We start from the raw sequence: 57,671 nt of genomic DNA, 5'->3' as shown, positions 1-57,671 counted from the left end.
TTTCTACAGGGNCTCGCGGCGCTGATCATTCTCCTCTGCGCAACTGTACCCCTTCTTGAACTTATCCCGTTTGCAAGTACCCTCCNAATGGCGGCGGTCGCTCTCATCGGATTGTCGCTCATAGCACGAGACGGGCTGCTGGCATGCTCAGCGCTGCTGTTATCGGCTGGGACGGCATATGCAGTCTTCAGCAGTCTGTCTGGTTCGTAGGGATGCACACCCGATAAACACTCAACGTCCTTTCATCGTGCGAGAGGGTTCTGCAATCTATGGCCTTTTGACGGGTTTCTTCACGGCGTGCATCGAGCGAAAATGCTTCCGGGGCGGCTCAGATCTGATCAGCAACATATTTAATCATGGCGCGTACCGGAATTTCTTCTGCCCCGAGCACTCGACCCGGGTATCGCATCATGCATAGCTGAATGGCTAAGCCGAGCCTCTTAGAATTTAGTCTCCGCAGTCCGATCTCCAGGCGATCCGCCAATGACAACGAATAGTGTTGGATCAGGCTGTCCTCGTCGACTGGTATGTCGACAAGCTTTCGATGATCTTGATCTTTGAGAAGCCTGCGCCTTGCCATTGCTCGACTCCATCCATGACGAATCTGCGCTGAGCGTTGTCGAGTCGGGCCGGACAGAGAAACCAAAACTAGCGCATGTCGATGGCAATCCACAGAAATCCAATGCACAAGATCTAATCTACGGCATTGTTCATGCTCCGTTCTGCCTTAGACCCAATGACCGTCATTCCCTCCCAGTGCTGGGAGCGGTTTGGTAGCATAGGAGCTGTCCATGCTACCAACCAGGAGATTGACGATGACGCAGATGAAGTTCATTGGCCTCGACGTGCATAAGGAAACAGTCGCGGTCGCTATTGCCGATGCGACCCGCAACGGCGAGGTACTCTTTNACGGCACCATCCCAAATACAGCCGAATCTATCCGACGCCTCTTTGACAGGCTCCACCTCGCCGAAGTCGAACTCCACTTTTGCTATGAGGCTGGCGGATGCGGGTACGGGATCTACCGGCAACTTCGACAACTCGGCGCTCCCTGCGATGTGATCGCTCCGTCGATGATGCCGAAGAAGCCCGGTGACCGGATCAAGAACGATAGGCGAGACGCCGTTACGCTCGCGCGGTTGCTGCGCGCCGGCGAACTGACAGCGATTTGGGTTCCAGATGAAAGCCATGAGGCGATGCGTGATGTGGTCAGAGCCCGCCGACAAGCGAAAGGTGATCTGGTGGCAGCCAGGCAGATGCTGCTGGGCTTCCTGCTACGGCATGGACGCAAGTTTCCTGGAAAGACGAACTGGACTCGTTCGCATTGGCGATGGCTGGGAGAGCAGGCTTTTGGCTCACCTCAGCAGCAGTTCGTTTTCGGTGAGGGCATCAGGTGCATTGAAGAGGCACAGGCCAGATGCGATCGTTTGGACCAAATGCTTCGGGAAGCAATGACAGGTTGGTCAATGGCGCCGCTTGTGAAGTCCCTGCAAGCCTTGCGTGGCGTCGGTCTGGTGATTGCAGCGACGCTTGTTACCGAGATCGGTGACCTCACTCGGTTCCAAACGCCAAAGCATCTCATGGGGTGGCTTGGGCTGGTTCCTTCTGAAGCATCGAGCGGATCGCGAACGCGGCGTGGGGCGATTACGAAAACTGGCAATGCCGAGGCACGCGCCATGCTTGTTGAAGCGGCCTGGTCCTATCGTTTGCCTGCCCGAGAGGAGCACCGCTACCGGATGAGGGTCGAGGACCTTCCGGAGGAGATCAAAGCTATCGGCTGGAAGGCCCAGGCTCGACTGTGCCAACGGGATCGCCGGCTTTCGGCCGCAGGCAAGCCGCAACCGAAAATCATCACCGCTATAGCTCGCGAGTTGGCGGGTTTCGTTTGGGATGTAAGCCGCCACACTCACTTCGCATAAGAGAAACCAGGCTGGAGAGACTTCAGAGAGACATAACAACCTGACCGGCGTGCCGCGAAATCCAGGCATGATGTGAAATCCTCGCCGTACGTTGGGGCGAGCTTCGGCTTATGCCCGTACTTAGACAGAGGAAGGCCCGCGACGAACATGGGAAATGCGGTAGCCAATCCGCGGATGAGAGCATGATCAATCGTCGACCGATCGGATCGCGGCACACCTGTCAGGTTGAAATTCTACAACATTGGCGTAGAGTCGGTGCTGCAACTCTATGCGACTTTACCTCCATGACGATCATGAGAGCGTACGATTTCGGACTGCTCTTGTTCTGCCCCCTATCTAGATCGACAGCGAGCTGGTTCATCTGACAAANGATATCCATACGCCAACAGGCGCTGCAAATGCGCCTTCGCGGATGCTCCTACTCCACCTGCGTGTCGATCCATGCCCGCGTCTGCTCCAGAACCTCGTCCGACAATTCAGGATCATCGACCGCCCTGGCTAGAATGACGGCTCCGACCATCGCTGCCCAGCTTCCGATCGCTGCACGGCGGGCGTCTGCTGAGCCTTGGTCTGGAAGCGCTTTCTGAATACGAGCGATCTGGGTGCGCAGTCCCTTGGCCATGACTGCTTTCGCTGCAGGCGTCTGATGGCGAATGGCCGCGGCGAGGCCTGCGGTCGGACAACCATTGCCGGGATTGTCCCGGTGGCGAGGCGCCAGATAGGAGCGGACGAAGCCACTGAACTCGCCGTCCCCAAAACTGTCTGCCGCAAGCGCATGCGCCAACGTCTGCGCGACAAGATCGTCCTTCGATGTGAAGTGGCCATAGAAGCCGCCATGGGTCATACCGGCGGCCTTCATGACCTCAGCGACGCTGACCGCATCGAACCCCCTGTCCTTAAACAAGTGGCTTGCGACGTCCAGAATCCGGCGACGGTTTTCCGCCATCTGTTCTCGACTGACTTTCATCTTCAAAATTCTCCGAGCTGGCCATTGACATTTACATGATGGCCGTCATATTTAAACACAATCATGATGATCGTCATGAATATAGGGTCAACCGTAGAAAAGAGCAATCCAAAATGACTCAGATTCCCTTAGTCTTGATCACCGGCGCCTCCACAGGGATTGGCGCGACCTATGCCGAACGGTTCGCACGCCGCGGACATGATCTCGTGCTCGTCGCCCGAGACGTTGTGCGCATGGAGGCGCTTGCAAGCCGTCTGCGCGACGAAACCGGCGTCGCAATCGACATCCTTCCTGCCGATCTCACCAAGTCTGAGGACTTGGCCAAGGTCGAGACCAGGCTGCGCGACGACGCCCGGATCGGCATACTTGTCAACAATGCCGGAACGGCGATAGGTGGAAGCTTCGTCGACCAGAGCGTCGATGACATGACCAAGCTCGTTGGGCTTAACGCAACCGCACTCGTCAGGCTTTCCAGCGCGATTGCTCCCCGTCTTGCCAAGGCAGGGGAAGGCTCGATCGTGAATATCGGTTCGGTCGTCGGCCTCGCCCCCGAATTCGGCATGACCGTTTATGGCGCGACCAAGGCCTTTGTCCTGTTTCTGTCCCAGGGACTTGCCCATGAGCTCGGATCCAAGGGTGTCTACATCCAGGCCGTTCTTCCCGCGACGACCCGCACCGAGATCTGGGATCACGTCGGCGCNGACGTGAGCGCAATGAGCAATGTCATGGAAGTGGGCGATCTGGTTGATGCCGCTCTCGTCGGCTTCGACCGTCGCGAACCGGTGACCATCCCTCCGCTGCACGACGGCGGCCAGTGGGACGCGCTTGATGGCGCGCGCAAAGCCATGCTCGGCAATCTCGTCAATGCAGTTCCCGCTGAACGCTATCGGACGCCGGCGTGAGCTTTCCGACGTCGATGAATCCACACCGATCCAGAGAAACATCACAGTGATATCATGACCAAGACCACACTCTTCCAACCCACCAGCTTAGGCGCAATCACGCTTGCAAACCGCATCGTCATGGCGCCGCTCACCCGCAATCGCGCCGGCGCTGGCTTCGTGCCCGGCGAGCTGACCGCCGGGTATTACGCCCAGCGGGCTTCGGCCGGACTGATCATCTCCGAAGCCACTCAAATTTCGCAGCAGGGACAAGGCTACCAGGACACGCCCGGTATCTATACCCAGGCGCAGATCGATGGCTGGAAAANGGTCACCGCCGCCGTGCACAAGAAGGGCGGGCGGATCGTCCTGCAGCTCTGGCATGTCGGGCGGATCAGCCATGTCAACCTTCAGCCCAATGGTGGCGCACCAGTCGCGCCATCTGCAATCCGGGCGGAAGTCAAANCATTCGTCAACAACGGCTTCGTCGATGTTTCGGAGCCTCGCGCGCTTGAGCTGGAAGAACTCGCTGGAATCGTCGATGATTTCCGCAAGGCCGCCGCCAATTCCATCGAGGCGGGTTTTGATGGGGTCGAAGTTCACGGGGCCAACGGTTATTTGCTCGAGCAGTTCGCCAAGGACGGTGCCAATATGCGTACAGATACCTATGGCGGCTCCGTGGAAAACCGCGCGCGCNTGATGCTTGAGGTGACCGCTGCGGTGGCGCAGGAGATCGGACCCGAACGCACCGGGATCCGGATTTCGCCGGTCTCGCCCGCCAACGGTATTTCCTGCAGTGATCCCCAGACGCAGTACGATTACATTGTCGATAAACTCGATGCTCTCGGTATCGCCTACATTCATGTCGTCGAAGGTGCTACCGGCGGACCCCGCGACGTCGCACCCTTTGATTATGGTTCGCTGCGCCGCCGCTTCAGCAGAACCTACATCGCCAACAATGGCTTTGATCTCGAGCTTGCGACGTCGCATCTGGCCGATGGCAGGGCGGATCTCATCGCTTTCGGGCGTCCGTTCATTGCCAATCCGGACCTGGTGGAACGGCTACAGAGCGGTGCGCCATTGGCGGAAGTGAACGCGGCTAAAATCTTCGGTGGCAGCGCTGCGGGTTATACCGACTATCCCCGCTTTNCCGAAACAACGTCCGACAATTGAGCCATCACTGGCGCCGTACCTCGGTGCGGGCCCTATCATGCAGATCACCATTAACCCCTGACAATTCCCAAGGCTGTGCGGACTGATGTCGCAAGCCAGATCGAGAACAATGCTATGGCAACCTTCGCATCAAAAGGACAGAAGACTGCATTCGTGACCGGTGTCTCAAGCGGCATCGGCAAGGCGGCGGCTTTGGCGCTCAGCCGGGCCGGTTACTGGGTGATCGGCACGAGCCGCAAGGTGGCACCCGGCGAGGTACGCGACGGTATCCGCATGGTCGCCTGTGACGTCACCTCGGACGCTTCCGTGGCTGCGGCCGTGGCGTTTGCACATGTTGAACTCGGTCGCATCGACCTGTTGGTCAACAATGCCGGCTATGCCATCTCCGGCGCTGCAGAGGAAAGCTCAATCGAGCAGGTTAGGGCACTGTTCGACACCAATTTCCTGGGCGTCGTTCGGGTCACGAACGAGGTCCTCCCGATCATGCGCCAGCAGGGCAATGGGCGAATCCTCAACATCGGCTCGGTTGTCGGGCTCATTCCCGGCCCCTTCGGTGCGCACTATACGGCTAGCAAGCACGCAATCGAGGGCTATTCCGAATCCCTGGACCATGAGGTGCGACCATTCGGCATCCGTGTCGCGGTGATCGAGCCATGGGCGACAAAGACGTCTATCGAAGCCAATTCCCCGCAGGGCGATCGTCCTGTCGCGGCCTATCGCGACACATTCGCCCGGTATCAGGCTGCGTTTGCCAAAGCTATGGCAGGTGGCGACACGGCAGATGACGTCGCAGCGACCATTGTTGCGGCGGCGCAGGCCAGGAAGTCAAAGCTCCGCTACCCCTCGGGCAAGGATGCTAGACAGACGGCGTTTGCCAGACGGTTCCTGCCACGCGCGTTGTTCGATCGCATTTTGCGCAAGCAGTTCAACATCGCCTGAGGACCCAACGTCCCTCAATCTGCCCCAACACCGGTAAACAGCAAGCCATCATGACAGTCACATCCGTCAGGACGACATCGCCACCCCGCTACTGCGACGCTCCTAACCGCTTCGTCGCCGTTGACAACATCCGCGCCTATCGTGAGCTCGGCCCACGCGGAGGTGTCCCGCTGGTTCTGCTCAATCACTGGGGTGCGGTGCCGGACAATTTCGACCCGCAGATCGTTGATGGACTTGCTGTCTCTCATCACATCATCGCGCTGGACTATCGGGGGATTGGCCTTTCTGATGGAAGGGCTCCTCTCACCATCGAAGAGATGGCCCGCGACGTAATCGCCGTCGTTGGCAAACTAGGCTTCACTGCGGTTGACGTATTGGGCTTCTCGCTGGGTGGCTTTGTGGCCCAGGACATTGCGCTTAAGGCTCCCAACCTGGTGCGCAAACTGATCCTGACGGGAACGGGTCCTGCGGGTGGAGCCAGCATTGCAAAGGTGGGCGCCGTCTCGTGGCCGCTGATCTTAAAGGGCATGCTGACCCTGCGCGACCCCAAGACCTACCTGTTCTTCACCTCGACCTCAAATGGGCGTCGGGCAGCGAAGGACTTTCTGGAACGGTTGAAGGAGCGACCGCTCGATCGCGATAAGAACCCGACACCCCGCGCGTTCCTCCGCCAGCTTGCCGCGATCAAGGCATGGGGGCGTCGGCCACCGCAGAATCTAGGACGCATTCGTATTCCCGTTCTCGTGGCCAACGGGCATCATGATATCATGGTGCCGACGTCCAACAGCCGCGATATGGCGCGACGCCTTCCGCATGCTGAACTCGTCATCTACCCGGATGCCGGCCATGGTGACATCTTCCAATACCATGCTGAGTTCGTGCCGAACGCCCTGGCTTTCCTGGCTGCCTGACCCTGATAACGTTTTACCCCGGAGAGAACCCGTGAAAGCCTTCGTCGTCGACAAATACAAGAAAAAGGCCCCGCTGCGGCTGGCCAACATGCCTGATCCGGTCATCGGCGCCAATGATGTGCTGGTTCGCATCCAGGCCACCGCGATCAACCTTCTGGATTCAAAGGTGCGTGACGGCGAGTTCAAGCTGTTCCTGCCCTATCGCCCGCCCTTCATTCTCGGTCACGATCTGGCCGGAACGGTTCTTAGGGCTGGCGCCAATGTCCGGCAGTTCAAGGCTGGTGACGAGGTGTACGCTCGTCCCCGTGACGGTCGGGTCGGCACCTTTGCAGAAATGATTGCGGTCGATGCCGCAGACCTCGCGCTGAAGCCGACAAGCCTCTCCATGGAGCAGGCCGCTTCGATCCCGCTCGTCGGACTGACCGTCTGGCAGGCGCTCGTCGAGGTGGGCAAGGTCAAGCCTGGCCAGAAGGTGTTCGTTCAGGCAGGTTCTGGTGGCGTCGGCACATTTGCAATCCAGCTTGCCAAACATCTCGGCGCGACAGTTGCGACCACCACCAGTTCGGCGAATATCGAGCTTGTGAAATGCCTCGGCGCTGATGTGGTGATCGACTACAAAAAGCAGGACTTCGAGCAGGTACTGTCCGGCTACGATCTCGTGCTCAATAGCCAGAACGCCGAGACGCTGGCAAAGTCGGTGAACGTGGTGAAGCCGGGCGGTAAGCTGATCTCCATTTCCGGACCACCGGATGTATCGTTTGCCAAGACGCTGAAGCTGAACCTATTCTTCCGCTTCGTCATGCGGATGCTCAGCCGCAGCATCCTGAAGAAGGCAAAGAGCCGCGGCGTCGACTATTCCTTCCTGTTCATGCGCGCGGATGGACAGCAACTGGGAGAGATCGCCAAGCTGATCGACGCGGGTGTGATCCGCCCTGTCGTGGACAAGGTGTTTCCATTCGCGCAGACGGCGGACGCCGTGGCCTATGTCGAAACTGGGCGCGCCAAGGGAAAGGTTGTCGTTGCCGTTTCGAAATGACCGCAAGGCCCGTCATAGGTTGCTTTATTCAGAGCATAATGTCCGCTTCCATTGCCCAAGGGAGAGGAGCGGACATTCTCCTTTNGACCCCCTTCCGGACATTTCCAAATGAATCAGGTGCTTGATCTGCCGCGTCTGTCTGCCAGCTCGCATCCGAAGTAATAGCAGGTCGATGGTACGTATCCTTTCACATCAGGAATTTTGTCAATTGTTCATTCGCGTGGCATCGAATTACTCCTTCGTCGGCGGATCCACGGTCTGAGCCCATAGCAATTACCGGCCCGGTTCTTGGGCCTATACATCACATCCGGTCGCCGCTCTCACGCGGCTGCACCATTATCCAGCTTTCGACGGGCACGGGCTCAGGAGAACGGGGCCAAACTCAAGGTCGGCGTTTAAAGCCAAANGGATAGCCGGTCCGTTCACCTGGATCCGTCAGGACTGATCAGGCCNTGAGGATTAGAAACTGTGTTTCGGCGCAGTTTGTGTTTCAGGCGTTTTNCATGATTGCACCTTCGATTACGACGCAGGAGTTCACGTACTTCCAGAGTGCAACCAGCAACTTACGAGCAAGCGCCACGATCATCGGCGTTTTTAGGCGGCCGGCGTTACGTGCAACGCGTTCCTTAAACCACGGCGTTAAAGTTGATCTCGGTTGGTGGCGCAGCCATAGCCAGGCGAGCTTGACCATCCTTGCCTGCAATCGCGGATTTCCCGCTTGCGAGACCCCTTGTTCGCGATTGACGTTGCCGCTTTGCCAAGGGGAGGGCGCAAGGCCCGCATAGGATGCGATTTGCCGCCGATTGTCGAAGTGTCGGAACAAGCCTTCCGTGTAAAGTATCGTAGCGAACTCTGGTCCTATTCCTCTGATGCCCAAAAGCGCGGTCGCTTCTTTAGGCGTTTCCGACGTCTCGTGGACGATTGTGTTTCGGCGAGCCATTTGACACCGCCATAGGCACCGAAGGATGACCCNGGCGGGNCAGCAAAAATTGATACACTTCCGGACCATGCTGCGTAGCATATGGGGTCACCCTTCTGCGTCGAAAGGGGTCAACCTTGGAAGCCGGATGACACTTTGACATTCTATTCCCCGATCGTTGCCGTCGAATCGATTCAGTTCAAGCCGGTTGGCTACGACAGTATATTGGTTCGGATTTGGCAGATCACAGCGCAAGGCGCGTGCACTCGCCCTCCCGTTGGAAGCTATCCCCATGAGATGAAGGATGTTGCGATCCGCATTGACCTCAACCACAAACGTGGACAGCACCTCGACTACGACGCTCATTGCACGCTAGGTAAGCTGGTGATTTGTAGTGAAGGAAAAGAGGATCGTTAACTCTGTCCATTCCCTCAGCCTTAACCCAGATGCTGTACGCTTTGTCCAACGAAAAGGCAGATGGCGCATGATTAGGCAGTCACAATGGTTCGCGAAATGGGGGCTCCCGGCAAGCGTGTCCGCTTTGGTTGGAGCGATGCTACTCGGCACCCTTTACTGGTCTGCCGCCGAAATTGACGAGGTTGCTGCGGAACGGCAGAAGGGTCTAGCCACCCTCATCGTTTCAAAAATTCGATCTTCTGTCGCTCATGATCAAGAGAGTGCCACCGTGTGGGACGACGCGGTGATCAAAACGAAGGACCGTGATCAGGATTGGCTTGACGTGAACCTTGGGCGGTGGATGAACACCTACTTCAGCCATGATGCCGCCGTCGTACTTTCCGCCAATGGGCTTCCTATCTACCAGTATATTTCAAAATCAGCCAGCACGGCGTCATCAGAAGACCTTCGCTTGGCTTACAGTCCGCTGGCAGAACGGCTGCGCGAGCGGCTGGCCGCTGGAGACCAAGAGGGCATTTCGGACAAGGTCCTGTCAATTGGCGAGAGTGATCTGACCTATGTAGGGAAACGACCTGCTGTGGTCAGTGTCAAACCGATTATGTCTGACACAGGTGAGATCGAACAGCAGGCGGGCGAAGAAAACCAGCATGTTGCGGTGCGGTTTCTGGATCGAGACTTCCCATCTGAANTAGGTAACGAATACCAGTTCGCTGAGATCCAGTTCACAACGGAGATGCCGCGCGACAAGCGCCACTCCCATATCGCTCTCACCTCGAAGTCCGGAAAGGTGATAGGGTACTTTAACTGGCATCCATTTGAGCCGGGAAGAAGGGTTTTGCAGGCAACCCTCGCCGTCATCGGACTTGCTGTCACTGGCATATTCATCGCCGCAAGCTTGGCTGGAGATGCAATCTGGAGACGCTCGGTCAAGCTGAATTCCAATCGGCAGGAGCTCCAACATCTGGCATTGCGTGACAGTTTGACGGGACTGGCAAATAGGACACATTTTAACAGTGAGCTCGAGGCAAGGCTACAAAAGGCATTGCCTGAGGACCTATTGAGCGTGCTTTTTATTGACCTCGACCGGTTCAAGGGGGTCAACGATACCTTTGGACATCCAACAGGGGACAAACTCATTTCCTTAGTTGCTGTGCGAATGCGGGACATTCTTCCGGACGCTCTCATTGGGCGGATTGGAGGTGACGAGTTCACGGTCTTCCTCGAANGGATGAAGGCGGACGACGTCGCTGCCATTGCAGAAAAAATAGTCGTGGGCCTGCGCGAGCCATTTGAAATCGACGGGGCCTATGGCTCCATTGGTGCGAGTGTCGGTGTGGCGATTGCGACAGGTGCGAATGTAGATGCTGTCGAACTGACGAGGCAGGCGGATATCGCGCTCTATCACGCAAAAGCAGCGGGGCGAAATACATATGCGGTGTTTGGCGCCCATATGGACGAACTCCTCCGCACCCGCCGAAAACTGGAGCATGACCTTCGCGAGGCGTTGGCAACGGGGACGCAGATTGAGGTTGTCTATCAGCCGGTCTACTTTGCTGACAGCGCGGGGCCGTGCTCGCTCGAGGCTTTGGCGCGCTGGAAACACCCAGAGCTAGGCCCTATTGGTCCCGATGTGTTCATCCNGCTCGCGGAAGAGATCGGCCTCGTTAACAAGATTGGAGCTCACGTTTTGGAGGACGCCTGCAGCCTGATCGCGGTGTTCCCTTCAATCAGTGTAGCCGTGAATGCATCCACCTCCGAACTCGCTTCCGCTGGCTACCCACTGCGGGTTCTCTCTAGCCTGGCCAAATGGGGGATCGAACCGGCTCGATTGGAAATCGAGATAACAGAGAGCTTGGCCATTAATAGTGAGGAGGATACTGAGCGAAACATCGCGATGCTGAGAGGGGCAGGGGTAAGGTTTGCAATCGACGATTTNGGCACCGGGTACTCTTCGTTCTCAAGGGTTCAGAACGTGACTGTCGACAGGCTCAAGATCGACAAGTCGTTTATCGCCGGGATGGGCGAGGGCCGGAACAGCGCGATTGTCGAAGCGATCATCAAGATGGCGCGTGCCAACGGGCTACAGACAACGGCCGAAGGGGTTGAAACCAACCAGCAGAGAGATGCACTGAAATCATTGGGCTGCGATAACATCCAAGGGTTTTTGATGTCGCGCCCAATAGCCCGATCAGAAGTTACGGCGCTTCTGCAGATGGCTGCCTTAACACCAAGCAGGGCCGCTTCGTCGGCCGCTTGCTAAGTTGCAGGGTACACGAATACCGATGTGCATTGTCGCTGGTTGCTTGCGTGGAGGCAGCATGATCGGGCCTTTCCGGAAATTAAGGGTCTATCAGTTTTGCGAAGCGACCGGCATGACGAGTACCGTCAGCTTACCGGGATGGGTCACGACTGCGTGGTGGTCGCACCGTCCCTGATACCAAAGCGACCTGGTGATCGGGTGAAGACGAACCGGCGCGACGCAGTCAACCTGGCAAGGCTACATCGTGCAAGCACCGCATATCGCGCGCATTGGAAAGAGGAGGCAAGATCGATCATCTGCTGATGCTCAATGTTGGAGGCAGGGCCCCGGTCGGGNAATCTTCGATGGAATTAAGTGGCCGACTACGTCGATGCCCGTGCTCAGATAGAAGCAGCCCCAGGCGTACACACGGAAATGCGGTATCCAACCCGCGTATAAGAGTTTGCAAACCGTCGTCTTGAGGCCCTGTCTCCTACATTGCGCATTAGCTACACCATGCAGGACCAGCCATTATTGGCTGGACGAACAGTCGTGGCCACGCCGCTTGCAAATGAACATAAGAATTCCAACGAGACGAATATTGCGCCAAAGATCGCTGGGGTAGCGGTGTGTGCTTGAGTGTGATCTGCTGTCATTGGCATGATTGGCCTCGAGAGAGTTTTCTAGCGACCTCACTCTGCCACAGTGCGGGCCGCTACTCACCCCTGATGGGAACTCAAGGTGGTAGAAGCACCCATGAGTTTGTCCAAGTTCGCTCTATAACACCCTACTAAGCCAGTAACCTGGCTGCCACGTTGCCGGAGATCCCGAAATTCTGCAATCCATTCAATAACGGGTATCGGCGCAGAGCGACCGACACCTCTGTTCGGCCCGAACCGGTCTTCACAGGCTACGCATTTCACGCGGCCAAGCCCGGACAATCTGCAGTACTTCGATTTCGCATGAAACGGGTGGCGTCAAGCGTCCGTGCTTCTGTATCGCTCGGCCTTCAACAATGGAGGCCACGAATGGGTTTGCTTAAAGACAAGGTAGCTATAATCACGGGTGCATCATCAGGTATCGGCCGCGCCGCCGCGTTACTTTTCAGCGCCGAAGGTGCGGCTGTTGTGCTCAACGGAAGAAACAGTACGGCGCTCGATCATGTTTTGGGCAGTATTCGTGCTGGTGGGGGACGGGCTGTTGCAGTTGCAGGCGATGTCGGCCTGCCGGAGACGCATGCAAGGCTGGTCACAGAGGCCTATCAGTCCTTCGGAGGCTTAGACATCGCCTTCAACAATGCGGCGTCCGTTGGTCCCGTTAAGCCCTTGGCTGAGGTCGAGTTGCCGGAATGGCAGGATACCATCTCAACGACGCTGACCTCTGCCTTCCTTGCGAGTCGCTTTCAAATTCCCGCAATGCTTCAGGCGGGAGGCGGCAGCATCATTTTTACATCGAGCTTCGTCGGTACGAGCGTAGGGCTTCCCGGCATGGCGGTTTATGCCGCTGCCAAAGCGGGCTTAATGGGCTTGGTGAAAGGTATCACCGCGGATTACGGCGGCCACGGCATCAGGGCGAACGCTTTACTACCAGGCGGGGTGGATACTCCTATGGCTGGTGACGAAAGCCAGAAGGCGTGGGCGGCCGGGCTGCATGCAATGAAACGCATCGCACAACCCGAGGAGATCGCGAATGCTGCCCTCTTCCTCGCAAGTTCCATGTCGAGTTTTGTTATGGGTTCATCACTGTACGCGGACGGTGGTAACTCTGCGGTCAAATGATTGTCACCGCCTGAAAATCGCCGCACTGCGGCGATCCTCTCCGTCAGATCGGCCATGTCCGCTTGTGGCGGGTACTGTTGAAAAGCTCCCTGAGCATCGGAAAGGGCGCGTCTTACCGTATCGTCAGGTATAGTTTTCTGACGCGGCGGGAGAGATGAGACCACTTTACGTCTGACGTGCTGAGGGAGCTTGTCATGCGCGATATTATTTCAGTGAGCCCAAAGGAAAAGCCGCCTGCTGGAGTTTTCAACAGTATCGGCGCAAAGCAGACTTGCCCTGCCGTGAATCGAGGAAGCTAAAGCCAAGGGGGCAGATGACCCGCCCCTTCCTACCCTCACAACCCGGCGCAGCCGCTCCAGCCGGCGGCTAAATTGCCGGAGCGAGGGTCGCGTGTTGAAGAGGCAAGTAGAAGAGGTTGGTCATTTTGACTTTGCAAAATCCCGACATTTCAGTGCTGCGGCGCCTCTGATGTATTTNCATACAATTAAGCCATATGACCAACCCAGTCGCCGGTTCGGTTCCTTTCAAGTTGCTTCAGCATTAAAGTTCGACCCCTTTAGGTGCGTAAGAATGACTCCTGGTTGCGCAGCGTGAAATACTGATTGGCTTGCGCGGCGTTTGGTTTGACGGTGTCAACGTTCAACGCCGATGGTGGGGTCACACCTAACTCCGAAACACAGATTGGACCAACGATCCTGCTTCAAGTCTACAGCTTCGACGCCCAACCGACATCCTGAGAGCCCCGGCTCTTTCTCTCGATGACAGGCTGCGACCCTCGCGGCCAGGGCATTACTCTGGTTCACCCGCAGGTGGCCCGGATAACGCGGCCTGTGGCTAGGTCAGTCTCCAGAGTTAACCTGTTATCTCGGGAATCATGCGTGACGGGCTGGCCTGGCGCGATCTGGCGCACGATGGTCGCCCCAGTTCGTTGCCTCGCTTCCTCGTCGCTCTGCCTGGGTTCTCCTATGAGTGATCGGGCCGCTGCAGGATCGCAGCGACGATTGGTAACTTCGTGCCCAGTCGAGCAGGTCACCAAAGCCGTTCCGCAGGATACAAGAAGCGTAACACGGAGAGTTTTCATTGGCTTTTGCCCCTGTCGATGAAGAATTCATATCATTGGTTCGCCGCCTGTTTGTCTGCTGAAACCCTATGTTGGAATCTTGATCGCTCCTATCTCGCGAAAGGTGTGTACCGCGAGTATTCCTCCAACCGTAGAAGTCACTTTCTTTTCAACCTTGGCAAACTTAATCACACAATTTTTTACATAGTAACCAATGCAGTGCCTCAACCCGCGGACTCGTCTTTCCCTTCGATCACGTCGGCAAGCTTTTGGAGAACCGGTGCAGCATCAGCCTCTCGGAGGGCTTGGATTGCTTCTCCCAAAATTGATCGAAGTTCCTCCGACGAAAGGATTCCTACATTTAGGTATGCGTACTTGAGTTTCGAGATCGTTGGCGCATTTGGTCGATCTTCTGTCATGTTATATATCCGTCTGCGCCCTAATCTGCTGTGCATTCAACAGAGAAGCCATATCCTCTGTTTCGTCTTCCTCAAGTGCGATGATTGGAACGTCGTTGACAATGGCGGGTGCCGCAGTCACTGCGTCAAAGATAGTCCAGTAGGGATCGCTCGCGTTTTTTCGCATCGTAAAACGGGCACTAGATTCGGGTTCAGTCATATCCGGTCGCCGGGCGGGTGAGGTATCATTGTACGTTGCCAAGGCAGAATGAAGAGTCAAGACCTTAGCTTTTACCTGTAAAGCTCCCGGCGTCAAAAAACGTCACCGCTAAGCCGCGACGCGACGTCACACCGTCGCAGGCAAGATCAATGCTTTGGTCAGTGAAATTGAGGTCGATCCAGACATCTTGATGCCTGTCTTGAAATGCGAAGATCATGCGCGACATACATGACGCCAGGTGCCGCCGGATATGCCAATGGCGCTGGCAGGTAACCACTCGGCATATTTTGGCCTCTTCGCGAGCCTGCTCTTCGAGCAGCAGGATCTGCCGGCAGTATCGGCTACCTTCCTTGGTCAGGGTGACGCATCGGGTGGTTCGACCAAGAAAAGACATGCTAACCGCCCCTTTCAAGCGCGTTGATAGGGCTTGGGACCATCGAATACCCGACGGCGAGTTTCCGGACCTGTTCTGAGAACTGCCGTTCTTTGCAACACGCACAAAGGCTCGCATGCGATCCAAATCATGCCCCATATTATTCATTTTTGGGAGAATTCGTGATCTGCAAATCGCTTGGTGGCCAAAGTCCTGAGGCCGACCATTGCCGTGCACAGTCCTCGGCTGGGAACTCTCGACAATCAGTCGAGTTCTTGAATGAGACCATCTGGAACAAAACGGCCGGCCGACCTTGCAGCAATCTATGTCCATCTTGCCGACAATGGCGCAAGTTTTTCCGCCGAGCAGGTTTACGGCGCAGGGGGCGGAGGCAGCCAGCCATGATTACGAATACGATGATGCACAAATTGGAGGATAGAACGTGAAAGCTCTAACATGGCATGGCAGTGGTGATATCCGCTGTGAGGAAGTCGATGATCCGACCATCCAGCATGACAGAGACGTCATCATCAGGGTCACCAGTTGCGCGATCTGCGGATCGGATCTCCATCTTTATGGCGGTTTTGTCCCCGGAATGCACGCGGGTGACGTAATGGGTCATGAGACAATGGGCGAGGTGGTCGAGGTAGGTCGGGGCATTTCGAAACTGAAAGTTGGTGACCGCGTGGTTGTGCCCTTCACCATCTCTTGTGGAGAATGCCGTCAGTGTAAGTGGGGCCAGTTCTCGCTGTGCGAGCGCTCCAATCCCAACGGAGCGATGCAAGCAAAACAGATTGGTTACCCAACTGCCGGACTGTTCGGATATTCCGAGATGTATGGTCGCTTTCCAGGTGGACAGGCACAGTACCTTCGTGTTCCCTATGCCGATGTCGGCCCGATCGTTGTTCCAGACGGTCTCACTGACGAACAAGTGCTGTTTCTCTCCGACATCTTTCCGACCGGTTATATGGCTGCCGAGAATTGCGACATCAAGCAGGGCCAGACCATTGCCGTGTTTGGATGTGGTCCTGTTGGGCTATTTGCCATCAAGTCGGCTTTCCTTCTGGGAGCGGAACGGGTGATTGCGATAGATACAATCCCTGAACGTTTGGCCCTCGCACGGCAATCCGGGGCGGAAACGCTCGACTATTCAGACGAAAGTCTGCAAGAGCGCATTCTCGATATGACGAATGGTCTGGGACCTGACGCCGTAATCGAAGCTGTCGGGATGGAAAGTCATGGTGCTGGTGGGATTATGGAAACCCTTCAAACCAAGCTGACCTCCACGGAGCGGCCTTATGCGCTGAGTCAGGCGATCCTCGCGTGCAGGCCCGGCGGCACCGTGTCTCTTCCGGGTGTGTTCGTCGGTCCGGCAGTCCCTGCACCGCTAGGCGCCCTGGTAGGCAAGGGGCTGACGTTGAAGACAGGCCAAACGCATGTCCAACGCTATCTGGAACCTCTTATGCAGTTGATTGTCGACGGCAAANTCGATCCTTCTTTCCTGATTACGCACCGTATCGGGCTCGAAGAAGGACCAGAGGCCTACAAGACGTTCCGCGACAAGACGGATGGTTGCGTCAAAGTGGTTATAAAACCCAATGGCTAATGTATGAATAAGGGTGCCCGCTGCGTGAGGATAGCGGGCACCTTACTGTGTGAAGCCTAGAGCGGCGTTCAACACAAATCCAGCCACAAAACGCCTGGAAATATGATCATGGTCGAGAAGAGACCTGCGGCCGCACAGTAGCGTCCGATCTTCACGATCGCCAAATGGTCAGCCTCTTTTCGTCGGGCCAGCACATACATCGCCACTGACAGAATGGCCGACGCCGCTAGGATTGCGACAAGTATCAGTCTCAACATGGGAATGCCGACTAGAAAAGCAGTATTCCAGTTCGCTTTGCATCCCACGGCATGAACGCCGTAGAGCGTGATGAAATAGATGCTCCACAAGATGAATGGCCCCAGAATAAGGGATATCAGACGATATCGGATGGCTTATCCTCCCGGCGGCAGGGTGGTGAGGAGATGTGGATACAGCCACGCGATGAGGACAATGCCTAAACAGTAACCGTGCCAGAGAGAGCTGATCCGTAGATCGTTCTGACGCGCATCGGAAATATATTCGCCCGTGCGCCACAGGCCAAAGCCGGCAAAGACCAGACCAAGGCCAAGGTGGAAAGCCAGATAGCATGAGACTGCGAATTCGACGGCGTTGAGGGCCGTAGACGTGGCGATGGTAGAACGTCCGTGCAATTCCACCAGCAACAGCGTCGCTGCCAGACCATAGGCGATGAGCGATGCGAGAAACATCGGACGATACAGCCCCTTTTTCAAGCCCGATGCCGCGCCTGCGCATGCTGCGAAGATGGCAAGGGGTATAATCAATGCATCACCCGCGGTGGATACCAGGTCGGTCTTTGGCCTCGGACCAAGGTTCGAGACCCACAAGAAGAGGCCGCCGAACAACAGCGATGCAAACAGCGTGGCATTGGCAACGAGCACCAGACGCATTGCCAGAATGGTCGGCGCCTCCAGGCTTTCAAAATGCAACGGAAGGCGACAGTCGCTGGAGGCTGCGAGGGGGCCACGGTCTGTCTTGGCATCCGGGTTTCTAGTCCAGAGCAGGAACAGCCCCAGCGTTGCCAGGCCGAAAATTACCGCAACCGGATAGAGCTTCAGCAGAAGCGATACGAAGACCCCACCAGTGGCGATCGCTGTGAACAAGGNCAGGTAGGTCGGTCTCGGCAGAAGGATGATTTGATTGGGCTCGCCGGAGATGGCATCGATCCCTAGCGTTTCCATCCATCCATTGCGTGAAAACCCCAGATAGCCCTTGCCTGCGGCTAGTTCCGCCGCAAGCTTGTCGATCGGCAGATTGTCGGCCCGTTCGGAAATGTGAGGGATCGACGCGAAACTGTAGGACGGGGGAGGTGTGGGCATGGCCCACTCAAGCGTACCCGCTTTCCAGGGATTGCGTCGGAAGGGCTTTCCGAAGATGAAGATCAACACCATGTCGAGTGCAACGAGCACGAAGCCCATGGCCATGATGAAGCTGCCAAAGGAAGAGAGCAGGTTCAACCACTCCCACGGTGAACCCTCAGGGTATGCATAAATTCTGCGCGGCATGCCCAGCAGACCAGTCAGATGCATCATGAAGAACGTCAGGTTGAACCCGACAAAGATCATCCAGAATGCCGCATGCGACAGATGCTGCGCGGGCTGACGTCCGCTGATGTGGGGTATCCAGTAATAAAGACCCGCAAGCATCGGAAACAGAAAGCCGCCCACCAACACGTAATGCAGATGCGCCACCACGAAATGGGTGTCATGCGCTTGCTGGTCGAACGGGACCATGGCCAGCATCACGCCGGTCAAACCACCCATGACGAAGACGACGAAGAAGCCGATGACATTCAGCATCGGCACATTCAACTGCGGGCGTCCCTGCGCAAGCGTCGCAAGCCAGGCGAAAATCTGGATCGATGTGGGAATGGCGACGAGTGCACTGGCGGCCGAGAAAAACGACAGGGCGACATGAGGAATGCCGACGGTGTACATGTGATGCACCCATAGCCCGAAGGACAAAAAGGCCATGGCCATCAGCGCGGCGATAATGATTTCGTAGCCGGTTAGCGTCGCTCTCGCAAGCACCGGAATGATGGTGGACAGCGCGCCTGCGGCCGGCAGAAAGATGATGTAGACCTCCGGGTGTCCAAATAACCAGAAGAGATGCTGCCACAAAAGCGGATCTCCGCCTCGGTCGGGATCAAAGAACGGCAGGTCGAAGGCGCGTTCCGCTTCCAGCAGAATCGAACCGAGGATGAGGGGTGGAAACCCGACGAGCATCATGCCGCCGACCACGAGCATGTACCAGGCAAAGATCGGCATTCGCACCAGTGACATTCCCGGTGCACGCATGCGAACGATCGTGATCACGATTTCGATTGCGGCACTGATTGCGGAAATCTCCACGAAGGTGATGCCCAGCAACCATATATCCGCATTGATACCGGGGCTGTATTTGGATGAGGAGAGCGGCGTGTACATAAACCAGCCGCCATCCGGGGCAATGCCCGTGACGAGGGCGAAGATCAGCATCGAGCCGCCGAAGAGGTAACACCAGTATCCATAAGCGGATAATCTGGGAAAGGCCAGGTCGCGCGCACCCAGCATCTTCGGCAGAAGATACATGGACAGGCCTTCGAAAANCGGGATCGCAANCAGGAACATCATGATGGTCCCGTGCATGGTGAAGACCTGCGCATATTGCGCAGCATCCATGAACCCGTTGGAGGCCGTCGCCAGTTGCGTGCGGATCAGCATGCCCAGAAACCCGCCGATTGCGAAAAACACCAACGCCGTTACCATGAAACGTTTGCCGATGACATTGTGATTGACTGCGGCAAATCGCTTGATGCCCGAACCGGCATCCCAGATCGCATCAAGCTGCCTGTGCAAGGCGATTGGAGACAGCTTCTGAGTGGGTATGGATCGGTCCATCACTGGGCTAACTTCCTCAATACGTTTNCAAAGTCGGTTTCGTTATGGGCCTGGACACGGAAGTTCATGCCCGCATGGCCTTCCCCGCAATATTCCGAACAGACTCCGCCGAATGTGCCTTCGATATCTGCGAGCAGCGTGATCGTGTTGACCTGACCGGGAATGGAATCGATCTTGCCGCCAAGCCGTGGCACCCAGAAACTGTGTATGACATCGACGCTGGTCGTATCGATTTNCACTGGCAGACCCACTGGAATGTGCAGAAGGTCTCGGGAGACCACCCGCCTGCCGTCGGCCTGATAGGCGAACTCCCAGCTCCACATCCGCGATGTTGCCGAAATCGTGACCGCAGGGCGCGGTGTATTGGCGCCGAACATTCTCTCACCATGATAGAAGGCATGGCCCAACAAAGCGATGAGGATGGGAATGGGCATGATGATGCCGCCCAGTACGATCCAGCGCTTGGGATCGATGGATTTAAAACGCCCCCGCGCCATTAGGACGGTGACGAGCAGGACCATGACGAGCGCGAAGATGATGACCGAACCTGCCAGCATCGCCCACCAAAGTTTNGCAAANGCTGCCGTTGAAGGCCCGGCGGGATCGAGCGCTGAGAGGTCGCCTTGACAACCAGAAAGCATGGCGCCCGCCAGACCCAACGGGATCAAAGGCCGGAACCGGAAAGTGGATCGCCGTGTTGATAGCCAAACAGGAGCCGATGGATGCCAGAAACAGAGAAGTCGAACCCAGTGATCTCCAAAGTGGAAGAGAAGACCACCAACTCCGCTGTTGCGGTGGCTGGTCATCCCCTTCACGCCATGACGGTGCATTTTCCCATCGCACTGGTGATTGCCACTTTGGCAGCGGACGTCATGTTCTGGTGGAACGGCGACAGTTTCTGGACGAGGGCGGCACTGTGGGCATCGGGTGGCGCTTTTTTCAGCGGCATCGGGNCCGGATTGATCGGTACTGCGGAACTGCTGCTGGTTTCGGGTATCCGCGCACGCGTGGCCAGCTGGGCGCATGGTATTGCCGCAATGTCTCTGATTGCCGTTGCCGGTGCCAACTGGGGCGGACGTGTAACCGAAAGCATCGCGGTTCTTCCGCACGGGCTGGGTCTCTCGCTTCTGGCATCCGTTCTCACCGGACTGGCAGGATGGCATGGTGGCAAATTGATCTTCGATCATGGCATCGGCCTCATGGTATCTCCCAAGGACTGATCTGCGAGACGATCCGCTTGAGTGCGCCTGGCTCTGCCCATCCTGATGGCAGAGAGAAAGGTGCTTCCGGTCGCGCCAGAACCAGAAAGAAAATACCGCCCACCACCACGCCGCTCGCTATGGTAACGGAGACAAAGCGCCATACGGGATAAACTTCGCCATCCTTGAAAAGCCGGATGATGACGAGCCCGGTCATGACGTGGATAACGACCATGATGCCGACAAGTGCGAGCTTCATGGAAAACCAAGCACTGAACGGATATTGGAGAAAAATAAGACCGGTCCCTGTCGCAATTGCGACGAAAGCTGCGGGCGAAAGAACGCGAACGTAAGAGAAACGGACGATCTTCTGAAGTCGATAGAGATCATTGTCCTTCACGATGTGCGCGCGCTGCACGTAGAGGCCCGGTAGGCTGACAAGCCCGGCTGCCCACACAGAAATGGCCATGATGTGCAGGAATTTGACGAATACCATCGCGCTACTGCTTTGCTAGGCGAGGAAGGAGCAGACGGGTGCGCGCGCACCACAGAACGACGATCGCGTATGGCGCAAACCCCAATGTCCACATCAGCACACCCGCCAGCTGTTGATCCTCAAGCGGTGACAGCCCGAAGGCCTGCGTGCTTGCGAAATGTGCGTCGAAAAGCGGAGTCGGTGCGAATGTCAGGATTGCGCCGAGGAAACCCATTTGCACCATGGTGCCCAGTGCGAGGCCAGCGGTTGCCATCACTGATGTGCTGCGCGCCAGCAAAGCTTGCCATAGCAGGAGGGATACGACGATGAGCGCGATTTGCATCAGCCAATATTGCCATGTGCCTGATAGGGTGAAAGCATATCCAAACGGCAAATGCCAAACCCAGTAGATCGCGGTGTGCAGGACAAAGATAGCCTCCACGGGAATTTTTGGCGGCCATAGCTTTGTCTGAAGACAGATCGTGACGATAAGTGGCGCAATGACCGAGCCGATAAGAATATGGTGGGCAAGTCTCACCGAGAATAGGGCGCTTGTCATGGCGCAAAGCGGCGAGACAAATGCGACAATCAATAAGAGGAGAAGCAAGCCCGTCTTTAATGCCTTAGGGCGCGTTGCGAGATAATGAAGCGTCACTGCAACAACTGCGAGACAAGCGACTAGAACTGGATCAAAGTTCCATGAGGATAGTGCACTTTGGAGTGTTGGAGCTGGGCCGCAATAGGGGTCAAGCGTGCTCGGCAATATTTTGATTCCTGTTCAATAAACGGCGCGAGTTGGTCCACCTTGAACAAAGAAACGCGCGCCGGTACGACCAGTTCCTGATTTCCTATTTCACGCTTTAGTTACAGCCAGTGATCGCATCATTCTGGAACGATCATCTATTTTTTNAATTTAGTAACCGGGGATTGTAATCAAGGAAGTAGAAAATGTCTCATATGAGGCCTCGGATTGATGCCGGGATATCTCCATTTTCGCTTGTTAGCCGGCATCGCTGCCTTTGCGGCATCCAAGCACCGAGAAGAGCGAAGTCCCGGAAGTGGGCAGCATTGTAAGGCGCGTAANTGGTGCATTGGCGTGGCGGCTGTCGGTATACTTGGATCTCTCATGTCGAGTAATTTTTTNGCAGGAAGAGATCAATAGAGAGCTTCAGAGCGGGGCGGTTGTTGTGAGAATTTCCGTATCAGATGAGTGTCATCAGGTTCAGAAAGCTTTCAGAAATTCGTCAAACACAGTGGGATCAGAAAGATAACGGCATAGGGAGCTGACCTCAGTGCCCTGCCTCATAGCAGAAATAGGTGACCGGTGAAAAAAGTCAAATATGTCCAATACGACATGCCAACGGGCGGTTGGGGATCGATCAAATCCGTTGTCAAGAACGCCGTAACGCAGAAGGCCATAAGAGCGGCTCCCGGCTTGATGACTGATCATAACAAAAAGGGTGGGTACGCATGTACCAGCTGTGCCTGGGCCAAGCCGGGCAAACCGCATCTGGCGGAGTTTTGTGAAAACGGTGCCAAAGCGACGTTTTGGGACCTTACCGCCAAGCGCGCGACGCCCGAATTCTTCTCCAAACACACGGTTACCGAACTGCTTGAGTGGGCCGATTATGACTTGGAAANTGAGGGACGTTTGACGCACCCTATGCGTTACGATGCAGCGACCGACAAATATCGGGAGGTTGCCTGGTCGGAAGCATTTGCGGATATTGGCCTTAAACTCAAAGGCTATGATCCAGAATCTGTCGTCTTCTATGCGTCAGGGCGGGCATCGCTTGAAACCTCCTATATGTACCAGTTGCTGGCGCGCCTCTACGGTAACAACAATTTGCCCGACAGTTCCAACATGTGCCACGAAACGACGTCCGTTGCGTTGCCGCAGAGCATTGGAACCCCTGTCGGCACCGTTTNGCTAGAAGACTACCAGCATACCGATTGCATTCTGTCATTCGGGCAGAACGTTGGCACCAATGCGCCAAGGCTGTTGCACAGCTTGCAGGAGGTGCGGGAACGCGGCGCACCGGTTGTGGTGTTCAATCCGTTGAAAGAGCGTGGCTGGCGAGAATTCGTCAATCCGCAGCGTCCCGGCCAGATGCTGACCAACAAGCCGACCGATATTGCCACGCAGTATTATCAGGTCAGCGCAGGCGGTGATATCGCCGCTATGGTCGGGATGGCCAAGTGTCTGTTCGAATGGGATGACCAAGCTATTGCAGAGGGAAGACCGCATATCCTCGATGTTGCGTTTATCGAAGAGCACACCCATGGGCTGGCCGAGTTTGAAANCTATGTTCGGGCCATGCCGTGGTGCGATATTCTTGCCACATCCGGCCTCAGCCAATCCTCCATCGAGGCTGCGGCGAAGACCTATTCTCAGGCTCGCAATGTCATAGCGATCTATGGAATGGGTCTTACCCAGCATCGTTATGGTATCAGCAACGTTCAGATGCTGATCAATCTTCTGCTCATGCGCGGCAATATCGGCAGACCCGGCGCTGGGATCTGTCCCGTGCGCGGACATTCCAACGTGCAGGGCCAGAGAACGGTCGGCATATCCGAAAAGACCAAGCTGGTTCCGCTGGACCTGCTGGGCGAGCAATATGGCTTCGAGCCACCACGCAAGGATGGGGTCAACACGGTGGAGGCCTGTGAGGGCATCATCGACGGCAGCATCAAAGCCTTCATCGGCCTGGGCGGAAATTTCGTACGCGCTATTCCCGAGCGGACCTTGATGGAGGAGAAATGGCGCGGGCTTGATCTTTCCGTACAGATTGCAACGAAGCTCAACAGAAGCCATTTGATAACTGGCACAACGGCGTATCTTTNGCCCACACTGGTGAGAACGGAAATCGATGAGCAGGAGACTGGACCGCAGATCGTCACAATCGAGGATTCGACCACCTGCATTCATGCATCACGCGGCAAATACAAGCCTGCTGCCGAAGGTCTGCGATCGGAACCTTGGATTGTCGCCGAGATCGCAAAGCATACCCTGACGCCCAATCCAAAGGTTCCATGGGATGAATGGGTTGGTGACTACAGCCGGGTAAGAGATGCGATAGAAGCCACGTTCCCTGAGCCCTTCAAGAACTTCAACAAGCGCCTTGATATTCCCGGCGGTTTCCCGCGTCCCGTGGCCGCCAGACACCGGACATGGGAGACAGACACCGGCAAGGCGAACTTCAAGCTGCCGAAGGCCCTCTATTCAGGTTTCTCAACGGGGGAAGATCGCAACGTACTGAGCCTGATCACCTTGCGTTCCAACGATCAGTTCAACACCACCGTCTATGGCTATGACGACCGGCTGCGCGGCATCCACAAATCGCGCATGGTCCTGATGATCAATGCGGATGATCGTGTGCGATTGGGCATTGCGAAGCATGGGTTGGCGAGCATCACCACGGCCGTGGACGACGGAATTGTGCGCGTGCTGACGGGCATGCAACTCATCGATTACGATCTGCCACCCGGGAGCTGCGCGGGCTATTTCCCCGAATGCAATTCGCTCATTCCATTGTGGCAGCACGATGTGGAGAGCAAGACGCCTGCGGCAAAGTCCATCCCGGTTAGGATCGCCCCGGCATGAGCACGTTTCCGAAGCCTGTAGAATTGACCGAAACCATTTTCGAGGCGTTGGCCACGAAGGCAGGGCAGCCGGTAAAACACATCGCGATCCTGGGCGTGTTGGCAGGAATATACATTGGCTTGGGTGGTGTCGCTGCGACAGTAGCGCTGGCGGGCGCTGCTGACATGCCGTTTGGGGCAGCCCAGATCCTAGCGGGACTGGTCTTCTCTCTCGGACTGGCAGCGGTGGTGATCGCTGGTGCTGAACTATTTACCGGCAACACGCTGTTTGCTGGCCCAGTACTATTTGGCAATGTTTCTGCGAAGGTTGCAATTCGCGCGCTCCTAATTGCCTATCTCGCGAACTTCATCGGCTCGATTGCGCTCGCTTTGGTCGTGTATGCCGCACGATTGCACGAAGCAGGGGATGGTTCAGTTGGCGCTGCCGCCATCGAGCTTGCAACCGCAAAAGCCGCTAAAAACTTTGTCACCGTTTTTGCGAGCGGCGTCATTGCAAATATTCTTGTTTGTCTTGGGGTGTGGTTCGCATTGGCGGGCGAGAATGTCACTGAAAANCTGATGGGGCTCCTCCTTCCCGTCACAGTCTTCGTCGCGGCCGGCTTCGAGCACTCAGTGGCAAACATGTACTTGCTGCCCTACGCGTATTTGATCGACGAACGCCAAGTTGGGATATCCACGCTCACCATATCTTCGATCGTCAGTAACATCTCAGCTGCAACACTCGGCAATATTGCCGGTGGTGGCTTGATTGGTATGGTTTATGGATATCTGTTCGGGCATAAGATATCGCAACCGTAAGTGAACGCTCTGGTCCGGCGTGCCGCATCGCAAATACATTCGCGGCAAGTCCAATCCTGTTGAAGACCACTCGGAGAGTGGAAGTTAGGCAGTCGACGTCCTGCTTTACTCTTTCTGCAACCATCTGAGATTATCGGGAATGTTTTAGAGACAGGCCTCATTTTCGCCCCCTGCGGCGCGCGGGCAGTTTTAATGTGCCACCCGTCGCCGCTTTTTTGGGTCGGTATATGCCGCATTCGGTTAGCTCTCTGAGAGGTCTTAACCAGTCTTGTTGAACTTCTTGGCGTGGTTCTCGTTACCACGACCGTGAGATCCCCACGTTGGGNCGTCTGAAAATCTTGAAAGGGTTCATCATGGCCACAGGAACAGTAAAATGGTTCAATGCCACAAAGGGTTTCGGTTTCATCCAGCCGGATAATGGCGGAGAAGATGCGTTCGTCCACATTTCTGCTGTTGAGCGCGCCGGTATGCGCGAAATTGTCGAAGGACAGAAGCTCAGCTACGAATTGGAGCGCGACAAGAAGTCTGGCAAAAACTCAGCGACCAACCTTCAGTCTATCTGATATTTGATCTAAATGAGTTGAAAGGTCGAGCGCCAGTTCGGCCTTTTCGCTCCGATATTCAGTGACCCAGACTAACCTACCCTGCCGGAGCAGCTTTTTGTGGCGTTTCAGAACGGGTTCGTCGTGGCGAGATGTGCCGGAACGCTATGGTACGCGCACGACGCTTTACAATCGGTTCTCGCGTTGGCGCAAGGCTGGCGTCTGGGATCGCCTTCTTGATGCGGTTTCAAAGCGCTACGATGGAGACATCGTGATGATCGATTCCTCCTCCATTAGCCTTCATCAGCATGGCCTTGCATGGGGCGTTCGCGTGGCTGCCTGACAACAAACATCCACGCGCTTGTTGAAGCCGATGGCCGACCGATCCGACTGGAGCTTGCCGCCGGTCAGGCCACCGATGCACCCATGGCCGAAAAGCTGCCGAGTGACGTGAAGCTTGGAGCAACCCTGCTCGCCGACAAGGTTTACGACAACGACGCTATCAGGACCTTCGTCAGAAACGGAAATGTTGGGCGAACATCCCCGCAAAGGCCGATCGAAAACAGAACTTTGCCTTCAGCCGATGGGTATACCGCCAGCGCGACCTCGTTGAGCGTTTCCTCAACCGCATCAAAAAGATGCGCGGCCCGGCCACGCGATATGACTGGCGAGTAGACAACTACCTCGCAGCACTCAAGCTTGCAGCGGTAAGGATATGGATCGCCTCACTTAATGAGTCCGTGTCCCAGCATATGGGCGGCCCCGGTGCGCCCCGCACAGTCGAACCGGGAGCGGCAATTGCAGTCCGATTGGCGACGCTCGACTGGATGGGTCTGACCGGGCGCTTCTACCATGACCATGAAGGGCCAAATATCGCACGTACGGCTGGTTATAGGGCGGATTTATGCCCACAATCTTGTCTCGAAGTAGGCGCGGTACCACCACACGGCGCAACGGAGTTAAGTCTGACCTTGTCTCAGTTACTGCATTCCTCGGTACAGCACTCAACAATGCGGCGGTCCCCATGATTACCACCAAAGATATTAGATGAATGTGAGGAGTGGTGACAGCTCCTTGTGATGTACAACGATCGTTGTATATTTGTTAGCATGGAAAAACGAACTGATATTATCACCGCTGCTGAGCGGGTCTTCGACGAAAATGGATTTCATAGCGTCGGCGTAGACACCATTCTTGCTCCTTCAGGGGCTTCTACCCGAACGCTATATAAGCATTTCGGATCACGTGACGGGCTCGTCACTGCTGTTCTCGAAAAGCGCCATCTCGCTTTCATGGCGCGGCTTGAAGACTGGCAAGCAGCGGACGATCCGATCGGGTTTCTCTTCGACACCCAGGAGCAATGGATGGTCGAGCACGGTGCGAGGGGATGCATGCTGCTTCGCGCTTACAGCGAGTATGCTGGTGCTAACGAGGCGATAGCCGCCCTTGTCCAGCAACAGAAACGAGAATTTCGCGAAGAGATCGGTAGGCGCGTAGAGGTCTGCATCGGCAGTGCAGATACGGAGCTAACCAATCAGGTATGGCTTCTGTTCGAGGGGGCCACTGCAGCCGCGAGCGTTTTTGACGGCGATCCGATCAGGTCGGCTAGGCGCGCGGCGCTTGATCTCGTAGCAGTCGCAAAGGAGCGTTTGAAATGAGGGGACACGCAAACTTCCTTGCCGCTGCCTTTTCCCTGACGGCGCTGAGTTATGGGCTAGCCCGCTTCGCTTATGGTCTTCAACTCCCCTATATCCGTGACGACCTTGTCCTCAATGCCGCAGCCGCGGGGTGGATCGGCGGTGGAGCCTTTGCCGCGTACTGCGTCGGGATTGCAATCGCTCTTGTCTTCGAAATGCCTATGGGCGAGCGGCGCATCGCAGGATTAGCAGGCTTGACGGCCACATTGGGAATGGGCTTGGTATCGATTTCTCAAACGGTCTGGCAACTTGGTCTCGCAGTCGCCCTTGCTGGGTTGAGCACGGGTCTAACATCACCTCCGCTTGCTGTCGCGGTTTCTGGAAGCTTGGACGAAGGCAATAGGCCGCGTGCGAACGGTGTGATCAACTCAGGCACTGCGGCCGGCATTATTCTGTCGGGTGTCGCAGTCCTGGCGTTTCCGGGAGGGTGGCGGGAGCTCTACACGGTTTTCGCCACGATAGGCGCAGTTGTGACAGTGTGGCTCTGGTTTGCAATGCCCACAACCACTGCAACCAAGGCCAATGCTTACGGCACGTGGTCGATTAAGCATATGGTTCGCAAAGGGGCAGGGCGGCTTTGCATCAGCGCTTTTCTCGCCGGCAGCGCTAGCACTGCAGTCTGGACCTTCGGCGCAAATCTTATGCGCGATGAACTGGGATTCTCCGACAGCTCCATTGCGTGGGCATGGATAGCGCTTGGCATGGGCGGATCGGTCGGTGCAGCGACAGGCCTTTTAACTGACTACCTCGGGATACGTTTCGCTCACCGCTTGTCGGTGTCGTGCATGGCGCTCAGTCTGCTCGGTCTGGTGGGTGCAACGGTTTTCACGCCAATAGGCTTTCCAGTTATGGGACTGTTCGGCGTGGCTTACATTGTCGCTACGGGCACGCTCCTGATGTGGGGGATCGTCTTATACGCAGATCGCCCGGCGCTCGGTCTTGGAATTCCGTTTCTTGTTCTGGCGCTTGGCCAAACCGCTGGTGCGCCGCTGTTCGGAGCGGTTTTGGATTACGCCGGGAGCGCTACAGCGCTCATATCATTTGCGGCAATCATGGCGAGCGCCGCGTTGTGGAGTGCTGCACCCGGGAGGGCAGGCACCGAGACGAGGTCAGAGTGAAATTTTTGATCCGAGAGCACTTCTTGCGCTTGCCGGGAGACGCGGCCGATGTGAGCGCAGCGGACAACGCGGCCTTGCAATGGATCATGCCGCCGACAATTCCGACCGTCTTCACGTGTGCTCTCCCAAGGCGGGCAGGTTGCAGATTTGCTGAGGGTTGATCTGAAATGCCCGACGTGGGGAAGAAAGCAGGCGCATCAATTGAGAGCCATGGAGACTCTAGCTTAACAGAAGCGGAACTCGCTCCGCTTCCGTTAAGGACGTCAGGTCTTTAATTGCCAACGATGCCCTATGGCGACAGCCTCTACAAGGTTTACGAAAGGATCAACCTCGACTGCGCTCCTTCTAAAATCAGGTTGTGGCATCGACATCTCTCACCAGTCGTATGGCGCAATGTTGGGCCCTTCATTGTCGTGGTAGAAGCCGCCGGTCGGACCCATCCAGAAGAGCGTCGCCAGTCGGACTGCTATAGCTGCTCCCTGCTCGACCGTGCGTGGCGCACCGGGGCCGCCCATACCCTCCGCCAACTGGGCCAGCGTGATAATCGCTCGCGTAGGATCAAGATAGCAGCCGACTGGCTTTGTGAGAATGCGGACAAACCCTTTGTCGTGGCCGAGCCGGCGGAAATCGCGGGAATGAGTTTGACCTCGTTTCATAGGCATTTCAAACCAGTCACCGGCCATAGCCCTCTGGCTTTCCAGCGTCAGATGCGTCTTCTGGAAGCACGGCAACTGCTGTCCGCGGGTGGCGCCAGCGTTTCAAGCGTGGCCTTTTCTGTAGGATATGTCAGTCCTTCACTGTTTAGCCGTGAATATAAAAGCATGTTCAGCATACCGCCCGTGTCTGATTTGACAAACTCGGAAATCAGAGCACCGGCCCGACGATAATAGTAATAACAACTGGCGCCATAGCTCCGGACCCATGAAGGCGCGGTGCTGAAATCAGATAAACCATCTCGATCCAGGAGCACTTCGTGCGCTCAGCCGGAGACGCGGTTTACGTGAGCGCAGCAGACAGCGCAGCCTCGCAATGGATCAAGGTAGTATCAAATACAGGGACTGAAACGTTTTCCTGGCTTAAAAGCATCCCGATCTCGGTGCATCCGAGGATGAGGCAGTCWCAGCCTCTCGCCACCAGTCGCTTGGCGATGGTTTCGAAGATGGTTCGGCTGTCGTCCTTGATCACGTCACGGCAGAGTTCTTCATAGATGATACGGTGAGTTTCGGCACGGTCTTCCGCGTTCGGGACGAGCGGGATCAAGTCCTTGGCTTTGAGGCGGTCGATATAAAACGACTGCTCCATAGTGAAGGCGGTTGCCATTAAGCCGGGACGTTGCAGCCCCCGGCTTGCGATGATATCTGCTGTGGCGTCGGCGATATGCAGTAGCGGCATCTCGATTCCCTCGACGATTTGATCAGCCACTTTGTGCATGGTGTTTGTCGCAAGCAGNAGCAATTGTGCTCCACCACGTTCCAGCGCACGGGCCTCTGCGTTCAACACTTGTCCGGCGGTTACCCAGTCGGACGCAGCCTGGAGCTTCGCTATCCTGTCGAAGTCCACGGAGCGGATGAGCAATTCCGGGGAATGCAGACCGCCCAGCCTGTCTCTCGTGAGCCTGGCCAGTTCCCGGTAGTAAATCTGCGTAGACGCCACGGACATGCCGCCGAGAATTCCGATCATCTTCATCTGTGCTCTCCCAAGGCCGACAGGTTTTCGCATTATGTGTTAATGCCACCTCCTGTAACGGTTGTCATAGCACGAAGCGATCGTCCGGCAACGTCGACGACTGGGAAGCCGTATCATAGATCGCCTTAACATTGAGCAACGCTCCGCTTGCCGATGAAGCGCGCTCCGAGTAGAACGTAATGATGTTACATACAGATTCTGCAGCGGCAATGAACCCCGCAAATTCCGAAAGCCCCCGTTTCTTTGACAGCTTGGGCATCGCTAGTGGATCACGGGTCCTTGATGTCGGCTGTGGAAACGGCGATCTGAGTCGATTCGTGGCAAGATTGGCCGGCCCTTCAGGGGAGATCATCGCAATAGACAGCAACCAGTCCGCGTTGAAGGCCGCCTGCGCCATAAGCAAAGACCCAGACGCGGCACCCATCGACTATCGTGCTGTCGATCTCTCCCGCGATCTGCCCGAGCTTGGCAGATTTGACGTCATCGTTGGACGCCGCATCCTCATGTATTTGCCGGACACGTCGGCAACGCTTTCCCGTCTGGTCGGATTGGCAAAACCCGGTGCGGTGCTGGCATTTCAAGAGCATGCACGCCGTAACGTGCCCTTTGATCATCCAGCTCTTACCTTACATCGACAGCTTTACGACTGGACATGGGACACGGTCGCGGCTGAGGGCGGCGATGTCACTCTCGGCAAGAACCTCGACGAAAAGATGCGCGCACACGGTCTTTCGATTATTCAGGCCTACAGCGAAGTCGTTCTCATTGAGCCTGACCAGCCTTCCTTTCTGCCTACACTTATGCGCGTCATGCTACCCAGATTGGTCAAGCGTGGCGTCAGCACGGAAGGGGAAGTACAGGTCGATACACTTGCGCAACGACTCGAAAAGGAACACCAAGCTTTCGGTGGTGCGATCGTCTGGGATCAGGCATTTTTNGTGGCCGGACGGGTCGTCGGCTAGATCGCAGTCAGCAAAAAGGCCGAGCGAGTGCTCGGCCTAGAATTTNGTCAGGTCGTGGCAAACGTCGTTTTTCCGACCAGCACCAGAAAGATAATGGCCTCAACCCGCTTGAAGCAACGCGTTGTCGAGTTCAACTGCCCGCTTGTAGGCATCCCGGGCTACAAGGTTACCAGCATATTTCACGAAGGCCTCGCGTGGTGGTATCGTGCCTAGTCCCAGACCCCATCCTATATGTGAACCAACATACACATCCGCAGCGGTGAACCTTCCACCAGCAATGAAGGGATGCCTCGTTACTGCGTACTCAAGTTGATCCAACGTGCGCTCGTAGCTGCCATGGCCGAAAAAGAATTCCTGTTCCGGAAGCGGGACGAAGCCAGCGCGTTTGTTGGTCACGGCCTGCTCGATGGGGCCAGCGGTGAAGAACATCCACCGATGGTAGTCGGCTCTTTCATCATCCGTGGGGGTGAGGGCCGCGAGTGGAAAGACATCGGCAAGATAGGTGATGATCGCTCCGCTCTCACTGATGACGCGTGCGTTGTGCTCGATCGCTGGTATTTTTCCGATTGGATTGATCTCTCTAAAAANTCGGGCCTGCTCACTGTCCGTCTCAGTTGCGGCTGGCTTTTCAAGGGCCGCCCCGCCCCACTGGTCGTCGGTACTGGTCTTTAGATAATCTAGAACGACGGTCTCATAGTCTGCTCCGACTTCTTCGAGCATCCAGCGAACCATGCGTCCCCTTGAATTTGGGTTGGTGTAGAATGTGATGGTCAACGATAAATCTCCTTCAATGGTGGATGTATCGTATGAAGAAATCGACCCGAGCACAAAGGCATACGCCGCCAAAAAACTTGCAAACGACGCCATTGTATTTAGAGTTAGGCTGTCGGTCACTTACTCACCATGGCGGACAGGTAGTATCGCCGGAAGGTCGCCCAGGAAANGAGAGAGAGTCGTGCATGGTCGTTAGATTGATGGTCCCCCNGGATCGGTGCAGGCTTCCGCGTCCATTCTGGAGCGGAATCGAAAACATGGGGCTGCGCCCGTCTGCGGTCCTGCGCCACGCGAAACTACCATCCATGCTGTATCTGGACGAGACAGCGGTGATCAGTACGATGCAGCTTTTTGCTGTATGGAAAGCGATCGAGGTTCTGTCAGAGGACCCAGCCATCAGTATTCGTTTGGTTGAGAACACCAGCACCGCGAACCATAAGCTTGCGTTTCTGGCGGCATCTTTTGCTGCCAGTTACCGTGACGGCCTGGAGCGGATCGCGCGTTTCAAGCGAGCATGCAGTCCCGACAAAATGCGGTTTGAAGACGGGGGTGGCATCGTTTCGCTGGTAACTGACTGGCCATCTGGAACAGAGCCGGAGCCAGCCCTGTCGGTTGATGCGAGCCTGGCGATGTTACTTGAACTAGGCCGACGTGGCACCGGGCAGCGCATCGTCCCAGTGGTCGTAGAATATGCACGGAAAGGCCTGCCGACAGCCACGCACGAACAGTTCTTTGGTTGTCCCATCCGCTTCGGTTCTAACCGCGACAGACTTGTTCTGAAATCCGCGGATCTGGATCTCCCGTTCGTGGGGTACAACCCTGAAATGCTTTCGATAATGACCCCGGCGCTCACTGCGGCCCTTGGAGACATCCAAGCGTGGGGCAGCGTGACCGAACACATCAAACTTGTCCTAAAGCGGCGGCTCGCCAGCGGTCGTCCAGATATTGCCGACGTCGCGCAGGAACTGGGTTTTAGTGAAAGGACGTTACAGCGACGGATAGGCGATGGAGGGACAACATTCCGAGCGCTGCTTGACGAAGCAAGACAAGAGCTGAGCAGGTCTCTTCTTTNGGATGCATCAATCACGATCGAGGAAGTGGCCTTTTTACTTGGCTACAACGACTCGGGCTCTTTCTACCGTTCATTCAAAAATTGGGAGAAAGTGACTCCGCGCAGATGGCGGGCAAGGCACACAACCACGCTCACCGCAGTTCCTTCTCCTGTCCAGGGAACGTCAGAGTGTTGAGTTCAAACCGGATTTGCGCCATTCGCGGTTGACGGGGCGCTGATCAACGCGATCAACAAGAAGGTCGCAACTTCACCCCTGGCACGCTAAAAATTTTATCAGTGAGGCAGATCAAAAACTCGCCGTTTCCATGAGGCGGCTTGATGAAAGCGAGGCCGACGAAGAGAAGGCGGCGAGCAGCAATGGCTCTGGTCGAGGGTACGCCTGTGCGTAATCGAAGTGTCGACGGTTCGCATTTGTTCAAGGGGAAAATAACTCGCAGCGGCTGAGGCGTGGATATTTCCACGCCTCATAGTTTNCAATCTTCGATGACGCAGCCAAGCCGCTCGAGAGACGCATCGACCCAAGCGCGATCGTTCTTCCCAAGCTTGATATTTTCCATCTGCTTCGTCTCTGCTGCGTGCTTTTTGGATGCGGCTTCGAATACGGTTTCCGCCGACGCAAGCGGGACAGACAAGAGGCCGTCGGCGTCACCGCAGATGAGGTCGCCTGGCTCGATGACCATACCGTTGATGGCGATGGGGACGTTCACTTCGCCTGGGCCATCCTTGTAAGGTCCGCGGTGGGTGACGCCTGCCGCGAAAACAGGGAAAGAGCCTTCGAGGAGTTCTTCGCTGTCGCGAATGGCACCGAATATGACGATGCCACCAAGGCCGCGTTGGGCCGCGTGGGCGACCATCAATTCGCCGATGATTGCATTGCTCAGGTCGCCGCCTGCGTCAACGACGACAATGTCGCCTGGCTCGGCAATATCGAGCGCTTTGTGAACCATCAGATTGTCGCCAGGACGGGCTTTGACTGTTACAGCGGCGCCGACCATTCTCGGGCCGGTGTAGAACGGACGCAGCGGCGCACCGCCCGCCGTCATGCGCGACATGACATCGCTGACATTAGCGACGGGGAGGGTTCTGAATTTTTCGACCCAATCTGCGCTGACGGCCTGCTTACGCTTGCATACTCTGAAACCTAACATGTTTAATCCTCCGTTTCGTGTTGGGTGGTTAGTTCTGGTCGAGGTTTTGGTTTGCCAGTGCGCGGCGATCAAACGGAGTGCCAGTCAGGACATCGACGATGTGCTGCGCGCTTTGCAGGGCCATGTTGCGCAACGCTGAGCGGCTCGCCCCACCCACGTGAGGGGTGGCGATGAGGTTTGGCAAAGCCCAGAAAGGGTGATCTGGCGATGGCGGCTCCTGCTCGAAACTGTCGAGTGCGGCACCGGCGATGCCACCATTTTTNAAAGCTTCCAATAGCGCTGCCTCATCGATCACGGCGCCACGTGATGTGTTGACGATGAAAGCCGTAGGTTTCATCGCCTTGAAACGGCCGGCGTTGATGAGATGATGTGTCTGCGGTGACAACGGGCAATGCAGGCTGACAATATCGCTTTGCGCGAGAACTTCGGAAAGATCACGGCTCACACGCGTACCGTCGGCATCATCCGCAAACGGGTCATAGGCGATGGTTTCCATGCCAAGCCCTTGGGCAAGCTTGGCTGTTCTGCGGCCGATTTCGCCGAAGCCGATGATTCCAAATTTTGCCCCGGCAAGGTCCCGCCCAACATATTTGGTCTTTGGCCATGCACCTCGTTTGACAGTGTCGCTCAAGGTGCCGATGTCTTTCATCAGCGTGACTGACAGGGTGATGGCAAGTTCTGCGACCGACTGTGCGTTTGCAGCAAGCGCCCGCAGAACTGGAATGTTGTGCGATGTTGCAGCGTCGAGATCGATATTATCGACACCACTGCCGTGTTTTGCGATGACGCGAAGCTGTTTGGATGCTGATATGACCTGATCGTTGATCTGGCCCTGACGAACGAGGATGGCATCCACCGCATTTGTCTTGGCGATATTGGCTAAGTTGTCTGAACCGCTATAGCCGTCCGCGTAAATCGTCTCGATTCCATTTTTTGTGAGAAGTTCTGTTGCCTCGGGTGCCAATTGCGCCCNTGTGACGAGAACCTTGAGGCTTTTTGCACCCGCGTCTGATGGGCTTGCGGCAGTGTCCACTACATTGATTTCGTTCACTAAAACCTCCCGAATTTCGGTGCGTCGCCTCGCGAACGAGCGACGGTTGACGAATCCTCATTATCGGTTATTGTACTAAATGAAAAGGTGTTGTACCTAGTACAATATCTTTTTGTGGGAGGTTAAACCAATGCCAGGCAATTCTTCAGGTGTTGCAGCCGTAGAGCGCGCTGTTTCGATGCTGGAAGCTTTTACAGACGTTGACTATGCGTTGACGCTGGGTGAGCTCGCGCGTCGTACCGAGCTCGACAAATCAACTGTGCTGCGCATTGCTCGCTCGCTTGCTAAATCCTCAATGCTTGTTCGAAACGATGACGCCAGCTGGCGGCTGGGGCCGAAGCTCGTCCGTCTCGGTGGCCTTTATCAATCCACATTTAAATCATCGGCTGTGGTCGAGCCTTTGCTCGCCCAGATCAGCGAGGAGAGCGGTGAGAGCGCTGCGGTTTACGTCAAAGAGGGCGATGTCCGCGTCTGCCTTCACCGGCACGATTCCACGCAATCCATCCGCCACTCCGCCCGCGTTGGCGATGCCATGCCGCTAGATCGTGGCGCGCCAGGTCGCGTCATTCTAGCCTTCACTGGCACGAGTGGAAAGATTTACGACGACATTCGCGCGCAGGGCTTTCATGTCAGCATGGGTGAACGTGATCCGCAGGTCGCCAGTATCGCTGTGCCTGTTTACCGTGAAGGTCAGACCCTGTTTGGGTCTCTGGCTTTAACCGGCCCACCGTCACGCTTCACCGAAGAGGCCGTATCGAAAAATCTCGAAATTCTCCGCGTTGCCGCGCGCAAGCTCAGCACTGCGCTTGGAGGACATCCCGGCTAGTTTTAGAGCGGGTGCCGGGCCCGCATAGCGTTCCTTGGGAGGAGCATATCGATGAATATGATGAGAACAGCAGCTTTGGTAGCCAGCGCTTTGCTGGCAACGATTGGTTCGGCTCACGCAGAATGGCCGAAGGATCGTCCAATTCAGATGATCGTTGCTTTTGCACCCGGCGGAAGCACCGACGTCATGGCGCGTGCCATGCAGCCCTTTCTTGAAAAGGAACTCGGCGCTGACATCGTCATCGAAAACCGTCCAGGTGCCTCTGGCGAAATTGCTTATACTGCATTGGCGAAGGCCAAGCCGGATGGCTACACATTCTCCTACATCAATACGCCTGGCTTCCTATCCATGCAGGTTCAAAGAAAGCTTGGTTATGATCCAAAGACCATCAAGCCAATTGCCCGCATCGTAGATGATCCAGCGGCTATCGTCGTTCCTGCCGCATCTGAAATCAAGACCATCGCCGAGTTCGTTGCTGCTGCCAAAGCAAAGCCCGGCGCAGTATCCTTCGGTTCATCCGGCATCGGCACTGACGATCATCTTGCCATCATCATTCTGGGCTCGGAAACCGGCACGACCATCACCCACATTCCATTCAACGGCGCTGGCGAGACCCGCACGGCGATCCTCGGTTCTCAGGTAACCGGCGGTGGTCTGAATGTTAGCGAGTTCGGTGGAAATGACACATCCGGCCTCAGGATGATCAACACTTTCGGCAAGGAACGTTCGCCTCAACTTCCGGAAGTACCAACGGCTATCGAGTCCGGTTTCAATGTCGAGATGACGTCCGAGCGCGGCATTGCGGCACCGCGTGAAGTACCAGCCGAAATCTCCGACCGTTTCGCCGCTGCTGTCAAGGCAACGCTTGATAATCCCGAGTTCCAGAAGCAGGCAAAGCAAATGGCCCTGCCATTGGCTTATCTCAGCGGTCCAGACTGGGAAANGGAAATGCCGAACCGCTTGGCTCGTTTCCAGAAAATCTGGGATACAACACCTTGGGTGCAGCAATGAGCATGAAGCCCACAGCCAATAATCGGGATTTTCCCGACATTCTTGCTGGCGGTGTGCTGATATTTCTGGGAGCGCTTGGCCTTTGGGCCGGGCGCGACTTGACATACGGCAGCCCAGCAATGATGGGACCGGGTTTTCTACCGAAGTCCCTGTGCACCATCATCGCGCTGATCGGTGCAGTTGTTCTGATCAAGGCCCTCTCCAAGCCACATGAAGCGCTCGATGCAATCAATCCCAAGCCACTGATCATTCTTGTTGTGGCCATTGCGGGATTTGCGTTTGCAGCAGAGCGTTTTGGTTTCGTCGCCGCAACCATCTGGCTTCTGGTTGTGGGAAGTCTGGCCGATCCTGAATCACGCTGGCGGGAGATATTGATCTCGACTGCGGTGCTGACGACGCTTGGCGCGCTTCTCTTCGTTTACGGACTTGGCGTTCAGATGCCCATCTGGCCCTTCTGACGACCTTTCCTGATTTGATCGGATTATTTCGATGGCTTTTCTCGACGTCCTTATGCTCGGCTTCTCTGAGGCCCTGACACCCACCAATCTGATGTTTTGTTTCCTCGGTGCATTGTTGGGAACCCTAATCGGCGTGCTGCCGGGTATCGGGCCAACCGCAACCGTGGCAATTCTTCTGCCGGTGACCTTCTTCCTACCGCCGCTAGGTGCCTTGATCATGTTGTCAGGTATATTCTACGGCGCTCAATATGGTGGCTCCACCACAGCCATTCTGGTCAATCTGCCTGGTGAAGCCTCGGCGGTGGTAACCGCAATCGATGGCTACCAGATGGCGCGAAAGGGCAGGGCGGGTGCCGCACTGGCAATTGCAGCGCTCGGCTCCTTCTTTGCGGGCACCGTTGCGACCATTGCGCTCGCCGTTGCAGGACCGACGCTGTCGTCCTTCGCACTCTCCTTCGGCCCGGCGGAATATGTCGCGCTGTGCATCTTCGGTTTGCTCGCAGCCACTATTCTCGCACACGGCTCCGTCGTAAAGGCCATAGGTATGGTCTGCCTCGGCCTCGTGCTGGGCATGGTCGGTATTGATGTCAACAGCGGCTCTGCCCGCATGACGTTCGGCTCGACCGACCTCTATGATGGCATTGATTTCGTCGTGATCGCGGTTGGCCTGTTCGGCATCGCCGAAATCGCCACCAATCTGGAATCAAAGGAAGTACGCGGTGTGCTGCAAAGCAAAATCGGCAGGCTCTGGCCCACCCGTGAAGAGTTCAAGGATAGCTGGGCGGCCGTGTTGCGCGGCACTGGGGTCGGCACCATCCTAGGCGTTCTGCCGGGTGGTGGCGCGACTTTGAGCGCCTTTAGCGCTTATTCTGTTGAAAAGCGCATTTCCAAGACACCGGAAAAGTTCGGTCATGGTGCCATCGCTGGTGTTGCTGGCCCCGAAGCTGCCAATAATGCCGGCGCTCAGTCCTCGTTCATTCCTCTTCTGACACTCGGTATTCCGTCCAATTCCATCATGGCTATGATGCTAGGCGCGATGACCATTCACGGCATCACGCCCGGTCCATCGGTCATCCAGAACCAGCCGGAACTGTTCTGGGGTCTGGTTGCCTCCATGTGGCTTGGCAATGCCATGCTGCTTGTCATCAACCTGCCGCTGATCGGGCTTTGGGTAAAGCTGCTGCAAATCCCGTATCGCCTGATGTATCCAGCAATCCTGTTGTTCTGCTGCGTTGGTGTTTACAGCGTCAGCAATCGCGGTTTCGATGTCGCACTGGTGATCCTCTTTGGTATCCTGGGCTATGTCTTGCGCAAAGCAAAATGCGAACCGGGTCCGCTTCTTCTCGGTTTCGTCCTGGGTCCATTGCTGGAAACGAACTTGCGCCGCGCGATGCTGCTGTCTCAAGGGGACTGGCTGGTCTTCTTCGAGCGTCCCATCAGTGCAGTGCTTCTGGCCGTAACGGGTTTGATGTTGCTGACTCTGATCCTGCCGACCATCCGCAAGAATAGAAAAGCTGCATTCGAGGCGAGCGAAGACTAAAAAAAANGGGCGCCGCGAGGCGTCCTTTTTCACTCCCCTTTTCGTGATAACCATAAGAGCTAAAATCATGTTTCCCGGTTTTCCTTCCCTAGCGAAGCACCGTTTGCGCGGCGTCCTGTCTCTCGATGACTTCGAAGGTTTGGCAAAGCGGCACCTGCCAAAGCCACTTTTCGGGTACATTGCCGGTGCAAGCGAAACGAATGCGTCCCTCAAGATGAATGCCGACGCATTCAGAGGCATGACTTTCCAGCCCCGCGTTCTTAGAAATACGTCTTCCCGATCGACGCAGACCACTCTGTTCGGTGAAGAATGGAACTCACCCTTTGGCATAGCGCCCATGGGCATCAGTGCTTTGATGGCCTATCGCGGAGATATCGTGCTGGCAAAAGCCGCGCAGGATGCTGGCATTGCCATGGTCATGAGTGGTTCGTCCTTGATTCGGCTTGAGGAGATTGTCGAGGCTGCGCCACGATCGTGGTTTCAAGCCTATCTGCCGGGTGAGCCGGATCGGATCGATGCACTGATTGACCGCGTCGCCTCGGCAGCGTACAAAACACTTGTGTTGACGGTCGATACCCCCGTCTTGGCCAACCGTGAGAACAACATTCGCGCAGGCTTCTCGACACCGCTTCGACCGAGTGTGCGTCTCGTCTGGCAGGGATTGACCCACCCGGCCTGGACTATCGGCACATTTGCACGCACGATCCTTAACCACGGCATTCCCCATTTCGAGAACTCCTATGCAACGCGGGGTGCACCGATCATTGCGTCGAACGTGATGCGTGACTTCGGCAAGAAAGATCATTNGAGCTGGGAGCATTTTAGCCGTATCAGGCAAAGGTGGAACGGTAATCTGGTCGTGAAGGGAATTCTCCACCCGGAAGATGCGGCCATTGCCGTACAGCGTGGAGCAGACGGGATCATCGTCTCCAACCATGGCGGCAGGCAATTGGACGGTACTATTGCCCCGCTGAAAGCGCTCCCCGCGATTGTGGATAAAGTGGGGTTTAAGACAGCTGTCATGATCGATGGAGGATTTCGCAGAGGCACGGACATCGTAAAAGCGCTGGCTCTCGGTGCGAAGTTCGTTTTCGTCGGCAGACCATTTCTCTACGCAGCAGCGGTGGGTGGACAAGCCGGTGTCGCAAAGGCCGTGAGCATTCTTTCAGATGAGCTGCATCGGAACATGGGGCTGTTGGGCGTGACGGAAATCAATGAACTGTCATCGCTGTTAATCCAAAGACGCTGACGTCCGAAGGTCAAGCGCGAAGAGTCGGAAATTTTGACTTTGTCGGATACAAACCCTTACTCCCATTTNCATCTATCAAGAACGCAGTTGGCGGCTTAGGTCGAAGGTTCTGATCCAGTCAAGAGCAAGGCAACGATTGCTTCAGTCATTTNGCGCAAATGAAATTGACACTCCAACAGCTGCAGTTTTGCCTGTTGCTTGAGGTAAGCTGCTTCAAACGGGTCCGATGCTTGAGATATCCTAATCAGTTTTTNCCAGGGTTGCAGTGATGGGCCCTGGGCGGTCGAATAGCGAAACATCGCCGGTGGTCTGCCCGAGGATGATAATGCCCGGAGCGGGAACGCGGCCGCTGCGATAATAGATCACGAAATGATCGGCACTCCAGAGGCCGAGCATACCGACCGAGAAGTCTCGCTGTCGTGTAAGCTCAGGCAGGGCAGAGGGCAGGTTTCCCGTCTTTTCTTGGCGGAGATGGTCGGACATCTCGATTGTCAATGGCAGCATCCGCGCCAGCGATCTGGCGGCTTCGTTGTCGGCGAGGGTAGCGGTGACTTCTCCCCACGCTGAGGAAATCCGGATGCTTTCTTGAGCCATGACAGGTCCTGTCAATCCTAGTGCGACGACAGCAGAGGCCAATATTGTCTTGGGCACGTGATCGTCTCCGTTTCGTTTTGCATCGAATGCGCGGAGTGGTCACCCACCCCGCCGCCGATAGTTTGGTTCTACTCAGCGGCGCCCTTGGCGTAGTCCTCATCGGACACCTTCTCCATCCAGGTGACAGCGCTTCCGTCGAGCGCTTCGGCAACCGCGAAATGGCTCATCGGCTCACTAGGTGAGGCCCCATGCCAATGCCGGATCAGCGGTGGTATCCAGACAACGTCTCCTGGGCCGACTTGCTGAATTGGCTCACCTTCCTTCTGCACCCAGCCGCGCCCGCTTACGATGAACAGAGTTTGCCCGAGAGGATGTGTATGCCAAGCAGTGCGAGCACCAGCCGAGAAGGAAACCGTGGCGCCGCCAATGCGCGCAGGAGCGTCGGCTTGATAACGGGCTGAGATATGGACGCTGCCTGTGAAGTACTCAGCAGGCGCTGGCGCAGCACTGCTTCCTGCGGGAGTGATCGTAATGTTTGCCTGTGGAGCGCTCATTTCAATTCCATTCCTGTTTNCAAAAACCTTTTTTAGGACAGGTACCGCGGACATGGCTCTGGGCCAGCCAGAGTAGAATGCAACATGTGTCAGTATTTCGGAAGCTTCTGACTGCGTTAAGCCGTTATCCATCGCGCGGTTGGCATGGAACGGCAATTGCTCCGGCTGACCAACCGCGATCAGCGCGGCCATCGTCACGAGGCTCCGGTCTCGCGCTGAAAGATCTGGTCGCTGCCACAAGTCTCCGAACAGCACACGGTTAGTAAGGTCAGCTAGCGCCGCCGCTGTCGGCGCAACGGCAGCATCGACCGTCGCTTTTCGAGTGGCCTCGGCTGCGACTTCCAATTTAATGCGTGTCGCTTCGCTGTTGCTCAAAGGTGCAATCTGGCGCTCATCGAAGATCTTCTCTGTTTCTGTGACGGCAGAGATTGCATTCGGCCATCCCGAGTAGAACGCTAGATGCGTGATGAGCTCACCGATCTCGCCGGGCTTCACGTCGTTATCCAGGGCGCGGCTGACATGTGCAGCGATCTGCTCGTTTTTCCCGGTAGACACAATTGCCGAGAGGGTGACGAGGCTACGGTCGCGAGGCGCAAGGTCGGTTCTTACCCAAACCTCACCGAAGAGGACGTCATCCGTGAAATGACCAAGCCCTGGTGCGACCGTGTAGACGGCTGGAGGAGCAACCCTTCTGCGCTCTTCCTGGGCTTCCACTCCTGTTGCGGCGAGAGCCGAGATGGCAATGCTTGCGGCAATGTTCTTCATCTGGGTATCCTTAAATTACTGTCATGGACTGTGGGGCCGTCGCGAACGGGNCCCCTAGGACGGACTGCGGCTCAAGGTTTAAAGTTCCTGAGCGGTCGGACGGAAANGGATCTCATTGATCGCAACATCCTCGGGCTCGTTGATCGCGAATGCGACCATCCGGGCGAAGGTTTCGGCTGGCACGCCGACCTGCCCGACATAGTCCTGGTTCGCTTTCTGCACGTCCTTCTCGGTAATGTGTTCGAGGAGTTCCGTCTTGACAGCGCCCGGAGATATGATCGTGGTGCGAATGTTGTAGGGAGCCATCTCCTGCCGTAGCCCCTCGGATACGGCCCTCACGGCAAACTTGGTCGCTGAATACACAGCCGAGCCGCCGAAAAGCTTGTGGCCTGCCACGGAGGACAGGTTAATGATGTGGCCGGATCTCTGGGCTTTCATGTGCGGGAGTGCTGCGGCGATGCGTAGAGAACACCCTTGAGATTGACGTCGATCATCTGATCCCACTCATCAACCCTCAACCTCTCCAGCGGAGAGAGTGGCATGATGCCCGCATTATTGATGAGCACGTCGATCCGTCCGTAGGTTTCCACGCCGGTGTCCACCAGCGTCCGCAGGTCATCCTGCCTCGTCACATCGGTCGTGACAGAAGTGGCCTTGCCACCAGCATCGATGATTTTGGCGGCAAGTGTATCGATGCGGTCGGCACGACGCGCACCGAGGACAACATTTGCGCCCTGGGCGGCAAGGTGACGGGCGGCTGCCGCCCCCATCCCGCTTGAGGCGCCAGTGATGACAATGGTCTTGCCGGCGATGTTGTCGGTCATTTCAGATCTCCTTTCGAGAGGGAGGCAGGTACGGGGCAGTGCCAGCGGCAAACCCCGTTGCAAATAGCCACTTCTTGCGATGGATTTGCCTACGCAAGATGCTGATCGAAGAAGGCTTTCAGCTTGTCGAACGGGATGAGGTCGACACGGTCATAGAGATCGACGTGACCGGCTCCCTTGACCCAGACCAGTTCCTTTGGCTCGGACGCCCGGTTGTAAGCATCCTGGCTGAATTCCTTCGAATGAGCCTGGTCTCCAGAGATGAACAGCATTGGGCGCGAGATCGTCTCAATGTCGTTGAACGGATAGAAGTTCATGAATTTGACGCTGCTGCTCAGGGTCGGCTTAGTCGTCGTCTCCCTTGCCACGCCTGCAGGCGTGAATTCACCGCGAGGCGTCCGGTAGAAGTCATAGAACTCACGCTGGATTGGATCCGTCTCAGCCGTCAGTTGCAACGTGGTGCCACCGATGTACAGGATATTGGAGCCATCTGCCTCGGCCCAGCGCTGTTCTGCGGCAGTGGCGATGAACTGCTTACGCTGCTCGACCGTTTGCGATTTGTTCAATGCATCGCGAAAAGCAGCGCCCATGTCGTACATACTGACGGTCGCGACTGCCTTGATGCGCGGATCGATCTTGGCCGCACTGATAACGAAGCTGCCACTGCCGCAGACGCCGATGGCGCCGATATTGGTGCGGTCAACGAAGGCATGCGAGCCAAGGAAATCGACCCCTGCGCTGAAGGCTTCGGCATAGGCTTCCGGAGAAACCAGATTGCGCGATTGTCCTTCGCTTTCGCCCCAGAACGGCAGATCGATGGACATCGCGACAAAACCCTGTTCGGCCATTTTGGTGGCGTAGAGATTGGCACTCTGTTCCTTGACCGCACCCATTGGGTGGCCAACGATGATCGTCGGATGCTTCGACGTCTGGTCGAGGTCCTTAGGTAGGAAAAGATTGCCGGCGACATTTGTTTGATACTGGGTTTNGAATGTGACCTTCTGCAGGGTCACCTTATCGCTGGTGTAGAAATTGGAGGCGCCGTTGGACATGTCTTGAGCCTTTGAAATTGTTGCGTCGAAANTAGACATCGCCCCTAGGGCAGCGACGCCAGCGCCTGTCATCTTGAGCAGACTGCGGCGGTCGATGGTGGTTTTCTGCGTTATCGTGTTGTCTTGATTTTGGTTGATCATTTGATGTGTCCTTGAATGGTGATGAGCTGGATTTCACTTGGGTGCATTGCATGGAATGACCGCCGTGACAGTTTATGGGCGTGTCGAGAAACGCGATGCGGCGATGGAGAGCAGGAACGAGCCAACAAGTAGCCCTGCTGCGAAGAGGAAAGCGGTCCACCAGCCGTAGCCATCAAACAGCACGCCGCCGATCGAAGCGCCCAGCGTAATGGCAAGCTGGATGGTTGCGACTTGAAGCCCGCCGCCTGCCTCCGCATCGTCAGGCATGGTGCGGCTGAGCCAGGTGCCCCAGCCGACGGGAGCGGCCGTGCTGAACAGGCCCCAGCCAATGAGGAGTGCGGCCGTTATGATCGGGGAAGATCCGAACGCGATCAGTCCCACTGCAAGGATCGCCATGATGAGAGGGATCGTGCCCAGGATGAGGAAGAGGTGTTTGTGCAGCAGTTGGCTGACGATTGTGGTTCCGGCGACGCCTGCCAGACCCATCAAANGAAGCAGGAGCGAGAGCGTCGATATCGAGACTGAGGTGACGGTTTCCAGAAATGGGCGCAGATATGTAAACAGGGCGAATTGACCCATGAACAGCAACAGGATCGCGATCATGCCGATGGCAACCTGAGGCCGGGTGAGCAGCCTGAAAACATTCGACGAACCCTCGTGGCGGCGGGGCGGAAGCGACGGCAGGCTCATCCACTGCCAAACCAGTGCGACAAGTGCCAGAGGGACGACGGTAAAGAATGCGCCGCGCCAGCCGATATAGCTCCCGAGCAAACTTCCCAGCGGCGCGGATATCGTTGCTGCAATCGCATTGCCTGCGTTTAGCATGGCAAGGCCCTTGGGGACGGAATCCTCCGGTACAAGCCGCATGACGATCGAGGTCGACATCGACCAGAACCCGCCGATGGCGACACCGAGCATAGCGCGCCCAACCATCAGGACGGTATAGTTAGGAGCGAACGTCACGATCGCTCCCGAGAGCACCAGCATCAATGAGAACGCGGCGAGAACTATCCGCCTGTCGAACCTGCGCACCAGTCCCGCGACGAAAATGCTGGTCAAGACAGCAAACACCCCGGAGATCGAGATTGCCTGGCCGGCACGACCTTCCGTCACGCCCAGTTCGTTTGCAACCGGTGAGAGGAGGCTCACCGGCATGAACTCAGAGGCAATCAAAACGGCCACGCACAAGGCCATTGAAAAGACGGCTCCCCAGGCTGCTTTGGGTTCATGCGACGTCTGTGCCACCGGGGTTGCAGCGCCATTGTCACCGTTGTCGAAGTCGGATGAGGTGTAAGCTTGATGTGTCATGGCGCCACTATATGTCGGGCTCAGTATTAAGATTAGCCATTGCAATTCGCTTGGACTTATCGATCTATGACATCAATCAATGAAGGCGGAGGCGACCATGAAACGGGAAGATCTCAATGACATGCTGTGGTTCCTGGCGGTCGCCGAGGAGCGAAGCTTTACCAAGGCTGCGGCGAAACTTGGCACCTCGCAATCAACCATCAGCCACACAATCAAAAAACTTGAAGCTCGGATGGGTCTTCGCCTGCTGACGCGGACAACGCGCAATGTCGCTCCGACGGAAGCCGGTGAGAGATTGATTAGATCACTGGCGCCGCGCATTGAGGAAATCGAAACCGAGATCGATGCTCTGATGGAGATCCGGGACAAACCGTCTGGTTCGGTCAGGATAACACTCTCCGATCATGCACTTGAGAGCGTCGTGTGGCCTAAACTGCGATCGATGCTGCACGAGTTTCCCGACATCAAGGTCGAGCTGAACAGTGATAATGGGTTTCGAAATATCGTTGAAGAGAAGTTCGATGCAGGTGTCCGCTTGGGTGAAAGCCTGGACAAGGACATGATCGCTGTTCGCATCGGCCCAGACTGGCGGTTGGTCGCAGTCGCGTCTCCTCGGTATCTGGATGCTCGGACACTTCCCTTAACGCCGCAAGAACTGGTGGGTCACGATTGCATCAATCACCGGCAATCGCGAGCAGGTGGCCTTTACGCTTGGGAGTTCGAAANGGATGGCAGAGAAGTCCGGGTCCGTGTTGAGGGGCAACTGACGTTCAATTCGTCATACGCGATGATTGATGCAGCAGTTGCCGGATATGGCATCGCCTATGTGCCGGAAAGTCTCGTTGAAAAAGAGCGCGCGTCGGGACAATTGACACAAATCCTTGATGACTGGTCTCCGATGTTTACAGGATACTACCTATTCTATCCAAGCAGGCGGCAGAACTCACCTGCATTCAAGGTTGTCGTTGATGCTTTGAGGGCTTGAATTTTCAATCACCCCGAATGGTCGAGCCCAAAATGCCGTGCAGAACGAAATGGCAACAAAAAAGAAAGGAAATTATCGCTTTAAATCGTGGCTCTCTCAAGTTTCAGAGATAGAGTGTCAAAGGTTCGATTCCTATCAAGGCGAGGTAAGATAGTCGATTTGCAAAGATGTCGATCCTGGTTTGTTAACTGCGGTCACCGGCGGATCTGCGGTATGAGCTCGTCCTAATACCGCATAGCGAAGGCGTCCACCCGGACACGTAAATAAGTGGACTTTCGAGAAGATCAGCCGGATGCGACGTCTCTCGTTAGAGACGCTCCGCGTAGATGGTGATGCGGGCAAGGATCTCTTTCAGGCTGGGCCGGCNATGATAATAGAGAGCCGAGGTCCACTCATATGCGCGCTCGTAAAGCCCCAACGTCCCGGGGTCGGAAAGGCTGAAAGCGGGATTGCTGCTTATGTTCTGATCATCAGCCTTCGGGAAACGTCGGTCCTTGTGCGCAAGATAGGCTTCTGTACCGATGAAGTCTTGCACTTCCGGCTGGTCCAGTAGGCAGAAGACGTCGTAATAGTGCCGCAGGAAATTAGCGGGAAACTGGCCGGTTTCCTGCTGCTTGCGATATTTGGTGGAAATGGTCTGGAGCTTCTCGACCAGCGTGTAGCCGGGCTCGTAGCAGGGAACGGCCATTGCGCGATTATCGATCAGCTCGACGCGAGATGCCGCGTAATCATAGGCCCAGGAGCTGATATCCCTGTCGATATTGGGAGCCACCGTGTCGAAGCCGGCTTCGAGCAACACGCCGTCCTTGAGATCCGATTTCGTGCCGGTCGTCTCGGGGTAGTAGAGGCGGATGCCGCCGCTGCGATACGTCTCGTTGTCGAATTCGGTATCGCGCTCGATCTTTNGGATACCGTCGATCGTGATTGTCTCGGCCAGCCAGTCATAGAAGGCCTTCCGGCTTTCACGATGCGCCGCCTTGTCGTGATTAGGGCCGGTTTTTACCTCCATCGCCTTCGGCGGTTCGATACGGATATCGATATCCTCCGAAANGCGGTTGATGATGCGGTATCCTTTCGATAGCGAGGTGCCTCCCTTCAGCTCGAACGTCATCTCCAACTGCTGCAGGCCGTACAGGCAATGCATGATCCAGTAGTCTTTTTCGACCAGCACCGGCTGCACCTTCATCTGCTCAGCGACGATGCGCAGCAGGGACGCAAAATCCTTGTGCTTATGGAGGAAATCAGCTGGCATGCGTGTCGGCGGCGAGGGTGTTGAAGAATTTACGCGTGCGCACCATGCCGTATTCCTTGGCGGCACGGGTGAGGGCGGTGCGATTGCCCTGCAGGGCACGTTCCTTCACGCGGGCCAGCACCTGATCGCGGTCCTCGGCCAGCTGGTCGAGATTGTTGACCAGGTCGACCAGCAGGAATTCTTTGGTCAGGGTTTTGGGGAAGGCTGGCTTTCTGCGGAACTCGAACTCTCGGCCGCCCAGCATGAAGTTGCCGTGGCGCTTATGGTTATAGACGACGGTCTTGTTATAGAGCTGCGTCGCGCCGACACCCAGGCTGTTATAGGCATTGGGCGAGGTGACGAGGTAACGGTCATCCTTCAGGAAAGCCTCGACGAGCGCGTCATCCTCGGCGGGGGCTTTGCCGAACGCGGTCTGCTTCGGCCGGTGATAGACGCCGGTCGATAGCTTGGTCAGGTATCCTTCTGCCAGCAGCTGCTGAAGATGCCGATCGACAGACGACGACCATTGGGTGAGATCCTCCCGACGGTAGACCTTGCCGGACCGCAGATGCTTTTTCAATTCCTGTAACTTCGTCATGGGTTAGCTCCTGCACTCACTATAGCGACATATGGTCGTGAATGCAATTTTTNCCAAATTTCATGCAAANTCTGGCGGCGGCCCAGCATCTGGATTACTGAAATCATTGAGCTACCTAGGGGACTTTCCGGAAATCTCCACTATTTGAATATCGAAANTCCCGGAACTGACTTGCTCTCCGTAAGATTGCGAGTGACCGCCGACCGTTTGCTTGCCGCGCAATTCGAAGTGTCAAGTCTTGCACGGGATTGATAGGCTTCGTGCTCTCGCGGCTTTCCGCGACTGGAGCGTCAGACGCGTTGCAAAGCAGGCCTTTCCCAGCGCATCTCTGTCGCACTTCAAAGCGCCCTTTTACTCCAAGCTGGGGTTGGTCGATGCCGAACTTGGCTGCGTCGTTCATTTTTNCTCTTGACAGAAGATGTGCAAAAATTGCTAATGCGCATTAGCAGCTAATACGTATTAGCAGATTTNCGGCTTATGGAAGCAAGAACGTGGCAGCAACCAAGCGACTGACCCAGATCGACATCGCGAAGCTCGCAGGCGTCAGCCAGGCCACGGTCTCGCTTGTCCTGAATGGTGCGCCAACGGCTGTGGCACGCATTCCGGCGGAANCCCGCGAGCGGNTCCAGAAGGTCATCCGGGCCACCGGTTATGTCGCGGACCCTATTGCCCGGCGGATGGCCAAGGGCCTGAACCGCATCCTTGGCGTCTTCACGTACGAGCCGGCCTTCCCGAGCGCCCAGGCGGATTTCTTCACGCCCTTCCTGCTCGGCATCGAGGAAGAAGCGCAGCAGCAGAACTACGACCTGTTGCTTCTGACCAGCGCCGGCGTTGGCAACAACCGCAAGATCTTTNCAGAAAACAACCGACTGCGCATTGCCGATGGCTGCCTGGTTCTCGGGCGCGAATTCGATCGCGCGGAACTCGCCCGTCTTGTGGCCGAGGATTATCCATTCGTGGCGATCGGCCGACGTGAGGACGCTGGCGGACCCGTTCCTTACGTCGGTGGCGATTATGCCGCCGGCACCNGCGCGCTGGTGGAGAAGGCCTGTTTGCTCGGGCATTCGAGACTGGCCTACGTCGGGCCGCAGGGCCCGGCGGAATCCGTTGCCGACCGCTGGCTCGGATACCAGGCGGCGCTTTCGGCCACCGGTGCGCAACAGGCGTTACATATCGCCACCGTCAATCGCCCCGCCGAAGAGATCCTCGATGCGATCTTACACTCGGGCGCAACGGCAGCTTTCTTCATCGAACTGGCCGACGCTGTCCGGGTGGAGATCTTGGCGCGCGAGCGTGGAGTTTCGGTGCCCGGCGATCTGTCGATGATCGTGCTCGGCAGTCACATCCGCGCCGGACGCAGCGCGGTGCGCTTCACCTCCTACGAGATCCCGCGAGAGGAGATGGGCCGGCAGGCCACAGCCATGCTGGTGACCCGAATCGAGACCGGCGGCATCGGCACTCAGATCCTTCTTCCCTGCGAGCCCGTCGAGGGAGAGACACTAGGACCTAGTCCTTCAGATCCAGCACAAAAAACGGATGGTATGACGTGAAAGAGATGCGAGCAGATATTCTTGTCGTGGGTGGCGGTCTTGGTGGGGTTGCGGCAGCACTCGGTGCTGCGCGGTCAGGCAAACGCGTCATCATGACGGAGGAATATGACTGGATCGGTGGTCAGCTCACCAGCCAGGCCGTGCCGTCCGACGAACACACATGGGTCGAGCAGTTCGGCATCACCCGATCCTATCGCAAGCTGCGCCAGGGCGTGCGCCAGTTTTATCGTGATCACTATCCGCTGACCGAAGGCGCCCGTGCCTGGGGCGATCTCAATCCCGGTGCCGGCTGGGTCAGCCGCATCTGTGCCGAGCCACGCGTCAGCCTTGCCGTCATGGAAAGCATGCTCGCACCCTATCGCGGCGCCGACCGGTTGACGGTACTGCAGCTCTATCGGCCTGTGGCAGCCGACGTTGACGGCGATACCGTCCGTTCGATCACCGTCCGCCACCGCGACAGCGGCGCTGAGATCGTGATCTTTGCCGATTACATTATCGATGCGACCGAACTTGGCGATCTCCTGCCGATGACCGGGACCGAATACGCGAAGGGCTTCGAGGCCCAGTCCGATACGGGCGAACCGAGTGCCCCGGCAGAAGCGCAGCCGGACAATGTCCAGGCCGTGTCGATCTGCTTTGCCATCGACNACGTGGATGGCGACCAGACGATCGACAAGCCGGAAANCTACGACTATTGGAAACAGTACCAGCCGCATTTCTGGGGTGGCCCGATGCTAGGCCTGACCGCGCCGCATCCGCGCACCCTGGAGCACACGACCCGCTCCTTCACACCCAATCCCGATGACGATCCGCTTCTCGTCGATGCCGACCAGCGCAAGGGTGGCGGTGACGAGAACCTCTGGATTTTTCGTCGCATTGCGGCCCGCAAGAATTTTACGCCCGGCTTCTACACGTCTGATATCTGCCTCGTGAACTGGCCGATGATCGACTACATGGATGGCACCATCATCGACGTTTCCGAAGAGGACAAGGCACGGCACCTGAAGTCGGCCGCCGATCTGTCCTATTCGGTCTTCTACTGGCTGCAGACGGAAGCGCCGCGCCTCGATGGCGGTCAGGGTTTTCACGGCCTGCGCCTGCGTGGCGATATCACCGGCACAGAGCACGGCCTCGCCATGGCGCCCTATATTCGTGAAAGTCGCCGCATCAAGCCTGTCACCCGCATTGTTGAGCAGGACCTTTCCCACACCGTTCGTGGTGACAAAGGAGCCCTGCGATACCGCGATAGCATCGGCATTGGAATGTATCGCATTGACTTGCACCCATCAACCGGCGGCGACAATTATGTAGACGTGCCGTCTTGCCCGTTTGAAATCCCGCTCGGCGCACTTCTGCCGCAACGGATGAAAAACCTAATCCCGGCCGGCAAGAACATCGGCACCACCCATATCACCAACGGTTGCTACCGCCTGCATCCGGTCGAATGGAATATCGGCGAGGTTGCCGGAATGCTGGCCGCCTTCAGTCTCGAAAAGGGCCTGACGCCGCATCAGGTGCAGGCCGACAACAAGCACCTTCACGATTTCCAGGCAGCACTGACCCGCGAGGGCATCGAGATCCGCTGGCCCGAGGTCGCGGCCTATTAAGCCAAACTACCATCTGTAGCTCGAACCCATCTTTGGAGGAGGACTGGGAATGCCCTATCACCTGACGTTGAAATCGACTGTCTTCGCGCTCGGTCTTCTGGGGCTGGGCGGCATTGCCCAGGCTCAGGACGCCGTGAACCTTCGGATGACCATCTGGAGTGCTAACGAGGCACATCTGAAACTGTTCAACGACATCGCCGCCGGCTTCAAGAAAGAGCATCCGAACGTCACGGTGGCCTTCGAGTCACTGCCGTTCGATACCTACACGACAGCACTGACCACCCAGGTTGCCGGTGGCAACGCCCCCGACATGGCATGGATCTTCGAGACCTCGGCCTACGACTTCGTCAAGTCGGGAGCGCTCTATCCGCTGACGGACACGCTCAAGGCGGCCAAAGGCTATAATCTCGAGGAAGTCAGCGCCGGTGCGACCGAACGCTGGACGCAGAATGGCGCGCTCTATGCCTATCCGTTCTCGACTTCGCCATTTGCGATGTTCGTCAACAACGACGTCATTAAGGCCGCCGGTGCCAAGACGCCGGCAGAGATGATCGCCAGCGGCGAATGGACCTGGGAGAACGCCATCGCGACCGCTTCAGCCGTCGGGAAATCCGGCAAGGGCGGCCTCGTCGTGCGCGATTTCAACTACCAGAACTGGCAGTATCTGACTTCAGTTTGGAACGGCTGGGGCGCTTCGCCCTGGAGCGAGGACGGCAAGACCTGCAGCATGGCCGACAAGCCGATGGCGGACGCCCTGTCGTTCATCCACGACGCCATCTTCACAAAGAAGGCGATGCCCGGCCCCGGCGAGACCGTCGACTTCTTCGCCGGCAATGCGGCGATGACCATCACGCAGATCAGCCGCGCCTCGCTGCTGCCCAAGGACAAGCCGTTCTCCTGGGATCTCGTGCCGTTACCAAAGGGTTCGGCCGGGGAGTATGCGCTGATCGGTCAGGCCGGCATCGGCGTCATGCAATCGGGCAAGAATGCCAAGACTGCGGCGGAGTTCGTCGCCTACATGACCAACCCGGAAAACTCGGCGAAGCTCAGCCAGTTCTTCCCGTCGGCACGCAAGTCGCTGCTGAATGCCGAGGTGCTGAAGAAGACCAATCCGCTGCTGAGCCAAGAGCAGATCGAAAAGGTCGTGATCAACGGCATAGCTACCGGCAAGGTGATGCCCGGGCATAGCGGCTTTGCCCAGATCCAGCAGATGGTCCGCTCGAACTTGGACGCCATCTGGCGCCCGGAAGCGGACGTGCCCGGCACGCTGCAGAAGATCTGCGGCCAGATCGGCCCGCTCTTGAAGCGCTGAGGAGATCGTCATGGCTGTTGCGCAGCATCATCATGAAACGTCGAAGACCGGCGCACTACCGCCGTTCTGGACGATCGCGCGGCGCGACAGCCTCGCCGGCTTCCTGTTCATCGCGCCACAACTGATCGGCATCATCACCTTCGTGCTGGTGCCGCTCGGCCTAGTGTTCTGGTATTCGCTGCATGAGTGGAATGTGCTGGCCAACACGTTCACCTTCACCGGCAGCCAGAACTACCGGATGGTGCTTGAAGATACCAACCTTCTCGAGGTGCTCGGCGCTACGGCCATCTTCTCGGTTGGTCTCGTCGTACTCAACATGTCGCTGGCGCTCCTGCTCGCCGTGCTGCTCAACCAGAAGCTCGCCGGCATCGCCATCTTCCGCACGCTGTTCTTCTCGCCGGTCGTGGTCTCGCTGGTCGCCTGGACGATCGTCTGGGGCTTTCTGCTGCAGAAGAACGGTGGCATCAACGGCATGCTGCTGATGATCGGCGTCGAGGGCCCGAACTGGCTGCGCGAGGACGTGACCGCGATGATCTCGGTCATCGTCGTGCAGGTGTTCAAGAATGTCGGGCTCAACATGATCCTGTTCCTCGCCGCCCTGCAGGGCGTCCCGAGGGAGCTTTACGAGGCGGCCCGCATCGATGGCGCACCGGCCTTCAAGCAGTTCCGCCGGATCACCCTGCCGCTGATCAGCCCGACCATCCTCTTGACCTCGATTATCACCATCGTCGGTTCGCTGCAGGTCTTCGCGCAGATCGCGGTGCTCACCCAGGGCGGCCCCGGCCTCTCGACCACGGTGCTGGTCTACTATCTTTACCAGCAGGCCTTCCAGTTCCACTATTTCGGCTACGGATCGACGCTCTCCATCCTGCTTTTCGTCATCGTCGCCGTCTTGACCTTTGCCCAGTGGCAGATGCGCAAGAGGATCGTGTTCTATGAAANCTGACCTTTCACCGCGCCTGCGGGTGGCGCTATACGGCCTGATGTGCGTGCTGCTTATTCCGTTTGTCTTTCCGACCTGGTGGATGGTCACCTCGTCGATCAAGCCGATCAGCGACATCTTTGCCTTCCCGCCGCAGTTGATCCCGCAGAACTACGACTGGACGACATACTCGAAAGTCTTTGAGCTGCAGCCTTTCGTCCAGCAGTACTGGAATTCGGCCTATATCGCCGCTGTCGTCACAATCGGTACTATGGTCGTGTCGTCGATGGCCGGCTACGCCTTCGCGCGGATCAGATTTCCCTACGCAGATACGATCTTCATGATCGTCCTGCTCGGCCTGCTGATCCCTTCGGAGGTGACGATCGTGCCGCTGTTCCAGATGTTTTTGAAGGCCGGCATGGTCAACACCCATTGGCCGCTGATCCTGGTGCCGATCTTCGGCGCACCAAGCGTGTTCGCCACCTTCGTGATGCGGCAGTTCTTCGTGACGCTGCCGTCCGAACTGGAGGAGGCCGCCCGCGTCGATGGCCTCGGCCGCTTCAAGATCTTCCGCAAGATCGCGCTGCCGCTGGCAAAGCCGGCGCTCGCCTCGGTCGCGATTTTCACCTTCCTGCACTCGTGGAACCTGTTTCTCGAACCCATTGTGTTCCTGTCGAGTGCCGACAAGTTCACCCTGCCGCAGGCACTGACGCAATACACCGACGCCTATGGGGGNCCGATGTGGAACATCCAGCTCGCCGCCGCCACGCTGACGGCGCTGCCCGTCCTCATCGTTTTCATTATCGCCCAGAAGCAGTTCGTCGAAGGACTAGCGCACACCGGCCTGAAGGGCTGAACAACAGGATCCCATCATGGCTCAGGTCACCCTTTCCAATATCCGCAAGAGCTATGGCTCCGTTAACGTCATCCATGGTGTAGATCTCGGTATCAACGATGGCGAGTTCGTCGTGCTGGTCGGTCCGTCCGGCTGCGGCAAGTCCACCCTGCTTCGGATGATCGCCGGACTCGAAACCATTAGCGGCGGCACGCTCGATATCGGCGGCCGCATCGTCAACGATCTCGATCCAAAGGATCGCGATATCGCCATGGTGTTCCAAAGCTATGCGCTCTATCCGCACATGACGGTCGCCACCAACATGGGCTTTTCGCTCGAGCACCGCGGCGGGTCCAAGGCCGAGATAACGGAACGGGTGAACTGGGCGGCCGGCATTCTCGGCCTCGAAAGCCTGCTTCAGCGCTATCCGCGTCAGTTGTCCGGAGGCCAGCGCCAGCGCGTGGCGATGGGGCGGGCGATTGTTCGCAATCCGCAGGTCTTTCTGTTCGACGAACCTCTGTCGAACCTTGATGCCAAACTGCGCGTCGTCATGCGCGGCGAGATCAAGTCGCTGCACCAGAAGCTGAAGACCACTACCGTCTATGTCACCCACGACCAGGTTGAGGCGATGACCATGGCCGACCGCATCGTCGTCCTCAACGGCGGGCGGGTGGAGCAGATCGGTGCGCCGCTCGATCTTTACGATCGCCCCGCCAACCGTTTCGTCGCCGGCTTCATCGGCTCGCCGTCGATGAATTTCCTTGAAGGAACGATCGCCCCGGATGGCTTTGCCACGGGCGGTCTGACAGTGCCGTTGCCCGCTGAAGCGCAGCGCCATGTTGGCCGTCCGGCGATCTTCGGCATCCGGCCCGAACATCTCAGGCTGGATCCGGCCGGCATACCGGCGGAAGTTTTGCTGGTCGAGCCGATGGGCGCCGAAACGCAGATCACGATGCGGCTTGGCGACACACAAGTCATCGGCGTGTTTCGCGAGCGTGTGGCCCTGTCACCCGGTGCAGTAATCAAGGTGATTCCAGACGCCGCGGCCGTCCATCTGTTCGATGCAGATGGCGGTCAGCGCCTCGAGTAGTCCAACGGACATCACGATAGCCAGACGAAGCATAACGGTCTGAGTTCACCTGCGAGAACAAGGATGATCCCGAGCAGAAGTCGCACTTCGAGACAGAGCCGCGCCTTTTTACCTTCCCGTACAGAACTGATCCATTTTGAAGTAAGCTCTGGCGCATTGAGAGGACCAGAAAATTAAGCGCAACCCTTTCAAGGTCCATTAGATTATCGGCATAATGACGGAACACAAGGCAGGCACGCGCGTCTCTGAGTCACGCCGCTCCGCTGCAATTTTGCGGTTCTCCTGAAGGAGTCCACGGTTCTAATCCGTTCAAGGCGTTAGAGAGGAGCATTTGATATCCGGAAACCAAATCGCCTAGGCACAGTACAAGCCTGGCAACTCTCTGCTTCTCTCCCTGATGGTGCTCAACGAGCCTGAAACCAGTCTGCATCCCAGCCTCCTTGCGCCCCTGTCTCGTTTGATCACCAGGGCGTGTGACAGGTCTCAACATCTGGTCGTGTCTTATACGGAGGAGTTGGTTGCACAACTTGACGCCGAGGGAAACGCTTTGATGGTGAGGCTCTCCAAGGTACTTGGCGAAACGGGAGCTGAAGGAACCGATGCACCTGCATGGAACTGGCTTGCCTCATCCTAAATGTAATGGACGAGTGCGGTTTTTCGACAAGGATGTGGCCGTGAAGCGCCCCGCGATGTCTCTGGGGTGCCGAACCACGTCTTGCAGAACCACATCTCACCTTCCGTGATCAGGTCCACCGCCTACACCCATTTCGCTGGTCCGCTCGCTGATAGTGTTGAGCTCGACGTGCAGGCGGGTCATAAGGGTGATGAAGCATTCGTTTGCGTTTACTGAAGCAGCAACTATGTCGTACCTTCTTGTTTCGCAGCGCAATCTCGATACCAATAAGGGAATGTTCGATGGCAATACAAAAAGTATCAATTCCACAGATCAAGGCTGCTAGAGCGTTATTGGATTGGTCCCAGTCTGACATGGCTGCCGCATGTGGCGTTTCCGAGTCGACAATAATAAGACTGGAAGCTGCCGAGGGTGATCTTGGTGGCCAGGTAGACACGATCGGCAAGATTGTAACGTCACTCGAGCAAGCGGGCGTGAAATTTATTGATGACAATCAGACATCGGCCGCAGGTGGCCCCGGTGTCCGGCTTGCCTTGTCGCCGAAGCCCGAAGTTCCCAGCCCGGAGACCGTGCAGTATCCTGAAANTATGGAGCCGGACGCGCCGACGGGTGCAGGCGGCTAGCTCTTCATTGACCTGCCCGTAACCTTTAAACGTCTGCTACTGGGTCGCGATCATCCCAGGTTTCATGTCTTTCCTGTGCATCATTGATGGCGTTGGATGGCAAC

Annotated in this window: 52 protein-coding genes and 6 pseudogenes (1 of these 58 running past the window's edge); 35 read left to right on the top strand and 23 right to left on the bottom strand. The window is 56.8% G+C overall.

The features are described 5' to 3' along the window. Nucleotides 1–210 carry the 3' portion of an exopolysaccharide biosynthesis protein gene (locus CUC55_RS04125; RefSeq protein ID WP_103087057.1) on the top strand. Its footprint begins 399 nt before the window's first position, so the window shows 210 of its 609 coding nt (coding positions 400–609); its start codon lies off the left edge, out of view; the stop codon is at nt 208–210. A 121-nt stretch (nt 211–331) separates the two neighbouring features. Here CUC55_RS04125 and CUC55_RS04120 read toward each other — a convergent pair. Continuing rightward, nucleotides 332–580, bottom strand: a pseudogene (locus CUC55_RS04120) (DUF4158 domain-containing protein); the annotation flags it as partial. A gap of 235 nt (nt 581–815) precedes the next feature. Here CUC55_RS04120 and CUC55_RS04115 point away from each other — a divergent pair. Further along, entirely contained in the window at nt 816–1,919 is a 1,104-nt protein-coding gene (locus CUC55_RS04115; protein ID WP_103087056.1) for an IS110 family RNA-guided transposase, read from the top strand. Nucleotides 1,920–2,337: 418 nt separating this feature from the next. On the opposite strand, the gene CUC55_RS04110 is transcribed toward CUC55_RS04115, so the two are convergent. Further along, nucleotides 2,338–2,886 (bottom strand): TetR/AcrR family transcriptional regulator, encoded by a 549-nt coding sequence (locus CUC55_RS04110; RefSeq protein ID WP_067653286.1) that lies wholly within the window; start codon nt 2,884–2,886, stop codon nt 2,338–2,340. Nucleotides 2,887–2,999: 113 nt separating this feature from the next. Between CUC55_RS04110 and CUC55_RS04105 the strand changes: the two genes are divergently transcribed. The 5 genes from CUC55_RS04105 (at nt 3,000) to CUC55_RS04085 (ending at nt 7,826) form a co-directional block, all read left to right on the top strand. Continuing rightward, nucleotides 3,000–3,788 carry an SDR family NAD(P)-dependent oxidoreductase gene (locus CUC55_RS04105; protein WP_067653392.1) on the top strand — a complete coding sequence of 263 codons (789 nt, stop codon included), beginning with the start codon at nt 3,000–3,002 and terminating at the stop codon, nt 3,786–3,788. A 54-nt stretch (nt 3,789–3,842) separates the two neighbouring features. After that, a complete protein-coding gene (locus tag CUC55_RS04100; RefSeq protein ID WP_103087055.1) occupies nt 3,843–4,940 on the top strand; it encodes an alkene reductase in 1,098 nt (365 codons plus the stop codon). Between the two features lie 114 nt (nt 4,941–5,054). Next, a complete protein-coding gene (locus CUC55_RS04095) occupies nt 5,055–5,879 on the top strand; it encodes an oxidoreductase (protein ID WP_067653291.1) in 825 nt (274 codons plus the stop codon). A 50-nt stretch (nt 5,880–5,929) separates the two neighbouring features. Further along, the gene (locus tag CUC55_RS04090; protein WP_067653293.1) at nt 5,930–6,790 is read left to right on the top strand and encodes an alpha/beta fold hydrolase; all 861 of its coding nucleotides are present in this window, start codon (nt 5,930–5,932) and stop codon (nt 6,788–6,790) included. Nucleotides 6,791–6,821: 31 nt separating this feature from the next. Next, nucleotides 6,822–7,826 carry an NADP-dependent oxidoreductase gene (locus CUC55_RS04085; protein WP_067653295.1) on the top strand — a complete coding sequence of 335 codons (1,005 nt, stop codon included), beginning with the start codon at nt 6,822–6,824 and terminating at the stop codon, nt 7,824–7,826. A 490-nt stretch (nt 7,827–8,316) separates the two neighbouring features. Here CUC55_RS04085 and CUC55_RS04080 read toward each other — a convergent pair. Then, a pseudogene (locus CUC55_RS04080) lies at nt 8,317–8,715 on the bottom strand (transposase); the annotation flags it as partial. Nucleotides 8,716–8,901: 186 nt separating this feature from the next. Here CUC55_RS04080 and CUC55_RS04075 point away from each other — a divergent pair. The 4 genes and pseudogenes from CUC55_RS04075 (at nt 8,902) to CUC55_RS04060 (ending at nt 13,179) form a co-directional block, all read left to right on the top strand. Further along, on the top strand, nt 8,902–9,162 hold the full coding sequence (locus CUC55_RS04075; RefSeq protein ID WP_157940908.1) for a hypothetical protein: 261 nt from the start codon (nt 8,902–8,904) through the stop codon (nt 9,160–9,162). 67 nt (nt 9,163–9,229) lie between these two features. Continuing rightward, nucleotides 9,230–11,422, top strand: coding sequence for a putative bifunctional diguanylate cyclase/phosphodiesterase (locus CUC55_RS04070; protein ID WP_103087054.1), 2,193 nt, complete (start codon nt 9,230–9,232; stop codon nt 11,420–11,422). A 123-nt stretch (nt 11,423–11,545) separates the two neighbouring features. Then, a pseudogene (locus CUC55_RS04065) lies at nt 11,546–11,671 on the top strand (IS110 family transposase); the annotation flags it as partial. Between the two features lie 758 nt (nt 11,672–12,429). Beyond that, a complete protein-coding gene (locus CUC55_RS04060; protein ID WP_067653299.1) occupies nt 12,430–13,179 on the top strand; it encodes an SDR family oxidoreductase in 750 nt (249 codons plus the stop codon). A 799-nt stretch (nt 13,180–13,978) separates the two neighbouring features. On the opposite strand, the gene CUC55_RS04055 is transcribed toward CUC55_RS04060, so the two are convergent. The 3 genes from CUC55_RS04055 to CUC55_RS22670 all read right to left on the bottom strand — a co-directional run bounded on the left by CUC55_RS04055 (nt 13,979) and on the right by CUC55_RS22670 (nt 15,251). Next, nucleotides 13,979–14,260, bottom strand: a complete 282-nt coding sequence (locus CUC55_RS04055) for an I78 family peptidase inhibitor (protein WP_082760357.1) — start codon at nt 14,258–14,260, stop codon at nt 13,979–13,981. 399 nt (nt 14,261–14,659) lie between these two features. Next, on the bottom strand, nt 14,660–14,857 hold the full coding sequence (locus tag CUC55_RS04045; RefSeq protein ID WP_067653304.1) for a hypothetical protein: 198 nt from the start codon (nt 14,855–14,857) through the stop codon (nt 14,660–14,662). Between the two features lie 64 nt (nt 14,858–14,921). Beyond that, nucleotides 14,922–15,251, bottom strand: a complete 330-nt coding sequence (locus CUC55_RS22670; protein ID WP_157940907.1) for a hypothetical protein — start codon at nt 15,249–15,251, stop codon at nt 14,922–14,924. Nucleotides 15,252–15,672: 421 nt separating this feature from the next. On the opposite strand from CUC55_RS22670, the gene CUC55_RS04040 reads away from it, so the two are divergent. Then, nucleotides 15,673–16,836 carry a zinc-dependent alcohol dehydrogenase gene (locus CUC55_RS04040; protein WP_103087053.1) on the top strand — a complete coding sequence of 388 codons (1,164 nt, stop codon included), beginning with the start codon at nt 15,673–15,675 and terminating at the stop codon, nt 16,834–16,836. A gap of 68 nt (nt 16,837–16,904) precedes the next feature. Here CUC55_RS04040 and CUC55_RS04035 read toward each other — a convergent pair whose 3' ends face one another. The 3 genes and pseudogenes from CUC55_RS04035 to coxB all read right to left on the bottom strand — a co-directional run bounded on the left by CUC55_RS04035 (nt 16,905) and on the right by coxB (nt 20,374). Continuing rightward, nucleotides 16,905–17,183: a hypothetical protein gene (locus CUC55_RS04035; protein WP_157940906.1), complete on the bottom strand. Its 279-nt coding sequence runs from the start codon at nt 17,181–17,183 to the stop codon at nt 16,905–16,907. A gap of 957 nt (nt 17,184–18,140) precedes the next feature. Continuing rightward, nucleotides 18,141–19,733 (bottom strand): annotated as a pseudogene (ctaD, locus tag CUC55_RS23520) (cytochrome c oxidase subunit I); the annotation flags it as partial. Next, on the bottom strand, nt 19,733–20,374 hold the full coding sequence (coxB, locus tag CUC55_RS04025; protein WP_157940905.1) for a cytochrome c oxidase subunit II: 642 nt from the start codon (nt 20,372–20,374) through the stop codon (nt 19,733–19,735). The pseudogene ctaD and the gene coxB, both read right to left, overlap by 1 nt. A gap of 81 nt (nt 20,375–20,455) precedes the next feature. Here coxB and CUC55_RS04020 point away from each other — a divergent pair, with 81 nt between their 5' ends. Next, nucleotides 20,456–20,953, top strand: coding sequence for a DUF2231 domain-containing protein (locus tag CUC55_RS04020; protein WP_103087051.1), 498 nt, complete (start codon nt 20,456–20,458; stop codon nt 20,951–20,953). Here the strand turns inward: CUC55_RS04020 and CUC55_RS04015 are convergent. Both CUC55_RS04015 and CUC55_RS04010 read right to left on the bottom strand, forming a co-directional pair. Further along, nucleotides 20,931–21,428 carry a CopD family protein gene (locus tag CUC55_RS04015; RefSeq protein WP_067653316.1) on the bottom strand — a complete coding sequence of 166 codons (498 nt, stop codon included), beginning with the start codon at nt 21,426–21,428 and terminating at the stop codon, nt 20,931–20,933. The two genes, CUC55_RS04020 and CUC55_RS04015, sit on opposite strands and share 23 nt — an antisense overlap. A 4-nt stretch (nt 21,429–21,432) precedes the next feature. Then, complete coding sequence (locus CUC55_RS04010) at nt 21,433–21,966, bottom strand: cytochrome c oxidase assembly protein (RefSeq protein WP_157940904.1); 534 nt, start codon at nt 21,964–21,966, stop codon at nt 21,433–21,435. Between the two features lie 765 nt (nt 21,967–22,731). Between CUC55_RS04010 and CUC55_RS04005 the strand changes: the two genes are divergently transcribed. The 6 genes and pseudogenes from CUC55_RS04005 to CUC55_RS03970 all read left to right on the top strand — a co-directional run bounded on the left by CUC55_RS04005 (nt 22,732) and on the right by CUC55_RS03970 (nt 29,165). Further along, nucleotides 22,732–25,011 carry an FdhF/YdeP family oxidoreductase gene (locus CUC55_RS04005; protein ID WP_425352731.1) on the top strand — a complete coding sequence of 760 codons (2,280 nt, stop codon included), beginning with the start codon at nt 22,732–22,734 and terminating at the stop codon, nt 25,009–25,011. Next, nucleotides 25,008–25,808 carry a formate/nitrite transporter family protein gene (locus tag CUC55_RS04000; protein WP_103087049.1) on the top strand — a complete coding sequence of 267 codons (801 nt, stop codon included), beginning with the start codon at nt 25,008–25,010 and terminating at the stop codon, nt 25,806–25,808. Before CUC55_RS04005 ends, CUC55_RS04000 begins: the two co-directional genes overlap by 4 nt. 353 nt (nt 25,809–26,161) lie before the next feature. Continuing rightward, entirely contained in the window at nt 26,162–26,371 is a 210-nt protein-coding gene (locus CUC55_RS03995; protein WP_067653394.1) for a cold-shock protein, read from the top strand. Nucleotides 26,372–26,459: 88 nt separating this feature from the next. Then, nucleotides 26,460–27,078 (top strand): annotated as a pseudogene (locus CUC55_RS23085) (IS5 family transposase); the annotation flags it as partial. 351 nt (nt 27,079–27,429) lie between these two features. Further along, nucleotides 27,430–28,008: a TetR/AcrR family transcriptional regulator gene (locus tag CUC55_RS03975; RefSeq protein ID WP_210176153.1), complete on the top strand. Its 579-nt coding sequence runs from the start codon at nt 27,430–27,432 to the stop codon at nt 28,006–28,008. After that, nucleotides 28,005–29,165: an MFS transporter gene (locus CUC55_RS03970; RefSeq protein ID WP_067653326.1), complete on the top strand. Its 1,161-nt coding sequence runs from the start codon at nt 28,005–28,007 to the stop codon at nt 29,163–29,165. The genes CUC55_RS03975 and CUC55_RS03970 overlap by 4 nt, the downstream gene beginning before the upstream one ends. Before the next feature lie 374 nt (nt 29,166–29,539). Here CUC55_RS03970 and CUC55_RS23080 read toward each other — a convergent pair whose 3' ends face one another. Then, nucleotides 29,540–29,896 (bottom strand): hypothetical protein, encoded by a 357-nt coding sequence (locus tag CUC55_RS23080; RefSeq protein ID WP_245304053.1) that lies wholly within the window; start codon nt 29,894–29,896, stop codon nt 29,540–29,542. On the opposite strand from CUC55_RS23080, the gene CUC55_RS23075 reads away from it, so the two are divergent. Then, nucleotides 29,801–30,052: a helix-turn-helix transcriptional regulator gene (locus CUC55_RS23075; protein ID WP_245304051.1), complete on the top strand. Its 252-nt coding sequence runs from the start codon at nt 29,801–29,803 to the stop codon at nt 30,050–30,052. The genes CUC55_RS23080 and CUC55_RS23075 overlap by 96 nt on opposite strands. A 109-nt stretch (nt 30,053–30,161) precedes the next feature. On the opposite strand, the gene CUC55_RS03960 is transcribed toward CUC55_RS23075, so the two are convergent. Next, entirely contained in the window at nt 30,162–30,851 is a 690-nt protein-coding gene (locus CUC55_RS03960; protein ID WP_103087048.1) for an aspartate/glutamate racemase family protein, read from the bottom strand. Nucleotides 30,852–31,030: 179 nt separating this feature from the next. On the opposite strand from CUC55_RS03960, the gene CUC55_RS03955 reads away from it, so the two are divergent. Continuing rightward, nucleotides 31,031–31,813, top strand: a complete 783-nt coding sequence (locus CUC55_RS03955; RefSeq protein ID WP_103087047.1) for a methyltransferase domain-containing protein — start codon at nt 31,031–31,033, stop codon at nt 31,811–31,813. Nucleotides 31,814–31,912: 99 nt separating this feature from the next. On the opposite strand, the gene CUC55_RS03950 is transcribed toward CUC55_RS03955, so the two are convergent. Further along, on the bottom strand, nt 31,913–32,545 hold the full coding sequence (locus CUC55_RS03950; RefSeq protein WP_103087089.1) for a glutathione S-transferase family protein: 633 nt from the start codon (nt 32,543–32,545) through the stop codon (nt 31,913–31,915). A 65-nt stretch (nt 32,546–32,610) separates the two neighbouring features. Between CUC55_RS03950 and CUC55_RS03945 the strand changes: the two genes are divergently transcribed. Then, nucleotides 32,611–33,834, top strand: a complete 1,224-nt coding sequence (locus CUC55_RS03945; protein WP_425352730.1) for an AraC family transcriptional regulator — start codon at nt 32,611–32,613, stop codon at nt 33,832–33,834. 289 nt (nt 33,835–34,123) lie between these two features. On the opposite strand, the gene CUC55_RS03940 is transcribed toward CUC55_RS03945, so the two are convergent. Next, the gene (locus CUC55_RS03940) at nt 34,124–34,807 is read right to left on the bottom strand and encodes an RraA family protein (protein ID WP_103087046.1); all 684 of its coding nucleotides are present in this window, start codon (nt 34,805–34,807) and stop codon (nt 34,124–34,126) included. Nucleotides 34,808–34,835: 28 nt separating this feature from the next. Then, complete coding sequence (locus tag CUC55_RS03935; protein ID WP_103087087.1) at nt 34,836–35,840, bottom strand: hydroxyacid dehydrogenase; 1,005 nt, start codon at nt 35,838–35,840, stop codon at nt 34,836–34,838. A gap of 148 nt (nt 35,841–35,988) precedes the next feature. Between CUC55_RS03935 and CUC55_RS03930 the strand changes: the two genes are divergently transcribed. From CUC55_RS03930 to CUC55_RS03910, 5 genes are all read left to right on the top strand, one after another. After that, nucleotides 35,989–36,684: an IclR family transcriptional regulator gene (locus CUC55_RS03930; protein ID WP_067653338.1), complete on the top strand. Its 696-nt coding sequence runs from the start codon at nt 35,989–35,991 to the stop codon at nt 36,682–36,684. Between the two features lie 51 nt (nt 36,685–36,735). After that, nucleotides 36,736–37,695 (top strand): tripartite tricarboxylate transporter substrate binding protein, encoded by a 960-nt coding sequence (locus CUC55_RS03925; protein WP_103087045.1) that lies wholly within the window; start codon nt 36,736–36,738, stop codon nt 37,693–37,695. Continuing rightward, entirely contained in the window at nt 37,692–38,153 is a 462-nt protein-coding gene (locus CUC55_RS03920; RefSeq protein WP_067653342.1) for a tripartite tricarboxylate transporter TctB family protein, read from the top strand. The genes CUC55_RS03925 and CUC55_RS03920 overlap by 4 nt, the downstream gene beginning before the upstream one ends. Before the next feature lie 31 nt (nt 38,154–38,184). Continuing rightward, entirely contained in the window at nt 38,185–39,693 is a 1,509-nt protein-coding gene (locus CUC55_RS03915; RefSeq protein ID WP_067653344.1) for a tripartite tricarboxylate transporter permease, read from the top strand. Nucleotides 39,694–39,760: 67 nt separating this feature from the next. Then, nucleotides 39,761–40,942: an alpha-hydroxy acid oxidase gene (locus tag CUC55_RS03910; protein WP_103087044.1), complete on the top strand. Its 1,182-nt coding sequence runs from the start codon at nt 39,761–39,763 to the stop codon at nt 40,940–40,942. Nucleotides 40,943–41,182: 240 nt separating this feature from the next. Here CUC55_RS03910 and CUC55_RS03905 read toward each other — a convergent pair whose 3' ends face one another. From CUC55_RS03905 to CUC55_RS03885, 5 genes and pseudogenes are all read right to left on the bottom strand, one after another. Continuing rightward, the gene (locus CUC55_RS03905) at nt 41,183–41,536 is read right to left on the bottom strand and encodes a cyclophilin-like fold protein (protein ID WP_425352737.1); all 354 of its coding nucleotides are present in this window, start codon (nt 41,534–41,536) and stop codon (nt 41,183–41,185) included. Between the two features lie 128 nt (nt 41,537–41,664). Beyond that, nucleotides 41,665–42,855, bottom strand: a complete 1,191-nt coding sequence (locus CUC55_RS03900; protein WP_103087042.1) for a (R)-mandelonitrile lyase — start codon at nt 42,853–42,855, stop codon at nt 41,665–41,667. A gap of 78 nt (nt 42,856–42,933) precedes the next feature. Then, nucleotides 42,934–43,679, bottom strand: a pseudogene (locus CUC55_RS03895) (SDR family oxidoreductase). 89 nt (nt 43,680–43,768) lie between these two features. Beyond that, the gene (locus CUC55_RS03890; RefSeq protein ID WP_425352736.1) at nt 43,769–44,770 is read right to left on the bottom strand and encodes an alpha/beta hydrolase; all 1,002 of its coding nucleotides are present in this window, start codon (nt 44,768–44,770) and stop codon (nt 43,769–43,771) included. A 174-nt stretch (nt 44,771–44,944) separates the two neighbouring features. Next, entirely contained in the window at nt 44,945–46,066 is a 1,122-nt protein-coding gene (locus CUC55_RS03885; RefSeq protein ID WP_103087086.1) for an MFS transporter, read from the bottom strand. Between the two features lie 211 nt (nt 46,067–46,277). Here CUC55_RS03885 and CUC55_RS03880 point away from each other — a divergent pair, with 211 nt between their 5' ends. After that, complete coding sequence (locus CUC55_RS03880; protein ID WP_103087085.1) at nt 46,278–47,165, top strand: LysR family transcriptional regulator; 888 nt, start codon at nt 46,278–46,280, stop codon at nt 47,163–47,165. A 307-nt stretch (nt 47,166–47,472) separates the two neighbouring features. Here CUC55_RS03880 and CUC55_RS03875 read toward each other — a convergent pair whose 3' ends face one another. Then, nucleotides 47,473–48,309, bottom strand: coding sequence for a nucleotidyl transferase AbiEii/AbiGii toxin family protein (locus tag CUC55_RS03875; RefSeq protein WP_425352735.1), 837 nt, complete (start codon nt 48,307–48,309; stop codon nt 47,473–47,475). Between the two features lie 97 nt (nt 48,310–48,406). After that, nucleotides 48,407–48,994 (bottom strand): DUF6088 family protein, encoded by a 588-nt coding sequence (locus CUC55_RS03870; RefSeq protein WP_060504954.1) that lies wholly within the window; start codon nt 48,992–48,994, stop codon nt 48,407–48,409. Between the two features lie 491 nt (nt 48,995–49,485). On the opposite strand from CUC55_RS03870, the gene CUC55_RS03865 reads away from it, so the two are divergent. The 7 genes from CUC55_RS03865 to CUC55_RS03830 all read left to right on the top strand — a co-directional run bounded on the left by CUC55_RS03865 (nt 49,486) and on the right by CUC55_RS03830 (nt 57,567). Beyond that, nucleotides 49,486–50,544, top strand: a complete 1,059-nt coding sequence (locus tag CUC55_RS03865) for a LacI family DNA-binding transcriptional regulator (protein ID WP_103087039.1) — start codon at nt 49,486–49,488, stop codon at nt 50,542–50,544. A gap of 5 nt (nt 50,545–50,549) precedes the next feature. Continuing rightward, entirely contained in the window at nt 50,550–52,151 is a 1,602-nt protein-coding gene (locus CUC55_RS03860; RefSeq protein WP_103087038.1) for an FAD-dependent oxidoreductase, read from the top strand. Between the two features lie 49 nt (nt 52,152–52,200). Beyond that, on the top strand, nt 52,201–53,463 hold the full coding sequence (locus tag CUC55_RS03855) for an ABC transporter substrate-binding protein (RefSeq protein ID WP_067653356.1): 1,263 nt from the start codon (nt 52,201–52,203) through the stop codon (nt 53,461–53,463). 10 nt (nt 53,464–53,473) lie between these two features. Further along, nucleotides 53,474–54,409: a carbohydrate ABC transporter permease gene (locus CUC55_RS03850; RefSeq protein WP_103087037.1), complete on the top strand. Its 936-nt coding sequence runs from the start codon at nt 53,474–53,476 to the stop codon at nt 54,407–54,409. Beyond that, nucleotides 54,399–55,241, top strand: coding sequence for a carbohydrate ABC transporter permease (locus CUC55_RS03845; RefSeq protein WP_103087036.1), 843 nt, complete (start codon nt 54,399–54,401; stop codon nt 55,239–55,241). Before CUC55_RS03850 ends, CUC55_RS03845 begins: the two co-directional genes overlap by 11 nt. Before the next feature lie 16 nt (nt 55,242–55,257). Next, complete coding sequence (locus CUC55_RS03840; RefSeq protein ID WP_067653361.1) at nt 55,258–56,310, top strand: ABC transporter ATP-binding protein; 1,053 nt, start codon at nt 55,258–55,260, stop codon at nt 56,308–56,310. Nucleotides 56,311–57,225: 915 nt separating this feature from the next. After that, on the top strand, nt 57,226–57,567 hold the full coding sequence (locus CUC55_RS03830; protein ID WP_103087035.1) for a helix-turn-helix transcriptional regulator: 342 nt from the start codon (nt 57,226–57,228) through the stop codon (nt 57,565–57,567). Nucleotides 57,568–57,671: the final 104 nt, after the last annotated feature.

It is taken from the genome of Agrobacterium bohemicum (assembly GCF_002896715.1).
GTDB lineage: Bacteria > Pseudomonadota > Alphaproteobacteria > Rhizobiales > Rhizobiaceae > Agrobacterium > Agrobacterium bohemicum.
This window is presented reverse-complemented; position numbering and strand designations above follow the sequence as displayed.

Bases quoted from the DNA above. Each gene is read 5' to 3' on its own strand.
- CUC55_RS04110 (WP_067653286.1), bottom strand. From the start codon at position 2,886: ATGAAAGTCAGTCGAGAACAGATGGCGGAAAACCGTCGCCGGATTCTG.
- CUC55_RS04095 (WP_067653291.1), top strand. From the start codon at position 5,055: ATGGCAACCTTCGCATCAAAAGGACAGAAGACTGCATTCGTGACCGGT.
- CUC55_RS04090 (WP_067653293.1), top strand. From the start codon at position 5,930: ATGACAGTCACATCCGTCAGGACGACATCGCCACCCCGCTACTGCGAC.
- CUC55_RS04060 (WP_067653299.1), top strand. From the start codon at position 12,430: ATGGGTTTGCTTAAAGACAAGGTAGCTATAATCACGGGTGCATCATCA.
- CUC55_RS04055 (WP_082760357.1), bottom strand. From the start codon at position 14,260: ATGAAAACTCTCCGTGTTACGCTTCTTGTATCCTGCGGAACGGCTTTG.
- CUC55_RS04045 (WP_067653304.1), bottom strand. From the start codon at position 14,857: ATGACTGAACCCGAATCTAGTGCCCGTTTTACGATGCGAAAAAACGCG.
- CUC55_RS22670 (WP_157940907.1), bottom strand. From the start codon at position 15,251: ATGTCTTTTCTTGGTCGAACCACCCGATGCGTCACCCTGACCAAGGAA.
- CUC55_RS04015 (WP_067653316.1), bottom strand. From the start codon at position 21,428: ATGGTATTCGTCAAATTCCTGCACATCATGGCCATTTCTGTGTGGGCA.
- CUC55_RS04010 (WP_157940904.1), bottom strand. From the start codon at position 21,966: ATGACAAGCGCCCTATTCTCGGTGAGACTTGCCCACCATATTCTTATC.
- CUC55_RS03995 (WP_067653394.1), top strand. From the start codon at position 26,162: ATGGCCACAGGAACAGTAAAATGGTTCAATGCCACAAAGGGTTTCGGT.
- CUC55_RS03975 (WP_210176153.1), top strand. From the start codon at position 27,430: ATGTACAACGATCGTTGTATATTTGTTAGCATGGAAAAACGAACTGAT.
- CUC55_RS03970 (WP_067653326.1), top strand. From the start codon at position 28,005: ATGAGGGGACACGCAAACTTCCTTGCCGCTGCCTTTTCCCTGACGGCG.
- CUC55_RS23075 (WP_245304051.1), top strand. From the start codon at position 29,801: ATGAGTTTGACCTCGTTTCATAGGCATTTCAAACCAGTCACCGGCCAT.
- CUC55_RS03930 (WP_067653338.1), top strand. From the start codon at position 35,989: ATGCCAGGCAATTCTTCAGGTGTTGCAGCCGTAGAGCGCGCTGTTTCG.
- CUC55_RS03920 (WP_067653342.1), top strand. From the start codon at position 37,692: ATGAGCATGAAGCCCACAGCCAATAATCGGGATTTTCCCGACATTCTT.
- CUC55_RS03915 (WP_067653344.1), top strand. From the start codon at position 38,185: ATGGCTTTTCTCGACGTCCTTATGCTCGGCTTCTCTGAGGCCCTGACA.
- CUC55_RS03870 (WP_060504954.1), bottom strand. From the start codon at position 48,994: ATGACGAAGTTACAGGAATTGAAAAAGCATCTGCGGTCCGGCAAGGTC.
- CUC55_RS03855 (WP_067653356.1), top strand. From the start codon at position 52,201: ATGCCCTATCACCTGACGTTGAAATCGACTGTCTTCGCGCTCGGTCTT.
- CUC55_RS03840 (WP_067653361.1), top strand. From the start codon at position 55,258: ATGGCTCAGGTCACCCTTTCCAATATCCGCAAGAGCTATGGCTCCGTT.